The 57,671-nt window shown below is 44.5% G+C and carries 52 protein-coding genes and 2 pseudogenes (2 of these 54 running past the window's edge); 10 read left to right on the top strand and 44 right to left on the bottom strand.

Features of this window, described 5'->3' with window-relative positions:
• The 3 genes from MHI52_RS05445 to MHI52_RS05435 form a co-directional block, all read left to right on the top strand.
• Positions 1-272: the final stretch of a MerR family transcriptional regulator gene (locus tag MHI52_RS05445; RefSeq protein ID WP_405158626.1), read on the top strand. 514 nt of this gene lie to the left of the window's left edge; 272 of the gene's 786 nt are visible here — the last part of the coding sequence; its start codon lies off the left edge, out of view; the stop codon is at positions 270-272.
• A gap of 443 nt (positions 273-715) precedes the next feature.
• Entirely contained in the window at positions 716-1,363 is a 648-nt protein-coding gene (locus tag MHI52_RS05440; RefSeq protein ID WP_405158625.1) for a hypothetical protein, read from the top strand.
• Between the two features lie 40 nt (positions 1,364-1,403).
• The gene (locus MHI52_RS05435) at positions 1,404-1,847 is read left to right on the top strand and encodes a hypothetical protein (RefSeq protein ID WP_076253410.1); all 444 of its coding nucleotides are present in this window, start codon (positions 1,404-1,406) and stop codon (positions 1,845-1,847) included.
• Between the two features lie 47 nt (positions 1,848-1,894).
• On the opposite strand, the gene MHI52_RS05430 is transcribed toward MHI52_RS05435, so the two are convergent.
• Entirely contained in the window at positions 1,895-2,293 is a 399-nt protein-coding gene (locus MHI52_RS05430; RefSeq protein ID WP_405158624.1) for a hypothetical protein, read from the bottom strand.
• 287 nt (positions 2,294-2,580) lie between these two features.
• Here MHI52_RS05430 and MHI52_RS05425 point away from each other — a divergent pair, with 287 nt between their 5' ends.
• Entirely contained in the window at positions 2,581-2,805 is a 225-nt protein-coding gene (locus MHI52_RS05425) for a hypothetical protein (protein ID WP_076253412.1), read from the top strand.
• A gap of 24 nt (positions 2,806-2,829) precedes the next feature.
• On the opposite strand, the gene MHI52_RS05420 is transcribed toward MHI52_RS05425, so the two are convergent.
• From MHI52_RS05420 to MHI52_RS05375, 10 genes and pseudogenes are all read right to left on the bottom strand, one after another.
• The gene (locus tag MHI52_RS05420) at positions 2,830-3,189 is read right to left on the bottom strand and encodes a hypothetical protein (RefSeq protein WP_017690437.1); all 360 of its coding nucleotides are present in this window, start codon (positions 3,187-3,189) and stop codon (positions 2,830-2,832) included.
• A 432-nt stretch (positions 3,190-3,621) separates the two neighbouring features.
• Positions 3,622-3,933 carry a hypothetical protein gene (locus MHI52_RS05415; protein WP_076253414.1) on the bottom strand — a complete coding sequence of 104 codons (312 nt, stop codon included), beginning with the start codon at positions 3,931-3,933 and terminating at the stop codon, positions 3,622-3,624.
• A gap of 12 nt (positions 3,934-3,945) precedes the next feature.
• A complete protein-coding gene (locus MHI52_RS05410) occupies positions 3,946-4,242 on the bottom strand; it encodes an EndoU domain-containing protein (protein WP_405158623.1) in 297 nt (98 codons plus the stop codon).
• Positions 4,243-4,263: 21 nt separating this feature from the next.
• Positions 4,264-6,700 (bottom strand): annotated as a pseudogene (locus MHI52_RS05405) (DEAD/DEAH box helicase family protein).
• Complete coding sequence (locus MHI52_RS05400) at positions 6,684-7,010, bottom strand: nucleoside triphosphate pyrophosphohydrolase (protein ID WP_076253417.1); 327 nt, start codon at positions 7,008-7,010, stop codon at positions 6,684-6,686. Before MHI52_RS05400 ends, MHI52_RS05405 begins: the two are co-directional and overlap by 17 nt.
• 228 nt (positions 7,011-7,238) lie before the next feature.
• Positions 7,239-7,736, bottom strand: a complete 498-nt coding sequence (locus MHI52_RS05395; protein WP_405158622.1) for a hypothetical protein — start codon at positions 7,734-7,736, stop codon at positions 7,239-7,241.
• Positions 7,737-7,776: 40 nt separating this feature from the next.
• Positions 7,777-8,247 (bottom strand): hypothetical protein, encoded by a 471-nt coding sequence (locus MHI52_RS05390; protein ID WP_405158621.1) that lies wholly within the window; start codon positions 8,245-8,247, stop codon positions 7,777-7,779.
• A 59-nt stretch (positions 8,248-8,306) separates the two neighbouring features.
• A complete protein-coding gene (locus MHI52_RS05385) occupies positions 8,307-8,792 on the bottom strand; it encodes a hypothetical protein (RefSeq protein ID WP_315370777.1) in 486 nt (161 codons plus the stop codon).
• Complete coding sequence (locus tag MHI52_RS05380; RefSeq protein WP_179087933.1) at positions 8,792-10,033, bottom strand: WXG100 family type VII secretion target; 1,242 nt, start codon at positions 10,031-10,033, stop codon at positions 8,792-8,794. The genes MHI52_RS05385 and MHI52_RS05380 overlap by 1 nt, the downstream gene beginning before the upstream one ends.
• 174 nt (positions 10,034-10,207) lie before the next feature.
• The gene (locus MHI52_RS05375; RefSeq protein WP_083684856.1) at positions 10,208-10,729 is read right to left on the bottom strand and encodes a hypothetical protein; all 522 of its coding nucleotides are present in this window, start codon (positions 10,727-10,729) and stop codon (positions 10,208-10,210) included.
• Positions 10,730-10,870: 141 nt separating this feature from the next.
• Here MHI52_RS05375 and MHI52_RS05370 point away from each other — a divergent pair, with 141 nt between their 5' ends.
• Positions 10,871-11,212 (top strand): helix-turn-helix domain-containing protein, encoded by a 342-nt coding sequence (locus MHI52_RS05370; protein ID WP_076253421.1) that lies wholly within the window; start codon positions 10,871-10,873, stop codon positions 11,210-11,212.
• 79 nt (positions 11,213-11,291) lie between these two features.
• Here the strand turns inward: MHI52_RS05370 and MHI52_RS05365 are convergent, their stop codons facing one another.
• From MHI52_RS05365 to MHI52_RS05290, 16 genes and pseudogenes are all read right to left on the bottom strand, one after another.
• Positions 11,292-12,026 (bottom strand): restriction endonuclease, encoded by a 735-nt coding sequence (locus MHI52_RS05365; RefSeq protein WP_076253422.1) that lies wholly within the window; start codon positions 12,024-12,026, stop codon positions 11,292-11,294.
• A 46-nt stretch (positions 12,027-12,072) separates the two neighbouring features.
• The gene (locus MHI52_RS05360) at positions 12,073-12,597 is read right to left on the bottom strand and encodes a PsbP-related protein (RefSeq protein ID WP_076253423.1); all 525 of its coding nucleotides are present in this window, start codon (positions 12,595-12,597) and stop codon (positions 12,073-12,075) included.
• Between the two features lie 54 nt (positions 12,598-12,651).
• Complete coding sequence (locus MHI52_RS05355; protein ID WP_076253424.1) at positions 12,652-12,972, bottom strand: hypothetical protein; 321 nt, start codon at positions 12,970-12,972, stop codon at positions 12,652-12,654.
• Between the two features lie 375 nt (positions 12,973-13,347).
• Entirely contained in the window at positions 13,348-15,675 is a 2,328-nt protein-coding gene (locus tag MHI52_RS05350; RefSeq protein WP_076253425.1) for a hypothetical protein, read from the bottom strand.
• A gap of 124 nt (positions 15,676-15,799) precedes the next feature.
• Positions 15,800-18,934 (bottom strand): annotated as a pseudogene (locus tag MHI52_RS05345) (DUF3427 domain-containing protein).
• Positions 18,935-19,193: 259 nt separating this feature from the next.
• Positions 19,194-19,673 (bottom strand): hypothetical protein, encoded by a 480-nt coding sequence (locus MHI52_RS05340; protein WP_282319284.1) that lies wholly within the window; start codon positions 19,671-19,673, stop codon positions 19,194-19,196.
• A 15-nt stretch (positions 19,674-19,688) separates the two neighbouring features.
• Positions 19,689-20,861, bottom strand: a complete 1,173-nt coding sequence (locus MHI52_RS05335) for a WXG100 family type VII secretion target (RefSeq protein WP_405158620.1) — start codon at positions 20,859-20,861, stop codon at positions 19,689-19,691.
• Positions 20,862-21,114: 253 nt separating this feature from the next.
• Positions 21,115-21,777: a hypothetical protein gene (locus MHI52_RS05330; RefSeq protein ID WP_340983367.1), complete on the bottom strand. Its 663-nt coding sequence runs from the start codon at positions 21,775-21,777 to the stop codon at positions 21,115-21,117.
• Positions 21,778-21,880: 103 nt separating this feature from the next.
• Positions 21,881-22,354, bottom strand: a complete 474-nt coding sequence (locus MHI52_RS05325; RefSeq protein WP_127547385.1) for a hypothetical protein — start codon at positions 22,352-22,354, stop codon at positions 21,881-21,883.
• Between the two features lie 61 nt (positions 22,355-22,415).
• Positions 22,416-22,883: a SitI3 family protein gene (locus MHI52_RS05320; RefSeq protein WP_282319287.1), complete on the bottom strand. Its 468-nt coding sequence runs from the start codon at positions 22,881-22,883 to the stop codon at positions 22,416-22,418.
• Positions 22,884-22,970: 87 nt separating this feature from the next.
• Positions 22,971-23,459 carry a hypothetical protein gene (locus MHI52_RS05315; protein WP_282319288.1) on the bottom strand — a complete coding sequence of 163 codons (489 nt, stop codon included), beginning with the start codon at positions 23,457-23,459 and terminating at the stop codon, positions 22,971-22,973.
• Between the two features lie 126 nt (positions 23,460-23,585).
• The gene (locus MHI52_RS05310; RefSeq protein ID WP_405158619.1) at positions 23,586-24,074 is read right to left on the bottom strand and encodes a hypothetical protein; all 489 of its coding nucleotides are present in this window, start codon (positions 24,072-24,074) and stop codon (positions 23,586-23,588) included.
• Between the two features lie 18 nt (positions 24,075-24,092).
• Positions 24,093-25,133, bottom strand: coding sequence for a hypothetical protein (locus tag MHI52_RS05305; RefSeq protein ID WP_405158618.1), 1,041 nt, complete (start codon positions 25,131-25,133; stop codon positions 24,093-24,095).
• 304 nt (positions 25,134-25,437) lie between these two features.
• Complete coding sequence (locus MHI52_RS05300; RefSeq protein WP_036606220.1) at positions 25,438-25,722, bottom strand: DUF4183 domain-containing protein; 285 nt, start codon at positions 25,720-25,722, stop codon at positions 25,438-25,440.
• An 82-nt stretch (positions 25,723-25,804) separates the two neighbouring features.
• A complete protein-coding gene (locus MHI52_RS05295) occupies positions 25,805-26,743 on the bottom strand; it encodes a DUF4183 domain-containing protein (protein ID WP_405158617.1) in 939 nt (312 codons plus the stop codon).
• A 519-nt stretch (positions 26,744-27,262) separates the two neighbouring features.
• On the bottom strand, positions 27,263-27,643 hold the full coding sequence (locus tag MHI52_RS05290) for a hypothetical protein (protein WP_405158616.1): 381 nt from the start codon (positions 27,641-27,643) through the stop codon (positions 27,263-27,265).
• Between the two features lie 89 nt (positions 27,644-27,732).
• On the opposite strand from MHI52_RS05290, the gene MHI52_RS05285 reads away from it, so the two are divergent.
• Complete coding sequence (locus tag MHI52_RS05285) at positions 27,733-28,050, top strand: hypothetical protein (protein ID WP_340983371.1); 318 nt, start codon at positions 27,733-27,735, stop codon at positions 28,048-28,050.
• Between the two features lie 25 nt (positions 28,051-28,075).
• Here MHI52_RS05285 and MHI52_RS05280 read toward each other — a convergent pair whose 3' ends face one another.
• Positions 28,076-28,549 carry a DUF4362 domain-containing protein gene (locus MHI52_RS05280; RefSeq protein WP_405158615.1) on the bottom strand — a complete coding sequence of 158 codons (474 nt, stop codon included), beginning with the start codon at positions 28,547-28,549 and terminating at the stop codon, positions 28,076-28,078.
• Positions 28,550-28,718: 169 nt separating this feature from the next.
• Between MHI52_RS05280 and MHI52_RS05275 the strand changes: the two genes are divergently transcribed.
• On the top strand, positions 28,719-29,168 hold the full coding sequence (locus MHI52_RS05275; protein WP_405158614.1) for a hypothetical protein: 450 nt from the start codon (positions 28,719-28,721) through the stop codon (positions 29,166-29,168).
• Positions 29,169-29,275: 107 nt separating this feature from the next.
• Here MHI52_RS05275 and MHI52_RS05270 read toward each other — a convergent pair whose 3' ends face one another.
• The 13 genes from MHI52_RS05270 to MHI52_RS05210 all read right to left on the bottom strand — a co-directional run bounded on the left by MHI52_RS05270 (position 29,276) and on the right by MHI52_RS05210 (position 49,302).
• A complete protein-coding gene (locus tag MHI52_RS05270; RefSeq protein ID WP_405158613.1) occupies positions 29,276-32,749 on the bottom strand; it encodes a glycoside hydrolase family 2 TIM barrel-domain containing protein in 3,474 nt (1,157 codons plus the stop codon).
• Positions 32,750-33,062: 313 nt separating this feature from the next.
• Positions 33,063-34,910, bottom strand: coding sequence for an IucA/IucC family protein (locus MHI52_RS05265; RefSeq protein ID WP_405158612.1), 1,848 nt, complete (start codon positions 34,908-34,910; stop codon positions 33,063-33,065).
• On the bottom strand, positions 34,870-36,297 hold the full coding sequence (locus tag MHI52_RS05260; protein WP_405158611.1) for a type III PLP-dependent enzyme: 1,428 nt from the start codon (positions 36,295-36,297) through the stop codon (positions 34,870-34,872). Before MHI52_RS05260 ends, MHI52_RS05265 begins: the two co-directional genes overlap by 41 nt.
• Positions 36,294-37,070: an aldolase/citrate lyase family protein gene (locus tag MHI52_RS05255; RefSeq protein WP_339285674.1), complete on the bottom strand. Its 777-nt coding sequence runs from the start codon at positions 37,068-37,070 to the stop codon at positions 36,294-36,296. The genes MHI52_RS05260 and MHI52_RS05255 overlap by 4 nt, the downstream gene beginning before the upstream one ends.
• The gene (locus tag MHI52_RS05250) at positions 37,067-39,046 is read right to left on the bottom strand and encodes an IucA/IucC family protein (RefSeq protein ID WP_339285673.1); all 1,980 of its coding nucleotides are present in this window, start codon (positions 39,044-39,046) and stop codon (positions 37,067-37,069) included. The genes MHI52_RS05255 and MHI52_RS05250 overlap by 4 nt, the downstream gene beginning before the upstream one ends.
• A complete protein-coding gene (locus MHI52_RS05245; protein ID WP_339287086.1) occupies positions 39,021-40,808 on the bottom strand; it encodes an IucA/IucC family protein in 1,788 nt (595 codons plus the stop codon). The genes MHI52_RS05250 and MHI52_RS05245 overlap by 26 nt, the downstream gene beginning before the upstream one ends.
• The gene (locus MHI52_RS05240) at positions 40,786-42,219 is read right to left on the bottom strand and encodes an MFS transporter (protein ID WP_405158610.1); all 1,434 of its coding nucleotides are present in this window, start codon (positions 42,217-42,219) and stop codon (positions 40,786-40,788) included. The genes MHI52_RS05245 and MHI52_RS05240 overlap by 23 nt, the downstream gene beginning before the upstream one ends.
• Positions 42,213-43,568: a diaminobutyrate--2-oxoglutarate transaminase gene (locus tag MHI52_RS05235; protein ID WP_036672588.1), complete on the bottom strand. Its 1,356-nt coding sequence runs from the start codon at positions 43,566-43,568 to the stop codon at positions 42,213-42,215. The genes MHI52_RS05240 and MHI52_RS05235 overlap by 7 nt, the downstream gene beginning before the upstream one ends.
• Before the next feature lie 186 nt (positions 43,569-43,754).
• The gene (locus MHI52_RS05230; protein WP_339285669.1) at positions 43,755-44,765 is read right to left on the bottom strand and encodes a hypothetical protein; all 1,011 of its coding nucleotides are present in this window, start codon (positions 44,763-44,765) and stop codon (positions 43,755-43,757) included.
• A gap of 537 nt (positions 44,766-45,302) precedes the next feature.
• Positions 45,303-46,124: an ABC transporter ATP-binding protein gene (locus MHI52_RS05225; RefSeq protein ID WP_100526515.1), complete on the bottom strand. Its 822-nt coding sequence runs from the start codon at positions 46,122-46,124 to the stop codon at positions 45,303-45,305.
• Between the two features lie 13 nt (positions 46,125-46,137).
• Positions 46,138-47,181 (bottom strand): iron ABC transporter permease, encoded by a 1,044-nt coding sequence (locus MHI52_RS05220; protein ID WP_339285667.1) that lies wholly within the window; start codon positions 47,179-47,181, stop codon positions 46,138-46,140.
• Positions 47,178-48,191, bottom strand: a complete 1,014-nt coding sequence (locus tag MHI52_RS05215; RefSeq protein ID WP_339285665.1) for an iron ABC transporter permease — start codon at positions 48,189-48,191, stop codon at positions 47,178-47,180. Before MHI52_RS05215 ends, MHI52_RS05220 begins: the two co-directional genes overlap by 4 nt.
• 97 nt (positions 48,192-48,288) lie before the next feature.
• Positions 48,289-49,302 (bottom strand): iron-siderophore ABC transporter substrate-binding protein, encoded by a 1,014-nt coding sequence (locus MHI52_RS05210; RefSeq protein ID WP_338707855.1) that lies wholly within the window; start codon positions 49,300-49,302, stop codon positions 48,289-48,291.
• Between the two features lie 425 nt (positions 49,303-49,727).
• Between MHI52_RS05210 and MHI52_RS05205 the strand changes: the two genes are divergently transcribed.
• The gene (locus tag MHI52_RS05205) at positions 49,728-50,309 is read left to right on the top strand and encodes a hypothetical protein (RefSeq protein WP_047841757.1); all 582 of its coding nucleotides are present in this window, start codon (positions 49,728-49,730) and stop codon (positions 50,307-50,309) included.
• 222 nt (positions 50,310-50,531) lie between these two features.
• A complete protein-coding gene (locus tag MHI52_RS05200) occupies positions 50,532-52,304 on the top strand; it encodes an alpha-glycosidase (protein ID WP_339285663.1) in 1,773 nt (590 codons plus the stop codon).
• Positions 52,305-52,697: 393 nt separating this feature from the next.
• Here MHI52_RS05200 and MHI52_RS05195 read toward each other — a convergent pair whose 3' ends face one another.
• The 3 genes from MHI52_RS05195 to MHI52_RS05185 are packed head-to-tail and all read right to left on the bottom strand — an operon-like array spanning position 52,698 to position 56,865.
• Complete coding sequence (locus tag MHI52_RS05195) at positions 52,698-54,077, bottom strand: ANL family adenylate-forming protein (protein ID WP_405158609.1); 1,380 nt, start codon at positions 54,075-54,077, stop codon at positions 52,698-52,700.
• Positions 54,071-55,489 (bottom strand): hypothetical protein, encoded by a 1,419-nt coding sequence (locus MHI52_RS05190; RefSeq protein ID WP_339189625.1) that lies wholly within the window; start codon positions 55,487-55,489, stop codon positions 54,071-54,073. The genes MHI52_RS05195 and MHI52_RS05190 overlap by 7 nt, the downstream gene beginning before the upstream one ends.
• Entirely contained in the window at positions 55,486-56,865 is a 1,380-nt protein-coding gene (locus tag MHI52_RS05185; RefSeq protein ID WP_405158608.1) for an alpha/beta hydrolase-fold protein, read from the bottom strand. The genes MHI52_RS05190 and MHI52_RS05185 overlap by 4 nt, the downstream gene beginning before the upstream one ends.
• A gap of 447 nt (positions 56,866-57,312) precedes the next feature.
• Between MHI52_RS05185 and MHI52_RS05180 the strand changes: the two genes are divergently transcribed.
• Positions 57,313-57,671, top strand: partial view of an alpha-amylase family glycosyl hydrolase gene (locus MHI52_RS05180; protein WP_405158607.1) — the start only. 1,798 nt of this gene lie beyond the right edge of the window; 359 of the gene's 2,157 nt are visible here — the first part of the coding sequence; the start codon lies at positions 57,313-57,315; its stop codon lies off the right edge, out of view.

The raw sequence follows: 57,671 nt of genomic DNA, 5'->3' as shown, positions 1-57,671 counted from the left end.
AGCAAGTATTTCGGGAGTTGGCGAAACATCAGGATCTGTCTCCTGCTTCTGGTGAGGTGCAAGCGTTAGTGCGTGAATGGAAGAGTTGTCTGGAGCAGTTTATAGTCTGTGATATTGAGATTCTGAGGTGTATTGCTGAAGCCTATACGACGGATCGTCGCTATGCGGGTTATTTTGATCAGTTTGGCGATGAGGTTTTTTTGAGTTTTTTGTATGAAGCGATTATGGTTTATGTGAAGGGTGGGGGAAGACCTTTAAATCCCGTTTCCTAGTATTAGGATGGTTTCAAAAGCAGATTTCGGGCAGTAAATGTCTCCCCTACCGTATTGCGCAACGTCCTTTCGTACCGGTTCACTTGAATGTAGCGTCCCTCTGGTATAATCCTTCACTTCGCTCTAATTCTAGTTATCTATACTTGCTATAGCTTGATTATCCACTAAAAAACACAATCTTCCGATTTAAAATTCACAGTTACGAAAGTATACTAAAAAATTCAATCCTTTTTTCCTGGTCCTTTTGTATTAATGTATATAAATTCCACTTAATAGGTATCATATGGAAATTTTATATGTTAAGGTTATTAATGTTGGCCAACACGAATAAACCAACTCAAGGTATATTAGGGAGAGATGATTAATTGAAGAAATTTTTAAGTTTAGTGATAACATTGACCTAAGTATTGTCGTGTACTACTATTAATTCAGCTTCTGCAAATGTGACTGAGGAAAGCAATGAGAACTCTGAAATCAGTAGTCTATTTACCAATTTTATAGATACTGCATTTGAGAATACCGAAGATTTTACAGTTAAGGATCTTGAAGGTTCAGTTGTTACAGATCGTTTTATCGAAGTTACTAGTGAACCTTATGAAGCAGCAGATTATCGGACAATACAAAATATAATTATAGAAAACAACTGGTTTTTATCATATAGAGAACATACTCCATTAGACAACTTAAAAGAATCAGGCTTAGAAGTTAATGCTCTAAGTAACATCAGGGGAGAGAATGTCTCGGAGAGATTCTATCACATTGCAAAAGATTCAAGAGACAAATTCACAAAAGAGTGGGTCGTTACTCTTTCAGGTAATTTCTCTTATAATACAAGTACATTTAAAGTAACATCTGTTAGTGGACCTAAAATCAGCCTAACCACAGCAAACTTCGGAGCTATGTTTTCTCCGGCTCTAGAAGACATCTATACCTATAATTCCTCTTCTGGATCTACAGCTACCTTCAATGCAAGGTATAAAATGAGAGCTGTACTCGGATTATCTATAGGAGATCTTCCATTAGGAGTCAATCTCGATTTTGGAACTCATACGGATACTATGAACGCATATCCTTCCGTACTACAGCCTTAAATAGGGATGTCAGTTTTATTAAGTAAAGAGGTGACCATACATGAAAACAAAAAGTGAAAAGCTACCAACACTCTTTTTACTTATATACGCTGTCCTAATGCTTATAAGTTACAGTGCCTATCTATTTTTAGAGAATACCCGATTAAGTCAATCCCAAAAATGGCTATCTGAAGGCATCTTAACCAAGGATGATGTTAATTCCATAAGCCAAACCGGAAGATGGACAACGATCTCAGAATCTGCGTTCCTCATTATATTCGTGATTGTATTCATTTTTGTAATGTATCAATTTCAGAAAAAACCTTTAAAACATTTTTTCATCTTCAATGCAGCATTATTTATTGGAGTTACACTAATTAGTTACGTCGTTTCACTTGCTAGCTCCATGCCGATAGGTAATTCAGTTCAACCGGTTATTATCCCTGCGTTTTTACTCGTTGCCCTGTGTATCTATACGTTATGGAAAACAAGAAATGGAAAATAGAAACCAGACTACATGCCACAAAACGGTATGTAGTCTGGTTTTTTTGTTCAACTTGAGTTCCCTCGTTCAAAATACGCATGCAAACGATACTGACAAATCTCCTTCGTCCAACGATACAGTAGCGCCTTTTCCTGCGCATCCTTCACCTGCACATTCAGCGAGAACACGCCATCCTCGAATCGTGTCATGCTACCCTTCGCCCCGCTCCACATTGACATCGGCATGTCGATAATCAGTTTCTCAATCCGTGTTGCCGTCTTCTCATTCCATTCCCAGATCGCAAGCTTTTCCTTGTCTGAAAAGTCTTTCCGTTTCCGATATTCCTTCTCCGTCAGGTACGTATGGAAGAACCTTGCCATCTCCCCCGGCGTGATCGAGTCCATCCAGTGGGCTTCGCCTCGCTCCAGCATGTATAGCAGCACGATCATTTTGTAGCTTTTGTTCATGAGTCTTCTCCACATCACGCAGCCACGCCTCATGCCGGACGTACACCTCTCCCTCAGCATGGGACAGCAGCTCCGCCCAATAGAGAAACCCAACATACGAACCAAATTCGCTCCGGTACCCGATACTCTTCGAACGCCCCATCAAAAAGGCAAAAGTAACAGCCCAAAACGGTACAGTTGTAACGGGTGAGAATTTTTATGATTATAAGCAAAAGTCCGAAATAAACATCCAAAAAGTTCTAAAGGGTGATTCTGCTTTACTCAACCAAAAAGTCACACTCTATCAAATGGGTGGTGAAGATAAAAATGTTGTAGTCAAATATCATGGAACAACTCCTCTTGTTGAAAATGATAGTGTAATTCTCTATTTAAAGAAAATTGGCGACAATGAGTATATTCCAATCAATGAGGATGTGAGTATTTTTAAAGTGGGAACTAATGAGCAGCTTATAAATTTACAAAGTCTTAAGATCATCTCTGAATTGACACTTATAGAGGAATCTACACATTAAAATGATGGAATGAATACAGCGGCCTTAATTGGCCGCTGTATTCATTCCATCCATCTTTACTGCTCTATAGTAAGTCTCATTATCTTTTACTGCAATATAATCGTCTGTCTCTACATTTTTTACTTTAAATAATTTTGTCCCTTTTTTATACTTGTTGGAGAACAGATTCGGTAATTTATTACTTTCATTTGTAGAGTATTTTTTAATTGTTCCAATTTCGATTTCCACATCAGTTGTAGTAACAGTTTCAGTTGTCACCTTGTAAATCCCATTCTCCCAAGTTACGACATCAAATGCCCAACTTTGAAGTTCATTATGACCTGAGTTTGAGCATGCCACAAGTAACAACATTGAAGTCAGAATGAATACAAAAGTCCTTCTCATAAAAAAACCTCCCACTACAAAATGTTGTTATCTCATAATCCGGAAAATTCGAACAGCAAGAATTTAAAGCGCAAATATGTACATAATATTACCAATAATGTTTTTTATTGTACACACTAAGCTGTGTAATTCATCATGAAATTCTGTAAATTATCATCTATGTCAGAAGTATGGTCGTAGGAAAGTTAAAAAAAACTTGGAAGAAGCGCCTGCGAAGCGGCGGTAGCCCGTAACCAGATGTCATATGATTATGCTGAAATGCGATAGAATAAATAAAGATCTGCAACTTCAGGAACAAAATTATAGATTTCACGGCTTGGATACTTTCAACTGAAGGGATCGGTTGATTTTGTAAAGTAGTCGATTGGATTGAGGATATAAAAATAGCCCATGACTACTCCGTATAGGAGTTGAAATAGGCTTATTTTTTTATTATTCCTCAATGGATTGAATCGCATATTCTATATCCTGCTCCATATCCAGATCAGGATACTTCTTTTGCAATTGAAGAAGACAATCTATAAATGCTCGACTTTGGAATTCAGAAGATAGATCTTCAAATATCTCACTGAGCCAATATAAATCTTTTTCTACACATTGATTTAGAAATGATATGGCACTCTGCTCATTCTCTTTTAGAATGTCTACCATCTCATTCCATATCGTTTGAATAGCTGGATCGTCGGGATGTAAATCTTTTCTCTTCTTTTCTAATGAGATAACTTTTTCACTGTAGTCTACCATGGTTCGCTCTCCTCACGGTTGTCTTGAGTTATCTGGAGTAATCGTTCCGATCTGTCCATCGTTCTTGATCACTCCCACTCTAACATCGTTATAGTTTCCAAACATCCATTCGCCATCACCTTTAACTCTATTCTCAGGCAGATTTGCTATATGCTCACCTGACTTTTTGATATCTTCCGATGTCCACTCCTTAGGGAACCATGCTTGGCCCTCTCCACTTCTCTTTACTTTATTTTTGTGGTTCGGTATATTACCAACTCGTACACCGTTTGCATATTCTTTAATAATGTTAAATGTGATTTTATTCAAAGTACCTTTTCTTGCATTATTCTATTGTCCCCGCTCAAAATACGCATGCAAACGATACTGACAAATCTCCTTCGTCCAGCGATATAACACCGCCTGTTCCTCGGCATCCTTCACCTGCACATTCAGTGAGAACACGCCATCTTCGAATCGCGTCATGCTGCCCTTCGCCCCACTCCACTTGGACATGGGCATTTCAATTATCAACTTCTCAATCTCCGTTGTCGTCTTCTCATTCCATTCCCATAGCGCAAGTTTACCTTTGTCCGAAAAGTCCTTCCGTTTCCGGTACTCCTTCTCCGTCAGGTACGTATGGAAGAACCTTGCTATCTCCCCCGGCGTGATTGGGTCCATCCAGTGGACTTCATCTCGCTCCAGCATGTACAGCAGCACGATCATTTTGTAGCTTTTGTTCATGAGTGTCTTCTCCACATCACGTAGCCACGCCTCATGGCGGACGTACACCTCTCCCTCAGTCGGGGACAGCAGCTCCGCCCAATAGAGAAATCCAACATAGGAACCGAATTCGCTCCGATACCCGATACTCTTCGAACGCCCCATCAGGTGTAGCTCCAGATACGTCGGAATACGCCCCAGTTCTCGCTTCACATCCAGAAAATCCTGATGCAGCTTCTCGCGGCGTGGCAGCCGTTTGCGGCTTAGCTCTTGGAGTAGATTAACCACCCGGGTCTCCAGATGAATTCCACAATTGGCTGGAACTTCAGGCACACCCGAATCCATCGCTTTCCCGCTTCGTTCCTCGTCTCCACGCACATCCAACAGACTCAGCTTCACATCCGCATTGCGGTAATTCCCGATCAGGTCGATAATGACACAATGCGATTTGCCCTCTGCCAGCCTTAGACCACGCCCCACCTGCTGGGTGAATACCGTAAGCGACTCGGTTGGACGCACGAACAACAGCGTATCCACACGCGGAATATCTGTCCCCTCATTGAACAGATCCACCGTCAGTATAACCTCCAGCTCACCCTCATCAAGCTGCCGGATCGCTTCCTCCCGCGACATCTCCGATGTGCGCGAATGTAGACTGAGCACCTTCACCCCCTGACTGCGAAAATACGCAGCCAAATAGTCCGCCTGCCGGATCGAGGAGCAAAAGCCAATCGTTCTCGTCTGCTTGTGCCGCAGCCAGGCCGCATAGATCGTTTCCACATGCTCCTCTTGCAACTGAACAGCCATGAGCTGTTCTTCATCATACTTCGTCCCGATCCAACGGATCTGCGAATAGTCCGTATCGTCGAATACTCCGTAATATTGAAATGGCGCCAGCCAACCTCGCCGGATCGCTTCAATAAAATGCATCTGGTACGCCACATTCCCGTCACAGAGCGCATACACATCCTTGCCATCCAGCCGATCCGGGGTAGCCGTGATGCCCAGAAGGAACTTAGGCTGAAAATGCTCAATCACCAACATGTACGTCTTCGCCGCCGCATGATGGAACTCATCCACCACGATCAGATCAAAGGCATCCACCGCAAACCCATCCCGGTGCTTCTGCATACTCAGCGTAAAGATCGAAGCATACACACAATCCGCGGTTCCATCCTTATACTGTCCGTTATATATCCCATGACTGCGCTCGGGCATGATCCGTTGAAAAGACTTCTTCGCCTGGAACAAAATCTCTTCCCGATGCGCCACAAACAACACTCGCTTGAACCGCTCCGCGAAGAAACCCGCCAGATATGTTTTACCAAGCCCGGTCGCCATGACGACCATCGCTTTGTCGTACTGTTCCTCCATCGTGCCATGGAGTGCTTCGAGCGCATCCAACTGCGCAAAGCGCGGCTGAATCGGGGCAAGCGACAGCTCGGCGGCTTCTTCCTCTTTGTCCTCAGGTAGCCCCGTCCCGAACTCTGCTTCTTCCATCTCCATGATCCGCTGGATCATCTCCGGGTTCTTCTGGTGATATTTGCGGTACTCTTCCTCATACAGCGCAATCGAATCCGGGTTCACCGGCAAGGTTGTCTCGTGGTAGAAGCTCTGCATGAATTTGTCCAAAGCCATCTGGAACGTATACGGCTCCGCTTCCGCATTCATCGCCAGATTCCATTCATACCCCGTCTTGAGCGCCGTGAACGAAAAGTTAGACGAGCCGACAATCAGCAGTCCTTCCCCGTTGTCATGATCGAACAGATACGCTTTCGGGTGAAAAGAAGTGCCCATACTTCGCCACAGCCGTGTCTCGATTCGTGGATCAACCTTACACAGCGCCCGCAATCCTTCTGGCTGTGTTATGTACAGATAATCTCCTGCGAGCATTCGCACCTCGGCTCCACGTTCTGGCCCGTTTCAAATGCGGAGCAAGCAACTTTACACCAGACTGCATAATAAAGGACGTCATAATATAAATCCCGGATGCATGCTGCATCCGGGCAATCAGTTCGTCTGCCAGGTTATCTGTAATGAGTTTTACATTAAGCTTCGTCGACATCGATCAGATACACCCGTTCCTGGAATCCACCGCGCTCCTCGGCTTTGTCTGCCCGAAGCTTATCCAGCTGAGCTGCATTCACACCGTGCACCTCCGCCAGTGCCCGGATGACCTCCAGCATGTCGGCTAGTTCTTCCAAAGCTTCCTGATCACTCGCTGCATTTACGTACTCATCCGATTCTTCTTGCAGCTTCGTTCTTAACTCTTGCTTATACTCCTCCGGGTCCAGAATACGTGTGCGGCATACCTTGCCACTGGATGTGATAATATGCGGAATCTTGTCCCGCACCAATTTGTTGTATGTAGGCATGTGGTATAACATCCTTTCTACTGTGAGAGCCTTCGAGCCTCGCGCCAGAATCTCCCTTTTTGCCATTATACCATTTGCCATGAAGAGCGATGGGTTGATTTTGTAAAGTGGTTGGATTGGAATGAGGAGTTAAAAATAACCCATGACTACTCGTATTCGAGTTGAAATGGGCGTTCGGTAATTTGTAATGTCTAATTTTTCTGCATCAAACTCTGGTTCATAAGGATTCTAAGCCAACAGTTTTGAGACAATCACATTCGTATCCATCATTTCTTTATCAATCTCGACCAAGCAAGTGTCATCATCCATAGCTGGTTCATAACCGATTCTAACTTTTTCAATTGCATACTTCTTCTTAATATCAAGAATATACTCTATTAACTTCTGAGCATTTAACGTTGTCTCTGAATTTTCTCCGCTGAACAACTCCTCTTCAGGAAAATTCATAACGATATCTCCAGATTCCTCATCGAATGAAAATACAATCATCACGTCGTTATAGGTATGACCTAGGTTAAGCTGAGATAATAATATATTCCCCGTTCCCTTAGGAGAAAGAATCTCTTCAAGGCTCTCTATTTGCTGAAATTCAATATCGTTTTTACTACGGTTATCATAAAAGTGAGAACTTTTGATCCGATCCACCTGAATGTTCAAATCATTCTTAATGAATCGATCCAGATTATTTTTGTTAAAATCAATTAAAATGATTTCTAAACTTTGCACAATACAGACCCTCTTACATCAGGTAATTCTTCATATCACATTAATTCGGTATTGTAGGCGGATGTAGTTGTTGCTTATGTTCCAAACCAAACCATTGCTCAATATGATTACATAACAATGGAATGTCTTGAATGGCTTGCTCACAGATTTCTTTATATGAATCTTGAAGCACTTCCTCAAGTTCCAAATTCACTTGATATGCCTCAGTTTGTTTAGCATGGTGCACATCCGCTGGCTCAATGACATAATTTTGATTTTTGGTTAAAGGACTTACATAGATCATCCACTCAAGGTTTCCCTTAAAGTGCTGAATACAATGCTTTAATTCCTCGTAAAGCTGATCAGCGTTATGGAATCTAAAATAAAAACCCGCAGGTTTCTCATATATCCGATTCGGATTATACATCTCTGTTCTATTCCATTCATACGAACCTAATTTGGCCAAGGTATACGCCATAAGTTCCGGCATAAGCACCTCTTTCTTGCTTTTTAGATAAATACTTTTTGACACGATACCCACCTCACTTGAGAGTACGAATCATGGGCTGTTGATTTTATGTCTCATAATACTCAAATTGAATCGGGATTAACATAACACCATTCGGAATGAATTGTAGTTTTCAGAATTTTCTCCAGATCAGATAAGGTATATATCCAGTCTTCTTCAATCCATATAACCATCTGTGGCTGTCTCATAAGAAAATGATATAGAAAGATTAGAGTAACCTCTTCATTTTGATAAACTTCATCTAAAATCAGCGTGTTAAAATATACTCTCCCATCATCTCTCCATTCCAATTCTCTATATTGATATTGAACAGGTTCATCATATACATCGACTCTGATGTTATTCTTTTGCTCACTATGGCCCAACTCTTCTTGGTCTGAAAAGGTTATTCCCAAGGAGCAATGTTTCATGTTCTGTTCTGAATCTGTATCTTCAATTCCAAAAACTAAAGTTAACTTTGCATCCAGACAAGCTTCTTGTATATCCTGGATCAAACGCTCAATGGGAATATTACTATTTTCTTCTACTAAAACAAAAGCAGATGCCATTACTTCAGTACCTCCCTTAATTCTTCTAACGAGTTAACCACTTTGACACCCTTGCTCTCAATATAATCGATTTTCTCAGATGCAATTCGACCCGTATTTTCTAGTGGCGCGTCTATATATAAAATAACTTCCTTCTTCTTGTAATTGAAAAATTCTTTATTATTCATATCCACTAATCTATCTATTTGGTCTGTTTTCACTGCTCCCGCTGACTTTTTCACTTCAATAATTTGTGAGTTCGTTACAACATCCAAATCCGTAACTCTTAATTTATTTTCTGCATTTTTAATTTCCACCCCAAATCCAGTTACCCCGACATGCCGATCTACAAATTCACCAACTTTTCCTTCAACAGCTTTCCCTGTGTCTCGGCTATGTTTTGCAGCTTCTATAGCATTGGTAATATTTTTGGGATTGTGCTCTACCCAAACGATTTTGTTTCCAGCTTGGTTAGTATACTCCACTTCTAATCCTTTGTTCGTTTTGCTGACCATTGGGTTATCGTGCAATATTTTGGTTTGAAGGTGACTAGGCGTTACTTTTCTGTCTTTCGGTAATCTTAATCCCTCTTTCGGAACCTTATAACCCTTATTATACGTTCCTGTAAAAGCCAACACGAGCTTAGCAGTCTGTAAACCTCCAATAGAAACTGCTGCTTGCCATGCAGGTATGGATTCTCCAGTTACGGGATGATGACCTTCCTTAAATGCGCTGATCTGTTCATCATATATATCCCCACCACTAGACTCCTGTTGCTTCGGTCCAGCTCTCATTTCTTCATAACTGCCACCATTTTCCCAATACTTAACAAACTCTTTTTGCCCTGGCATCCCATCCTCCGCTTCACTGGCAGGCATGTTAACTGCAAACAAAGGATTATATACCATTCGTCGTTGCTCTTCTGGGTTACCTGTATTATGGTTCATCATTGTATGGGCAGCAATCTGTCCAGCAACGGCTCCCAAGCTCACCTGTTCCTGATCTGCTTGGTCGAATCTCTCGGCAATCGCGAACAGATCTTGGGATGACTTAACCATACTCTCCAGCGCTCGATCCAGAACAGAACGTGACTGCTGAAAATCATAGAAAAATCGTTCCTGCGTTGCTCCCGCCCACTGAGACTGGATGAAGCCGATCCGTGCAGTCAGGTCATTACGTATACCTTCCAACTGCTGCCTGCCCTGCTCAATCTGCCTGGATACATGGAGTAGTTGCTCTGGTGTTACTTTAATTGTACTCATATCATTCTCCGCCATTAAAATTAGGATTTTACAATGTTAGCAGAAGTTTGTTGCAAATACATCCACCCATTATCCTGATTTTCCCTTTCACCAAATAAATAGGTTTCAGTACTTATAATCCTCCAGTCCCATTCCTGTGAAAGGAACCTCCAGATGATCATGACACGCCTTATATCAGAAAAACTTTGTTGAATTATCATTCAATCGAGTGGCTAACTCCTCCAAAATGTCTTCCGTTCGTTGAAGGAGCTTTTCGATGTTATCAAGGTCTAAATATTGATCCTCTTGGCGTTCCTCTAAAGATGACATATGTTGCATCGTGCCGATGAACAAAGCGATATCCAATCCAGGTTCAGTGTCCGTATGCACTAGAGGCAAGATTTCGTTCATAGTGAGTTCCTTGGGTGGATGAACTGAATGATACTTATGGATATAAAGTGCCTTAATCATGGAGGCTAGAGCCCAATCACATAGAATTAGGCAGGCTTTAAACTGATTGTGTTTACACATGATGGCCGCAAGTTTGAGATGATACTTAGCATGTTGGTGATATTCCATGATTGTAGTATGTATCATGTGGTAAGCAGGAATATGTTTGGACCTAGGTTGTGTGGAGATATCATGGTCTTGCGAACGTGGGGTAAAATCTACTAGGTGATTACAATGTGCTTCGGTTATGGACCAATTTCTTGCCATTGTCATCCCTCCAAAGAGTTAATACCAATATTATACATTAAAATGATACATATAGTAATCAAATAAATTATTTGTATTCTTCGTTTGGTGTTTACCTTGAGGAAACTTGTCTACACTTTTGAACATAGAGAGGTGAATACCATGAACGAGGACAGAGAAGTTTTGAAGCTGGTCGGAGCCAGAATTCGTGCACTACGCAAAGAAAGAGGGTATTCACAGGAATCCCTCGGAGAAAAAGGTGGATTTCATTTTTCATACATAGGACAGATCGAACGTGGAGAAAAGAATGTTTCTTTGGTGAACTTGGCAAAGATCGCTGAGTCACTTGAAGTAAACTTAATACAGCTTTTCGCTTATGTAGACGAGGATTTTCATTTCACAGAGTCAGAAGTAGTTATACAGGAGATTTTAGAAATGTTAAGAGATGCCTCCCCTGACAGTATTCAACTAACCAAAAATGTGATACGTGAAATATTAAAGTAATCTTGAACATAAAAATAACAAAGGCAAGGCAGCTTAAAACTGCTTTGCCTTTGTTTCTACGTCATTTTATTGAGGTCACTCAGATAGCTTTCGTTTTTCTACAAGTAGGGTAGCTGCTACATCCCCAAAATTCCGCCCCAGCTTTATTCTTACGTTTAACCATTACAGCACCACAACTACATTTGATTTTAGATAATACTTTAGAGGAAGCTTGCTCCTTCTTGATCGGTTCAACTTTTACCTTTTTACTGGAAGGCACCCATTTTCCCCAACTGCGCAGCTTGCTGTCTACTAAACCACCGTGCCAGTAATCCACTTTGAATTGATCGGCTTCTTTTCTTGCTGGACCCGTAAGATCAGATGTGGTCACGATTAGAGACAAAATACAGTCATGATTCCTTTTCGCACCTACCAGCTCACGAACAGTCATTACTTGCACCTTATTATGATCGGCATAACATTTGGCTTGGACTGCTGTTTTTTCACCGCGCTTATCCGTAATAACCAAATCTACTCCTCCATCTTTACCCCCAACGCCAACTTCTTTTACGGTATAACCATTGTCTCTAAAATAGAGTGTAAGTAAACGTTCGAACTCTGCTCCGGTCATTTTATCTAATGGTAAAGTTAGAATCACTTCGTCTGATCTACACGTAGAGGAGGCACGATTAAATCCGCTACTCACAGTTTTTTTAGTAGTCTGTTTCTTCCGTGGGTTGGACTTTTTTCTTTTTTTCTTTTTAGAAGGCTGTAATAGTCCAGCAACAACTGATAATGTAACAACACCAATAACGAGCCATATTATTTCATTCATTCACTTATTCTCCTTAGAACTTATAAAAATATAACCGATTCACCTTTTAAATGGCTTTCATACTTTTAGCAATACGAAGTATAGTTTTTTCGTTTTCATCAAAAAAATCTTTTGATACTTTAACGTAGTAGTTGTATTCAATTTCATCATCAGACATCCAGGATAACTCCAGTAAAACCATCCCCTGCTCATAACCAACCCACATATCTGCCTTTACCCCGCTATCGAGTTTTAAACTTTGATATTTCATCGATTCTGATACTGAATCATCTATACCTTCGAAAACATGACTACCATATACTCGAATATCAATATCCGGGTTGCCCACATATAGCTGCTTCCCATCCCCATTATCTGATTCCTCTCCTGCTATCCAATCACCAGGATAACTAATACTGAAGCCGAATCTGCTGTTATGATATGTGGTCCACTCCACATTGCTTTTCTCATTTTCAACACTCTCATATGTACTTGACTCAGTAGTTATAGTATTTTCTTTGTTAGTCAGATCGGTACTAGAATCACAGCCTGTAATTACAATGATCAACATTATGACTATTAAATACTTCATCGAATTATTCTCCTATCCAAATAGCTGTATAGCAATATTTTCTTATTTCTAGAATTAAGGAAGTCTAATAAAGAAGCGTCTTCCGAAACCCAATGTAGAAGTTTTTTCTGTTCCAAGCTCCATTTGGAAAATAGAAACGAATACTAGATTTTGTTGCTTAGTAACGCCATTAATAACTGAACTCCCAAACAGATTGATTCCTGCGCTGACCCATTCATTATCTGACTCTTCTATTGAAGAGTTTACGACCCACTCAACGAAATCTTCTTTGCTTGGGTTTGTCACGGCAAGCAAAATCAATATAAATCCAATTACAATCCAAAATTTATAATTTCCACTTTTACTAATTGAGGTATGTACATCATCACTTTCCATGTCTTTATCACCTCCCATATTTATCTCTATTCACACGTAGTTCTAATAGATCAGACTATCGAATGAGAACTAGGCTTATAGAATCATTATCCAACATAAATCCATTTATTTCCACCATTAATTACTATAAAACCTGCTTTTCAAAGCAGGTTCCTCGCGTTGCTCTGTCAAACAATACACTTATTCGCCACAGCCACCATTCGCAGGCATCTCATTTCGCGATCGCTACACAAAGCTCATCAGTATGCTTCAATTGTGACTCTCTGATTGTCATAAACAGAGATGTATTATCACAATACCTGTGAAAATACATCCATTTATTACTCTTAAAACTTCTAACACTTCTATCCAAAAGACTCTTTGTTCATAAAGAAATTACTTCTCAATTAGATAACGTATTTTCCCTACAATGTTTTCCTTATCTAAAACAGATATAGTTATAGTAGAGCATTCATTTGTTTTCTTAACTAAATCTTCAACATACTCCTGAATTGATTTATTCTCCTTTTGGATAATATCTCTTACTCTAGTTGCGTAATAGGAAGATAGAATTCCAGACATTAGATACTCATATGTGATATCGGGTAACTTTAAAATCAAATATTCTACAATTCCTTTCCCCGGGCGCTCATTATAAAATAAGGCATAAAAGTCCTTCTCTGATAAATTAAAATGAATGTTACAAAAGAAAACTCTATAATCATCTTCATAAATATAATCTTCAGTTGTATAGGATATATTTCTACAAAGTTGAATCAAATGACTAACAAAAAAGTCTACTTTTAATAACTGGGGTGAACTAACTATATCGCTTAGAAAAACCATTTCCCACCTTCTGTAATTCGTATTCTTAACTTGCATAAAATCAAAATCGTAAAAACCAATAGGATAAGAGTTTCTTTCTGAGAATATATATATAAATTTAAGAAACTTTGTGGGTGAAAGATAGCTTTCCATCAAACATCTTTCTATAATCTTTTCGTTAAATCTAGATATATTAATATGTTGACTAATCCATACTATTAGGTCTTCCTCTATTCTGTGACCAATGTTACTCTTACTAATCCTATGACAAACGTAGCCCAATATAGCTTTACTATAGATTGTCTCACTATTCCACTCAAGTTGAACAATTCTCCTGAAAAGGACAACCTCATTTTTCCATTCCCACGACGAACCAGTGTATAACATATGATAAAAAACTAAAGAGACTTTAAATTTTAATTTCAATTTTCTCGTCAAAAAAAGAACATATTTTTTATTTTGTTCAGTACACTCCAAATTAATCATATAATCATAGATTATTTCACTGGTTTGATTATCCATAAATTCACTGTTATAACTAGATCCGATAAACCCCCAAAAGTGAGAATATTCATTGTTCTTTATTCCATCTACGAATTTATTATATAGTCTGAGTAACTCTATCAAATACTTTTCATAACTTTTTGAAAAAAACGTCTCATACTCATTTGATTTTTTTGTTTTATTAGTAAATGAATCGATAGCATATCCGTGACATTCTCTTTGTGTAACACACTCGTGCACTAGTTCAACATCATTGTAAGACAGAACTTTTTTCTTTATCTCCAGGGGCAATGTAAAATAATTATCAGGATATGATCTATCATTACTATATGTAGAGAATACATTATAAATCTGTTCGTATTTACCCTTATCTTTCTCGATTACGCTAGAATTATTAATAGCAATAGCTTGAAGGTTCCAAATGTTCAATAGATCACTAAGATTCAAATCTATTTTCGTTTCCTCAATTTTTTTATAGAGCATTTTAAAAAAATTATATATAAAGTACGGTTTATAATTAAATTCATCATGTTTACAAATTGAAAAAAATCCACTGATTTTTTTATTTGGTTTAGATGGATCTATTGAAAAGAAAATTTCATTGATTACATACATTAACATATCTCTCTGTTCCTCTTTAGGAATGGTCTTCAACTCTGCAAAAATGCTATTTAGCAAAAAATTGCTGTTTTTTCTACATGAATATTCAAAAGATTCTCTATACTCTTCTGAAATCTCATCCTTGATTAACACATCTAAATACATTCTTCGGCTTTCTTGCATATTAAATAAAGCCCTCATATTTCCAAGGGTTCTCAAGAAAATATTTAAGTATAGAGTAAAAATTAATAATAAACAGATTTCCCATGAAGCCTGTATAACTGCATTATACCTACTTGTACCAGTTAAAATTTCAATAGCTTTCTTTTCTAAAATTGGATAAACAGATGCATAAAGTATAAGAACTTTAAAAATACTCGATGTAAATATATTAAAACCCAGACGCTTCAAGAACAGTGTTTTTGTCATACTTCTACCCCAAAATTTATCATATTTATTTTGAAGTGCATAACCTATCGTAAATTGAAAGAAGGCATACAATACCCCATATAACGTCAAAATACCAATAACTAAAGTTAAGTAGCTCTCTTCATTACCAGCACTAACGATCTTATACTTTTGTTGAAAGGCTATTAACATAACGATAACTATTAAAAGAATTATATTACGTATAAATTTAAATATTTTGAAATATAACTTTGCATTGTTAGTTAGTCTCAATCTAACTTTTATTCTCGAATATACTGGAATCACTAATACGTTAATAATTAACAAACAAATCAATATATAAAACAGTAACTCTTTGCTCTCTGAAAAAAACTCAAAAATATTCATATAGTCTTTTCCTTTCTACTTACTAATTTTATTTTTGATTATCAATTATATTCAAACTTGTTCTATTGGGATGACAATAGCTTTATAGGTTATAATGTAACTCATATCTTAGATATTACACTTATCAAACAATACACTTATTCGCCACCTCCACCATCTTCGCAGGCATCTCGTCCCGTAATCGCCACACAAAGCTCATCGGTTTGTTCCCTTCATGACTCACATAATCGGCTTCGCCCAGGAAGACAAATGGAGACGTATAGCCATGCTCTTCCTTAGATTCCCGCACGAATAGCGCGATCCGATTGCCTGTCTCGCGATGATGAATATATCGCTGCGCGGTAGCCGTATGCTCCGACACCCGGCTCTGTGTCTGCCAGTGGAATAACCGCTCGTTGATCGCATAATCCTCATACAGCGTAGATGGTGAGAAATCTTTGTCCGATTTGTTCAATGTAATGAAGAAGATATCCGTCTGTTCGTCTGCAAAATATTTCACGCCTTCACGGAAGGCGGGTGATTGCTCAGCGTTCCAGTAGCCAAAGGCGGCAAGCACTTGGTCGATCGGGTACATACAGTGGATATCCAGTGGACAAGTGTACGGGAACGAATTACTTTTATCCACAAATCGCAGATGAGCCAGATTATATTTAAAAATATCCACAAGTTCTACTCGGAATGCTTCACAAGACAGCACACGCTGCACACCCTCTCCGATGCTGCTCAGTCCTAGCTTCTCGGGCGCAGCTCGATGGAAGGTGTAATAGAACATAATCAACATGCGCCGTTCATCGGCGGTCGCGGTTTCTTTACCTTTTTCAATATAGTCAATCAGGAACGTCAGCCAGCTTCGGGAGTTGATCGTCAACACAGATGGCAATCTGCGAATATACTCCTCGTGTTCATCTTCAATAGGTGCTGTTAATCCGGCTTCGGCCAACATGCCACGGAAATACCTTTTGCCCGTACGTCCACCATACAATTCAACCAGTGTCATCCCGTAATGCTCTACAAAATGAGCCAAGGTCAGCGGCAGTCCGGTGTCTTGCTGAAACGTTTGCAGCTTCTGGATCAGCGCTCTGCGATTGCGACTCATTTGCTTGAGATTGCGCATAATGTATTCTTTCGCTTGCTTTTCCAATTGAATGAACGTGCCGCGAGGCAGGTTCGAGAAGCCGTTCTCGACGTAGTACGAGATGGAATGTTTGGTGGCGCCGATCAGAGCACGGAACTTATCCTGGAACCTGTACTCCTGATGCGCTTGCCCGATGAAGTCGAGCACGGTCAGGCACTCTTTGCCCTCCGCCATCCGTAGTCCACGTCCCAACTGTTGCAGGACAGTCAGACTCTCGGTAGGACGCAGGAACAGGATGGTGTTCACCTCAGGGATATCCACGCCCTCATTGTACAGATCAACGACAAAGATCATGCGCAGTTCCCCATTCACCAGCTGCCCTTTCGCAGAATGGCGTTCCTGTTCGTTCGACCCGCCATGTAGGGCCATGGATGGAATGCCGGCTTCGTTAAATATTTTTGCCATATACATCGCATGATCCACCCCTACACAGAAACCAAGCCCCTTCACATCGTCCAGATCGGTTACGTATTTGTTCAGACTTTGGATGATCTGGTTGGCACGGATTTTGTTATGAGTGTAGAGCTTCTCCAGTTCGTTCAGGTCGTAGCCTTTACGCGACCACTTCACCTGAGATAGATCGACCGAATCGGTGACGCCAAAATATTGAAAAGGACTCAGCAGCTTCCGGTCAATTGCATCGGTTAGACGGATCTCGGCGGCAATCGTATGATCGAAGTAGGCGGTAATGTCTCTGCCATCCATCCGTTCCGGCGTTGCAGTGAGTCCCAGCAAAATCTTCGGTTCGTAATGGGACAACAGCTTCTGGTATGAAGGAGCAACCGCATGATGGAATTCATCCACAATGATGTAATCGTAATAGTCTGGGCTAGTGATCTCCGTCAGCTTCATGGAGTTAAGACTCTGAATGCTAACAAACAAGTGGTCCAGCGCCTCCGCTCGGTGATTCCCGACATGCAGCTCGCCAAAGTTCATATCCTTCAGGATATACCGGAACGTGTCCCGGCTTTGCTTTAAGATTTCTTCCCGATGGGCGACAAAAAGAAGCTTGGCTCCCTCATGGCTTGCCCGGAATCGTTTGTAGTCAAAGGCAGAAATAACCGTTTTGCCAACGCCTGTGGCGGCAACAATCAGATTGCGGGTTCGTCCATACAGCGTACGCTCAGCGTCTAGCTGTTCCAGCACTTCTTTCTGATAATCGTATGGCTGGATGTCGAGGTGAAAGTGGTTGGACTGATCTTTTTTACGATTCAGAGCCGCCTTCAACTGTGCCTCATGCCCTTCATCCTCAGCTACATATCGCGTAAATTCACGGTCATTCCAGTAACTCTCGAAGGTCGCTTCAATCTTGCGTAGCACGTCGAGTGAATCCTTCTCCGTCACCTTGAGGTTCCACTCCATGCCACTGGTTAACGCCGGGTTGGACAGGTTGGAGGAGCCGACATAGGCTGTAGTGAATCCAGTATCACGGTGAAAAATGTACGTTTTGGCGTGTAGCCGAGTCACTTTGGTATCATAGGAAATCTGGATCTCTGTGTTAGGTAACTTGCTGAGTTCAGTGATGGCCTTCAGGTCGGTTGCTTCCATATAGGTGGTCGTGAAAATTCGCAACTTCCCGCCACCCGCCGTGAATTGTTGAAGCTGTTCCAGCAGCAGACGAAGCCCGCTGAATTTGATAAATGACACCAACCAGTCGATCCGGTCGGCGGTCACGATCTCCTTTTGCAACTCTAATAACATACTCGGTTCGGACTTTGCACCTGTGAACAAAGAGCTTTGGGCGATCGGTGTATCTGGACGAACGATTTTGGTATCCCGGACCGCACGAATGCTGTTCAGCTTGGAATACACATGGGTCAGCACTTCTCCCTGCTCGTCCAGTTGCAATTCGTTGTACTCTTCTTCCCCAAGCGTACCTTTCAGGGTAGCAATAATCTCATTACACGTTCGGATCTGCGCCAACACTGCTGTCTTATCTTCTGTCTGTTCCCATACAATCTTGAGCGCTCACCGGGTCACCGCCGCCAAATACGTGAACAGCAGTTTACGTGCTTCCTCTGCATCCAGCTTCTCAGTCCCAATGTTATACACATCCGGGTCCAGCGCCGAAATCTCATGCCTGGTGATTGTGTTGATAAGCTGTTCATATATGCCTTGTTTCATGAATGTACCTCGCGAGAGTTAGGAAGGTTGTGGATAGTTCTCTATGTATATGTTAGCTGAAAGTTGCTTCTTCTATATTATCGACCAATCTGTGGAAGATTTCATTAGTTGTTTTAATTTCATAGGAAAAAGCACCTCTACTTTTGGTTTGGTAGAAGTGCCTAATGATATGACTTTAAATCATGCATAGATACGCGCAGCTCATATCATCTTTTCACTGTATCGATTGGATTATAAGTTAGTATGACAGTCTACTCTCTTAAATTGAAAATAAGGTTATCATTTTATCTTTAATAGAGATTGATAAGTAATTGCTTGTTTTTTGAGTTTGAATATCAACAAACAGGCTAGTTATCTCCTTTTGTAGTACCAAAAGCTCGGCTGGAATAACAAAAACATTCATTTTCTTTATATTCAGACCCTCATCATCAATTTCGATCTCAATTTTCTGTATATCATCGTCAGGACGCAAAATATCAGCTAGACAATAGACAATCTTATCTTCTCTAGCCTCCTTAACCACTTTTTCTCCTAATAACCCTAAGAGAACTTGATAATTCGGATCTCCGTCTTTAAATATATTAATTAACTCAATGATAAGGTCATTCAGAGGAATATTTTTTAATTTCTCTTCCATCCTCTCTCTTGAATCATCTAGAAACCACGATTCGAGGTCCACTGGTGTATCGTCTATTATCCCGGGAACATAGGGCTTAGTGTAAAGAAAATCTTTATTCATTGTTTAACCTACCTTTTAATGTTTTGTATATTCCCCACCTATTTTTTTGGCAACTCTGTCAAATAGCATATCCCACACTGCATCTTTATTACCAGTTTTGAAATATTCTTGTGCTTTTAGATCACTTCTTAGCTCTTTTTGAATATTAGCGAATATAATTCCTATGTCTTCTGCATTTTCTTTCCAACCTTCTGCCCCTCGTTTCATACTCAAATTAGTACCATTTGGAGAAACAGCTCTTATCTCAGCCATATTAAAATCTATTGCAGTGGCTATATCTTCAAGACTGAACGGCCCGTTAGTTGGATGGTTATGAGTAAATACCGTATCTTTAGCTACATCTTTATGGTTACTTATATTTATAGACTTTTCAGTACCAACAACCGTTTCTCCTATTAAATTACCATTCTTATCAAAAAATTGCCCGTGTTCCAAGGGTTTATTTCGAATTTGATCCTCAAACTTATTAACTGATTCTAAATAATGAGTTCTACCTGTCCTTTCATTTCCTTTCCCCGACTCAGGCTTGCCTCCACCTGATGATCCAATGTCGTCCCTCGAACGAAATGCTTTGCCAAACAAAACATACGCCAGGGCCTGTCCCGTCATCGCTCCACCGTAATACCCTGCTCCACTCTCATCGATCTGCTTCTTCTGCTCCTCCACAAATTGCTCTATATCCGACCTCGCTGTTCCCGTACCCCAAGCGGTATCCCATGCAAACTGAATACCACGCCCAACGTCTACAACTTTGCCCACTGTCATGGCATATGCCACACTGCTTAATGTACTGAATGGGTTCTCGAAGAAAGCTTCTGCCGTCTGACCCATTCCCGTTATTGTTTCTCCTACTGATTTATCAAGCAGCCCTACAGCGAAATTTCGCTTTAGTTCCTCTGGAATGTACAGCGCAACCTCGCCTGAGCCGTCCGTTGTTTTGAAGTTCTTCGCGATAAACGTAAACTCTTTCTGGATTTCGTCCAACAGCCCGATTGTAGTCGGGAATACTTCTTTCACCTGCATAAAATCCCAGAAGAAACGCTCTCCTGTCACACCCGACCACTCGGATTGCAACATATAAATTGATTTCTCCAGTTCCCAGACCATTCTCTCCAGTTCCTGTTTCTTCTGCTGGACCAACCGGGCCTTTTCCTCCAATAGATCGGGATGTACCTCAATTCGCTGCATTTCCTTATCACCCGCCAACCTGACCGTAGTTTATGTACCTAAATTTTAACAAGTGAGAGTGAGGATTGGAATCAAACGGAAGGATCATTTCCTCGTTAAAGATGCAGTAGGCAGGAAACATTCATTAGCCAGATATTTTGCGTGTTAGCATTTTGTATTTAAGCGGAGATGACTGTTTTGCCGGCGTATAAAGCCGATGAAACAATTAACTGACTTCCACCCATTTGATCCGGTCAGCTATGCGGATATTTCATCATTCGTACCTTGGATTTAAAGCCTCTCTCCAAACGTCATCACCAACAAAATCCACATTAATCTCTTGAAAATAATTTCGGGTCTCTAGCTCCAAATCATTCAAGATTTGGGGCCAATCCTTCTCGTTAGTTTCCTTGGATTCAAAATCCCCAACAATGTTGAGCCATCGATGATTTAACTGCCGATACTCCTCGATCCTGGCTTTAAGTTCAGCTGTTACAGGATAACTGGTTAAGTCCAGTCTCTCGAACGTCTTTCGCATGCGGTAAAGTGTAGGTGGCATTACATCATCTTGACCTAGATTGTTTGTGAAAAAAGATGCGGGTTTTACCAGCCAGTTAGCTTCTTCACTGAAATTTAGATTCATCAAGTTATACTTATCTATAATCTGCGTCATATTTGTAAAGTTGTAATAGAGCTGGCTGGCTTGTTCTCCATCCTCCACCATCTCGTTTGTTATTTTCTCATTCTTAAGTATTTGGTCGAATAAAATATCATTATCTATAATCGCACTTTTCGTATCAACCATATCTTGTCGTACATTCATCGTTAGATACTGTTCATACATTCTTTTTTCTTTATAAAAGCTATAGGTTAGAACAAGCAATAATGCTAGGCCAATGCAGCATCCAATCATTACAAATCGTTTCATTGATATCATAGCAATTTGTTCTCCTAAGTTTTTAATAGTAAGAAGCACCTCTACGTTTGCCTGGTAGAAGTGCCTTTGAGTAGTATCATTATTTCATTACCTGCTGCTTTTTTTAACTTGATAACTCCTTTTCAATATAAGGACGGTCAAGTAAAAGAAGAAGGCTTGGAGTTAGGTATTTAGTTTGATATTCATCCAACCGATTATTAACCGCCAACAGACCATTCTCCATTCTAAGTAGTTGAGTAGAACCATCTTCTAGGAATAAAAGATTACCACTAGTATTTCCTATAAGGTTTCCTATGATTTTAAATAAATGCTCAAGTCCTTCATAAAATGTATTATCAAATAACTGAACCCTAATGCACACATTAACATCTAAGTTGTAATGATTTCTAACAAAAGCTATGTCAGAAATATCTTCAATTTCAAGAGTCAAAGAGAAAAAATTAGATCCAATTACTATTTCTTCATCGTTACTATTAAATGAAACTGATCCGTTAACAAATTCAATGGTATATCTTTCTAACAGCTTCCCTAAAGAATTAAGATCTAAATTAGATCGTAGAAATAATTCGTAATCCATGTACTGATCCTCCTCTATTCGATGAGTAGAATCCTGTTGAATTGATCTCACTAAAAATCTTCTACATATCTTTATATTCTCTGGTTTCAATAAACCTTCTGTACTCTACTCGATCCCAAAAACCGTCTTCGTTATTAATTCTTAGAATCCCATCAATTCTATAAACACATTCATTATCATTAAGAAGAAACAAAAGGTTACTTTCCGTCGAATCGATTATTTCAAAGACAAGTACAAGAATGCGGATAATTGCCTCTATACTATCCCAGTCATTATCTATTCGGAAATTTAAACTCTGATTATATTTAAAATCATTGGCAAGAAACTCTGAATCGTAACCAAATGGACTAGCTGAAGTATCAATTAAAGCAATTGAAAATCCAACTTTATTTACTGTTTCCTCAATTTTTAATCCTTTGTCTAATTGTATTACTTCATCACAAATAATATTGATCTTAGTTAATTTCTCAATCAGAGTTTCTTTTGTCAACACAACTTCTTCACATTTCAAGGAGCAGTCAGTTGCCATTTAATCTCCTCCTACTATTACATACAAACCTCTACTATAATTTGGTAGGAGTGCTGTTTGTATGAATACAATTACATTAAATATGATCTACAGATTATTAATATCAATCGGATCTTTCTCCACAAATTTTTCATACCAATTGTTTAGTGGGAAATGTGAGACTTGTATAATTTCTAGAGAGAGTGGTTTGATGGTAAAAGAGCCGCCCCTTTCAAAAAGTTTAATTAACGGTTCATAAATGTCTAGATATTGACTAATGCCCGTGTTATTCTCTGCGTACTTCGCCAACTGTAAATAGTATTCAAATATTCTTTTCACATATGAGTTTTGATTCAAATAAGCAACAGCCTCTGAACTACAATAAGCTGAAATATCTAATTCCTCTTCTTGATCTCCTAGCAGTTTCGCCACATTTGTAAATGCAGGTGGCATAGGCTTCAGCTGCTCCGCTTTATAAAACTGAGCCATTCTTCTGAGAAATTCATAGCCGAGGTTAGTATCCTTCTCAGAGACACCAGTACCTACTGAACCCCAATTTATACTATTTAATTTGGATACTGCATTTTCCAATAACATTCTGTTTCACCCCAACATTCAGCAATTAATCTCATATTCGTAGTACTTGCTAGTATCCTCATTCCATAAAAATGAACCTCTACGTTTGTCTGGTAGAATTGCTTTTATGCATTATTTATCTGTAATTCAGTTGAGAGATTTCATAAAAACTGAATACTCAATATTTTCGAGAAGTTCTCCATAATGCGTTTGGAGGAATTCAAGATATGTTACGTTGAACGTATACTTTCCGTTTTTAAAGAAAAATATCTCTTCTCCAGATGTGTGATAGAATACTCCATCTACTTTGAGTGATCCGATAACAGAAAAAGAAATTTCGTACATTGTTTTATACCATAATTCATATTGTTGATTATTCTCCAATTCAAAAGATATTGTTTGTTGATAAATAAAATCCGCTTCTTGAAACATAGTTTCATAAGAAGCTGCTGGATGATCAGCCGGGAAATTATTATCATAAACAGTTATTTTAAAACCACCGCTTAGATCAAACTCATGAATGAACAATGCATTGTGTTGTCGGTTCATATAATTCACTTCAAAATTCTTACTTTCAATTAATCTTTTCAACCATAACGGATCTTGTTTTCCATTCAATTTAAGTGAATATTCCATAAACTTCTCTCCTCTACTTTAAGGGAATACCGATATGATCTTACCGTCCTTTTTGATTGCGATAACTTCTTCTAAACCTTGGATTTCCCATTCTTTAAATTGCTTAAGCAACGCAGAATCATCTCCAGACCACTTTGTTAAATTAATTACCACATTCTTGGTTTGTTGTTTAATCACAACCTTTTCTTGAACCTCACTCCAAATACCTCTAATACCTTTATTTTCAGTTGGTGCATAACAGTCAAATATACGCCCTTCAATTCTAAAATCGGGATCTCTTTTGGAATCAATTCCATCACTATCTAAAACTTTAGGGTTCTGTTCAATCCGATATCCACTTCTCGCCAATTGATCAGCAGCATCATTTTCTAGTTCTAAAGACTGTTTAGTCGCCTTATCCGCATTATTCGGAATTTTTGTTCTCGCTCCACTTGGTAAGGCTTCTGGATTAGGTGATCCACTTGGCTTTATTAGATCTCTGGGACTGTCAATTCCCTTTTGAGGCTCCTTCTTATTTCCACCCGACCCAATGTCGTCCTTCGAACGAAAAGCTTTGCCAAACAAAACATACGCCAAAGCCTGTCCTGTCATCGCCCCACCGTAATACCCTGCACCATTCTCATCAATCTGTTTCTTCTGCTCTTCTACAAATTGCTCTATATCAGATCTCGCCGTTCCCGTACCCCAAGCGGTATCCCATGCAAACTGAATACCTCGCCCAACGTCTACAACTTTGCCCACTGTCATGGCATATGCCACACTGCTTAATGTACTGAATGGGTTATCGAAGAAAGCTTCTGCCGTCTGGCCCATTCCTGTTATTGTTTCTCCTATGGATTTATCAAGCAGCCCTACAGCGAAATTTCGCTTTAGTTCTTCTGGAATGTACAGCGCAACCTCGCCTGAGCCGTCCGTTGTTTTGAAGTTCCTCGCGATAAAAGTAAACTCATTCTGGATCTTGTCCAACAGCCCAAGTGTAGTCGGGAACACTTCTTTTACCTGCATAAAATCCCAGAAGAAACGTTCTCCGGTCACACCCGACCATTCGGATTGCAACATATAGATGGATTTCTCCAATAGATCGGGATGTACCTCGATTCGTTGCATTTCCTTATCACCCGCCAACCTGACCGTAGTTTATGTACCTAAATTTTAACAAGTGAGAAGGAGGATTGGAATCAAACGGAAGAATCATTTCCTCAGAGGTTATCCGGTAGTTGGGCAACATCCTTGGGTAACTATTTTTGCACATTAATGCATGGATGAATGCCGTTGAGTCGACTGGGTATCTTGTACAAAAAGAACGACTTCTATCACAGATAGAAGTCGCACAAGATAACGATACAGTAGGATTAGATCTTCTTTAAGACACTACAAATTGTACGACAATTGGAGTCCCATCATTTAATGCATCTCCACCGGGAATTGTAATTGTAGTAGTCGTAGCCGAGGATGTATCTGCTGTTTGCATAAGGCCATTAATATAAAGATTGTAGTAGTTGTAGGTGCCTGGAAATGCGGTTGCAGCTACACCAGCGTCGTTTGTAAAAGCAGTCGCAGCAATGGCAAACGTTGCCCCAGTGCCGGTCCCATCACCAATGGTTGCAACAAATCTTAAACTGTTCTGAAATGGTGTCACAAGTGGCATGTTTCTCACCTCCTACCTAACATAGTATATGTGGTAGGTTTGGGAGTAGTGAAGGCAAAGGAACCAGCAACTACAACCAATTTTAACCATTTATAATATTGGCTGTTATTATAATTATCTCGATAGTGATAGGTGTCCCTGCAAAGATCACACCGTTTTGTGACGAAAAAAACAACCTCTCCGCACTTACACTGTATGAGTTTCCTGGTTGGACGATCCCGTTTATATAAAGATTGTTGAAACTAGTAAGTCCAACCCCGGCAAATTCGGTTATGCTGTCGCCATCGTCATTTGTGAATTCTGTGGCAGGAATTACAACCGATGCCGACAAATCCAGATCGGTATCCGGAAAATAGAAGTAACGGTTTGCCGTAGGAATGATTTCAATTCCGGGTACGGTGCCCGGCGGACCTTGCTCACCTGGGGGACCCGTTGGTCCTTGGACTCCGGGAGTTCCCGGTTGACCTGGCTCACCCTGAGGACCTGCGGGACCCTGCGCTCCGGGAACTCCTGCTTGACCCGGTTCACCTTGAGGACCAGCCGGACCTTGCGCCCCGGGAACTCCGGGTTGACCTGGCTCACCCTGAGGGCCAGCGGGACCCTGCGCTCCGGGAACTCCGGGTTGACCCGGCTCACCTTGAGGACCTGCGGGACCTTGCGCCCCGGGAACTCCGGGTTGACCCGATTCACCTTGAGGCCCTGCCGGGCCTTGCGCTCCGGGAACTCCCGGTTGACCCGGCACACCCTGAGGGCCAGCGGGACCCTGCGCTCCGGGAACTCCCGGTTGACCCGGTTCACCCTGAGGACCTGCCGGGCCTTGCGCTCCGGGAACTCCCGGTTGACCCGGCGCGCCGTGAGGGCCTGCGGGGCCTTGGGCACCTGCCACACCTTGCGTTCCAGGGGGATTCACAGTCTCCAATTCATGTTGTCTCAACGGAGCAAGCAGGGGGCCGGGCTCACAACATACCGGGTTGCTGCCTCCCCCTCTCGGTAATGCAATGACTTTTTTGTCACGGGCCATTTTCTGGGATCTTAATGGACGCTTCAGTGAGCAGCGCTTTCTCCGATAAGATCTACGGATAATATGGCATTTCTTTCGCTTTCCCAAGTGTTTGTTTCTGCATTTCGACGTAGAACGACTGGGCCTTAATTTGTTGAGGGTGGCTGTCCTCTTGTTCAGATACTTCAAAATGGTCATCTCCTTAGGCCAAGGCACACAGTATATATGCCCTATACTATGTCCTTAACACATTCGGAGAGTGTGCGAATAACTATGAGGGAAGCCCAATAAAAAAGACAAGAGTCTTGCTATAGTTGTCCTTTGTCTTGCCAGCATGGCTTCATTGTCTCCCCAGTAGGACCTCACAGATCATATTTTATGTTTAACTCAGACGATCATGGGAGCAAACTTCATCTATAGAGTTCAGCGGGTTTCGATAGAGTTCCAATTTCTTTTGCTGGACCAATCGAGCTTTCTCGATCCAGGCAACATTCATTAGCCAGATATTTTACGTGTTCGTGCACGTTTTTTAGTAGACTCTTACCTCTTCTTAAAATGCTGAACGATCTCTTCCGGTTCCTGCGTCTCCAATGTAATCTGGCCTTTCTCGAACAGGATCATGTACGGATATGATTTCAGACCAAAAATCTTCTCATAATTAAACTTGTTTTCATCACGGACATTATAAAAGGTTACGTTAGTTATTGGGCCTTCTGCCCTCAAATTCTCGTTATTCACTTCATTTAATTGCGTCTGTAACTCAACAGTAAATGGTCGCTCCGAAGGTCGGTCGGTAAATACAATGAGTGATGCATCATTTCTTTGATTTTGCGTTAGATAATCAATGGCTTTCTCTCTATTGTTCTGACCACACCCTGTCACTAAAAGTATCAAAATACATAACACCCAAAGCCTCTTCATTTATATAACCACCCAAAATATGATATAATTGGTTATTAACTATTAAATTCACTTCATTAAAAATCTATTCGCTGAAAGGAAGATGCACATTGAACAAAAGGAATATCATCATCGCTATCATTATTGCTCTTATAATATTGATACTTCAACTTGTGCTTTATTTTTCTGTAACTAATAAAGAAGAATCCGCACTTCCCGATTCAAACATTCCATTTCAAACCAAAACAGTAGATGAGCTTACCATCACAATGCATAATGCAACCTATACAGATCATGAAGTGCAGTTGGGTTATGAGATTCAGGGTGGTGGACAGTCAATGCTTTGTACAGATAAAATTTCGATTTTTCACCTTTCAAATAGCAACAAAAACCTGCATAGCCAGCCTCGGCTTCACAGTTTTTATTAAGAATTTGCATGTGGATACATCTCATTTACAACTTAGGCATCCAAAAGGGGTTCTCTTCCTTCTCACACCCGGTTAACACGTAAAAAATATGTCCCTGCTCACTCTTCATCGTACCGATCCCTTTGCAGGTGTCTGTCTTCATTCCCTGTTTGGAGCCATAGGCATCCCTTGAGTTATCGTAAGTCGATTGAATAGCTGTACCATCATAGATCAATTCCTGGATAATGGGCCCACCTTCAATGGTATACATCGTTACACGAACCTGATCCTGCTGTTTTTTCTTCACATTTTTCATAAATGTGTCCCACTTATCTTCGTTCCGTATGCCTCCATGAAGCACAACCACATCGCCGCTTTGCTCCGCTTGCTCTGGATTATGAGGCTCAATAATTTCTGGGAATGATTTCGTGATTACTGGAGAATCCGTTGTTGGATCATTTGCCTGACAGGCAGTTAACAGCATTAAAGCTAACGATAGGATAAGCATACTTTTTCTCATTCCATCACCTCATGTATGAAACGTTTCAATCTTATCCTTTGTTGCATGATTATGCTTAATTTGTCATTTATCTGTAACTCCCTCGTTGTCCCAAACGTTTAGAATCATAGAAATGTATAAACAGGAACGAAAATTTTAGTGATTTATCATTTAGCAGGGGGTTAATTTAATGACGTTAAAAACAATGCTCGGTGTAGCACTGGCTCTATCTGTACTACTATCCACCCATTCAGCAAGTACAGCGGCTCTAACTTCAACAAATGAGTGGCAATCAACCGGACTAGCCCATGAAATGGAGCGCTCCGTCCCAACATCTACTTCTGTTCTGCTCATTGCCCCAACTCAACATGAAGGTCGTTCCGCATACAACGGCAGCTTCACAATGGTTGCTTCGAATGGAACACATGCCAACATATCGATTGAAAACAACAGCAACCACACGATATATGTGAAGATGTATGTAGATGAAGGAAGTGAACCTATGGAAACATCTATCAGCAGAAATAGTGATAAAACGATCAACCTGCTTGCATTACAAGACACGGATATTAAGTTGTACATTTATAGCAGAATAGGTCATCACTTAGATCTCTCAGTTGAAGCAGAGCAGTTTCATTGATGTTTTCTCTCACACCTACATACAAGAAAAACCCTTCACGCAAGCGATTCAGATCCACGTTCCCATGGACCCATGCCTGCTTGAAGGGTTTTATATTTCGATCACATTTATTTCTCGAATCTGAACCAGCCGAAGTCAAACTGACTGCCGGGTAGGAAGATAAAGCTTACTTTTTGCACACCTGTCACTTGCTCAAGCTCAAACACCCGCTCCTCATATCCACCTGACTGGGTGAACTCAACCAGCTGGTTGCTCTGTCCGTCCGCACCTGCGAAGCGAATATGAATCGTATTTTTATCGATCGGTGAATGACCGTAGATCACGAGCTTGGATGTGCCTTCTGCCTTAAAGTCCATGTTTTCAAACTCCAGCGATACATTGTTCCCGATACCTTCTACTCGATCAGCTTCAATTTTGAACGTATCTCCGTAGAGATGATCACAGGATGCAGCCGCATTCTGTTCAAAGGCCCGACTCTGACGTTCGAAGGAGAAGCCTTTAATATGAATCTTCTGCTTCAGTACAAAACAGATCGACGTGATCCCGCTAAGGCGTTTGGATAAGTGGTATGTCTCTTCCTGGTATACATTCCAGATGGACTCTTTGTCATACACCACATCCGCGATCATCGTGCTTCCTTCTTCATCCGGCATACCTTCCCAGATCTGAATGAAGTAGTCCTCCGTGGACAACGTAAAGATAGGAATCGTTATGGTATCGGAGCCGTACGGTCCAAAGTCAATATTACGGAAGCCTACATGCGTCTCTCCATCCCGACTTGTCGCTACCCCGCGCTCATTGCCGTTACCAACCTCACCTTTGGTGTAATCGTACAGTCCACCCGTGATGAAGCCGTATGGATCTTTGTAGGCTGTACCGAGACCGTCCGCCTTGAACTCCAGCTGGGAGATGAGTTTCGTTTTATCCGTACCGTTGGTACTGGTTGCGCGAAGCCGGAACTCCCCGTCACCTATAGCCGATACCTTCACCGCATGTTGATGCCCACCGTTATCGCCGGTTTCTGCTTGAACAGCTTCCACTTTGGCAATGTTGGATTCAATTCCTGCATCGTTCACAACAGCCCACTCTATGTCGCGGTAGGAGGTGTTCTCTGGATACAGCTTGGCGGTTACGACCAGCTCCGGGTTGGACGGATCGAGCAACTGTCCTGCAGTACTGATGATCTCGATTTTCCGCAAAGGAATTTCCTGAGCATTCCCCGTAAGCACTGGACGTTCTTCATTGTTCATGAAGACAGATTGTACTTGTTTCTCATCATTAAGTTCAGCCGCCACAAGTAGAGATTCAAATTCAGCCGTAGCTCCTTCCAACCCTTCGGAAGAAACTTCAATCCGTACCGTTCCAGCTTCATTTGTCGCTCCGATGATCGCCATCAGCTTGCCGCTGAATAGTCTTCTGCTCAACCCTTTGTAGGGATCATAGTCGGTGCTGTCCCCATTATCCAGACCCAGCAGTCGTCCTGCACCAGTCACCTGAACTTGCACGCGGTTGTTCGCATTGTGAACCGGATTACCCGCTTCATCTTCCACATCAATTTCTACAAAAATAAGGTCTGTGCCATTCGCTTGTAGCTGCGCCCGATCCGCTTGCAGACGAATCTTCTTCGCATCCGTATAGGATCTTTGCACATCGGTTGCAATGATCTGGCCGTTCTCATCGTAAGCGATCGCTTTCAGCTCGCCCTCTTCGTACGGCACTTTCCACCAGCCAGACAGCTGTGTTCCGTTGGCATGATCGATATCGTACGTACCAATGGTTTTACCGTTGAGTTGCAGCTCAATCTTCGGTGCGTTGCTGCACACGCGTACATCAATAATCTGACCCGGGCTGAAATCCCAATACGGAAACAGGTGAACCATCGGACTTTTCTTATAATCCGTCCAAGCCGCTTGGTAGATGTAGTAGGAGTCTTTCGGGAACGTTGCTGTATCCAGCTGTCCAAAATACGAATTCTTCGTATGATACGGTGTCGGCTCTCCGATATAATCGAATCCGGTCCACAGGAACTGACCCAGTGAATACGGCGTATCCCGCTCTGCCAAAATGCAGTATTCTGCCGACTTCGCGCCCCAGCTGGTCGTACTGTTACCCAAAGCCGAACACTGCTCGTCATCATCTGCCAGAATCGGCTGTTCGAACGGGAAGTGATAAATGCCACGACTTTGCACCACCGAAGACGTTTCACTACCATAGATGATCCAGTCCGGATGTTCTTCATGATGTTTGTCGTAGTATTTTTCCGCGTAGTTGTAGCCTGCCAGCTTCACGATATCCGCGCATTTTTGTGCATTTTCCCAAGGCATGTAGTTCGAACCAATCGTCACGCCAGCATTACCTTTTGGATCAAATTCCAGCACATAATCCATCAGCATCCGAGTTACTTCCTGTCCACGCTCATCCGCATGGGTATCATAAATTTCGTTCCCGATACTCCACATGATCAGACTGGCATGGTTACGGTCGCGCTTCACCCAACTCTTCACATCCGTATGCACCCACTCCGGGAAAAATCTCGCATAATCGTATGGCGTTTTGGCACGTTCCCACATATCAAAGGCTTCAGACACAACCAGCATACCCATCTCATCCGCGAGTTCCATGAACTCTTTGGCAGGCATATTATGCGCGGTACGGATGGCGTTAACGCCCATTTCTTTGAGCAAAACAAATCTTCTACGCAATGCCGTCAGGTTAAACGCAGCTCCCAGCGCCCCAAGATCGTGATGTTCACACACGCCGTTCAGCTTCATCTTGACCCCGTTCAGGTGGAACCCTTCATTGGCATCAAGTTTGATATCCCGGAATCCAATGCGCTGTGATACCGATTCAACTGTCCGATCTTCCGAGATCAATCGCAACTCAGTCACCAGTTCATACAGATGCGGTGCATCCGGGCTCCACAGGTTTGGACTCTCCACAATGATCTGTTGGCTATCTGCCGATGCGGCCGCATTCTCATCCTCCGAAGCCGTAACATTCGCTTGGCTGGATGCCACCACTTGACCTTCATACAAGATCGTATGCACCAGTTCTGCCTGCTGATTCTGTTCCAGGTTCAGCTCCGTATCCACTTCCACCTGCCAGCCATCCGTCTGTTGCTTGATGGATACATAGATTCCATCCGTAACAATATGGTTGCGGTCTCTCGTCTTCAGCCACACATGGCGATAGATTCCGGCCCCGGAATACCATCTGCTGTTCGGGCTCTGATGTACTACTTTGACCACAATCTCATTGTCGCCTTCCACCAGTGCATTCGTGATCTCATGTTCAAAAGCGGAATAGCCATACTTCCACTCCCCAACCAGCTGCCCGTTCACATACACCGAAGAGTCCATGTATACGCCATCAAAACAAAGCAGAAGCTGCTGCTCATCCTTCGTGTAATGGAACGTCTTTCGGTACCATCCGATGCTGTCTTCATATAGTTCAAGCGTATTATATATCAGCCAATCATGGGGAAGCTCAACAGGTTCATACACCAGACCCGCAGGTTCCGTAACATCCAGCTTACTTTTCGCAAATTGCCATCCATCATTAAAAAGTCTCTTCTGATTCATGTTAGTTTCTCACTTTCTTGAAGTAAATTATGATTGCGGTTACAACAGTAAATGTCGCTTTCTCCGAAAACCTTTTCGGTAATACACAAGTATGACTATAACACATAACCCGATTATACCATCAGTCTCTTTCCTGTAACTCCATTTCATAAGATTTTTTAGCCATAATGATGAACGTTTTATTCCCTCCAAGCATAGTAACTTTCGATGACAACAAGCCAAAAAGGCAACCCGTCAAACGAGTCACCTTCTAGTTCTATCCTATAGCACGTACTTCTTCTCTATACACTCCTACACCAACACTACTCAACCTCTATCCCTTGTAAAAAGGGTTCCACCCTATGCCTTTGCCCGATGGCATCGCACCAGGCACCCCATCCGCTTCAAGCAGCGGACGGACAACTAACTTCACGGGCCACTCCCTGCTCTCGAATATCGCATGAGCGAGCGCGGCCCGGTCGGATTCGGGAAGCTGCACATGTTGCAGCGCTTCCTTCCAAGCCTGCTCCGTGATCTCCCATAACTTCGTTTCCGGGATGTGATACACTTCGCTAAGTGCCTCCATGATCGCAGCCAGATTCACCTGCGTCCCCAAAGACTGCACATAGAAAATCAACTTCTGGATCGTCTCGTTATACAGGCTGTTCGAGTAGCCTGGACGAATATGATAGGCAGGGTCTGCAATGCCATGTTTATCCAGATAAGGCTGATGCAAACGCACCGAATCATGATCGCGGAACAAGAGACCTTTTACCTCATTATCCTTCAACACCAGACAGCAGTTCTGACCATGAATCTCAGGTACAACACCCACCTTGAACAGGCGCATCACGATATCATAAAACGTCGTAGCTATGCTGGTATAAAACTCGAGAACATCCGTGCTGCTCAGGTTATCCCCCAGAATTTCCGTTAATAGATGATGCCCTTCCAGATTCACACCCAGTGCGGCCATTGGAATGACTTTGTAGGCTTCATTAAGCAACTCAGTGGGATACACACGAATCTGTGCAGCCAGATGGCGTGGATGATCATCGAACAGTCCCTTGGATTCTGGCATGAAGCCCCACCAGTTCTGCTCTTCACACATATACACCTTGTGCTTCAACGTCTCATCACAGGCAACGGCCTGTCGTAACATCCGTTCTCCGGCAAGACCATTCAACAGCTTCACTACCGGAAGATAACGAGCAGCCCCCAGTGACAATACGCTAACCGGTAGCTTGAGCATTAGGGTAGACTCGGTTGATGGGGCCATCGAGCGCAAAGAGGATGTTGCCTGTACGTCGCCCACTTCTATGTCCAATACGACAATGCTACCCTCTTCGATCTCCCCCGTGAAGCGAGGCAGAATCACATGTTCCAATTGCCACGGATGAACAGGCATGGGCAGATATTCGTCCAACGTGATCCCTTTTTTGGCAAACTCGGCTTCCACCACTCCGCGCTGAACATCGTCTAACACATCCAAAATGGACAATCCATCTTCACACCCTTGCTGCACGGCATCCAGCCGTATAGCCACCCAGCGCAGCGAAATCGCCTTCCCGAATTCTGCTGCATACCGTGTTACATCTTCTGCATTGAATCCCACCTTGGCTTTGGACGATGGGTGAAATGGACGATCCCGCAATGCCGCAACGCGCTCCCCCTTGATAAACCATTCATAAGCAGAAGCCGGGACGTTAGCGGACAGATACTGGACTTGTTCCCAGCCCAAAGCATACTGCTCCACAGCAATGTCCAGACTAACCAGGAATTCCGCCACCCCAGGCTGCGCATAGGCCTTATCCGACAAAGCCCTCTGTAACACCGCACGTCCAACTTCTGTCGGAGTATCAAGGAGAACCCAGCTTCCATCAGTTTTCTCCTCGTAGATCGGTGAACCCTGAATCCACTGAGTCCCCTGTCTTACTCCAGTTTCAACCAGACACAGTACACCTTGCGTATGCAATCTGACATGAGAAGCCCCATTCTGATTATGCTCTTCGCTGTCATATCCCTTGTACAATCGACGGAACGGTGCAGGTGCTTCGGCAAAATCAATGAATGGGTGATCCTCCAGTGGGATTAATTGCTCCCACAAAAATGAATTCATCAGATCCGCCATAATCCGGCGTTCAGCGGCTTGCAGACTGGAACGTTTCATCAGTGTTGACATGATTATTGTCCTCCGTTAGATAATGGAATGCCGGGTGCGGATGCCCCAGAAAATCATGATGCGAGATGGTCCAGCAATAAGCCCCAGACTTTTCAAACAAAACAATATCTCCCACGCGCAACAGTGCTACCTCCGCATCAGAATGCATGCGATCCTTGGGTGTGCATAGCTCACCTACGATATGGACTCGACGATCTCTTACCTGTGGACGGGCAAACGAGTGTTTCCAGCGATCCGTCGCCATAATCTGAAACGGATGGTTATGTCCCCATGAAGCAGGCAGACGATTGTGGTGCGTACCTCCTCTTAACACGGCAAAATACTGATCATGAGAGGTTTTGATATCCGTAACTTCTGCTGCGTAGTACCCATGGTCTGCCACCAGTAGTCGACCAGATTCAAAATACAGCTGACCTCCGCTTGAAGCAAGGCGCTCTCTGGCTTCACTTTGCTCCAGCAGGGAAGTGAACAAGGGCCAGTCGAATCCGGGACTGCCATCATACGTGACACCGAATCCACCTCCTGCATTCACTACTTCCACAGGAAGATCATACTGCTGCTGCCACTGTTCCACCTTTTGCAAATACAACTCGATCATCTCGGCGTGTAGCCTTGCATCCATATTGTTGGACAAGGAGTGAAAATGGAACCCGCTTAACCGAACCACACCCGCGCCTTCCACACGAATGAGTTCAATGGCTTCTTCCACCGCCTCTTCATCGATTCCAAAAGGACTCGGCCCACCGCCCATGACAATCTTCGTCCGAGGTAACGTACTGCTCCGCAGGTTGATTCGGAGCAGTATTCGCACTTCCTGCGCTTGCTTCTGTTGTTGCTTGTGTTTCGGCTCGTGTTCTTGATCCTGTTTTTGCTTTTGCTCTTGCATCAGTTCCTCGCCGTATGCTTGCGTATATCTCTGCTCCGGTTTCTGCTCCCATTCTTGCTTCTGCCTGCTCCCCTGCACGTGCTCTTGCTCATGTTCTTGATCCTTCGCTCGCTCTTTCGCAATCGCAATGATGCGCCGAAGTTCCAACAGACTCTCCACATGGATGTAGCTCACGCCCTGCTCGATCGCCAGACGTAGTTCGCTCTCCTTTTTCCCCGGACCTCCAAACAGAATTGGAACCTCGCGACTTACCGCTCTAACCTTGAGTAGCTCTCCAATCGAAGCCACTTCAAAGCCCTTCACCAATGGAAGCAGCGCCTCAATGATCCGCGGATCAGGATTCGCCTTAATGGCGTAGAACAACTGTGTGTTCCCAGGCATGCTGTCCAACATCTGATGTACCTGTTCCTGAATGCCAGCCAGATCGTATACATACGCACATACCGGATCTTCCATTCCGCGTTGCAGTTCATCTATCGCATGCCATACACCAGGTTTCATATCTGCCCACCCGCATTCCTGTAGTCATTCCGTTTTTGGGCATACGCCCGAAACGCCGTATTCCGATCATCACCAAGCACGTATATATGTACTCCCCGCTCAGCCCAGAGCGACATATCATCCACACCTCTAGTGACCGTTGCATAAGGTACTTCGCACTGCCGAGCGGTAGCATGCAATTCATCCAGCGCACGTCTCACATCTGGGTGCTCGGTCTGCCATGGCACACCGAGGGATTGCGACAGATCCGCTGCCCCTTCCAATACAAAGCTCACCTGAGGGTGAGACAGAATCTGTGCACTTTGCCGCACGCCCTCTGCACTTTCAATCATGGGGACAACCATCACCTGTTCGTTCGCTTCTTCAATGTATCCTGTGAGCGGATATTTCCCAAATACACCGGGACGACCACTATTCAAGCTCCGCATGCCAACCGGATGATAGTAGGCGTGACGAACCGCTTCCTCCACCTGCTCCAGTTGCTCGACATGTGGAATGACGATACCTTGTGCGCCACAGTCCAGCACTTTCAGAATCTCCACTCGCTCCACCTTCGAAATTCGAACCAACGGGGTTAGGCCCACCAGTTCCGCCGCACGAACCAAATCTTCTACCGATTCCATCGATGTTGCGGCATGTTCCAGATCAATAATGACAAAATCATATTCCGCATGTCCGATCATCTCAATGATGACCGGATGTGGTATGGATACAAAAAGGCCATATACTGGCTGTTTGCGTGCAATTTTTTCCTTCAGCGTGTTAATCCTCATTCGACGATTCCCTTTAATTCGGGTGTCCTCTTTGATTCAAGTGCATCCTTTGATATCTTGAGCGGATTACTCGCCTTGCGGAAATATAACTCTGCATCCCCATACAGACGGCGCTTGGTCATCTCTTCGATCAGTGCATCTTCGGCAAAAAGGTCAAATGCAACGAACCGTTCTGCGTATTCCGGGTGCTGCTTCTGATAATCCACAATTACACCTGCGCACAGCTGCCAGAACGCTTCCTCCGACAACCCAAACTTCTCCAAAGCCAGCGCAATATCTGTCATGCAGATAAAAAAGAATGCATCATACGTATAGTCACGGACTTCCGACACATCTCCGGCATAGATGAAGGAATACCGATTGAACTTGCGGTGGGTCTCTGGTTCTGGGTTCAGCTTCGGTGCCCGTTCCGGGTGCAACAGTTGATCCGGTACATAACGAACACCATCATGCAGATCCTTGATAATGATTCGTTTCGGCAGATCGTCTTCCAGGACCAAAATGATATTCTGGGCATGAGATTCCAGCGCAATCCCGTGTGCATAGAGCAGATGTATAATTGGCAGTGTAACTGTGCGAACAAGGGCCTCGCTCCACTTTTCCACCCCATGTCGTTCTACAGCATCCTGGATAAATGGAACACCCTCCGGCTGCACCAACATCAATGCATTCAGCGGCCACGCCGTCTCACCTTGCTTCAGGTGAACCGATACATTCTCCCGCCAGATGGCACCGAGTGTACCGTAGGCCCGTCCATACTGGGTTGCAGGCAACTGCTCATAACGGAACGACAATCCCATGATTTCTTTTAAAATGCCAAACTGCGCCTGTTGCAACAGCTCATCTTCACGAACAAGTTCATCCAGCCAATCGCTGATCAGCGGTGCGTTCTGGGTCGTATGCTGTGCCAGAATACGTGTGCTCGACGTGTTGGTGATGCTAAGGGCCAGCTTGATGTAAGGGGCTTCCGGATTCACCCGATTCGACAGCGAACGGATCGACTGCTGCGCACGATATGGCGAAGACGATGGACCAAGATACACGATGTCTCCATCCATCAACTGACGGGCATATACCGATTCCAACTGGTGCTCCCACTGCCATGGATGAACCGGAATGAATACATATCGATCACCCGCCTTAGAACCTATTTCCCCATCTACCTTGCTGTCTTTGCTGCCAACGCTAGAGCCTATTAAGCTATCTTGAACAGCTGTTATTTCACCAACCTCGGCACTGCTCTCAAGCTGATCTGCACTCGCCGCATATGCGTTGACGTTCTCACCCGTGTCCGTAAAACCTTGTTGTTGCAGGATCTGTTGAAATCGCTGTACGTCCACTGCAGTCAGATGTTGTCCCACCAGTTCTTCCGAGCTATAACCCGCGGATACAGCGGTCTGAGCAAATTCTTTTTTCACAGCAACCCAGACTAATGCAACCTCCGTGTTAAATTCAGGGCCATAAGCCAGATTGTCTTTCAAAGAAAATCCCAGCCTCGACTTATAACTCGGGTGGTACAGATGACCGTCGGTCATGTGACTTTCGAGCGCATCATAATGCCGATCTTCATTCGGAATGTTCAAGGGCAATATAGCTTGGCACTGACTGTCCTTTGCCATCGTTTCGAGTAGTTCCTGGATAAAAGCCGTGACATTTGCACCCTTCAAAGCGTTCAGCACAATTTCCTCCAAAAACAGATCCAGATCGGTGCAGAGTACGCCTTCTCTTTGAATCGAACCCTTCTTCACCTTCACCCGACCGAACGAAAACTTCCGCTCCGCTTCACACGTGTACGCTACAGAATCGCCGGAAGATGTAAGCCCGCTGGTTCTCCATTCGCTCCCAATTACATGACTGTCTAGAATGCCTTCGAACCACATCGCCTCCAACGTCTGCCGCATGATCCGTTCCTGTACACCCACGTATACTGCTTCTGTCCTGCCGCCTGCTTCAGCCCTGTATCCCACGACTCCCACGCACTTCACTCCCCATTCGTTTCATTACATTGCTCACCGGCACGTAGGCCGGGGTCTGGCTGATCCCCCTTAGACAACTCACCAAATTTTGTTTGGCCAGAAATGCATCCGTTGTCAGCAGATATTGCACATATGCATTGCCCGTTCGTTCCAGTTCCTCCACAAGGACCTCACGTACCTGTTTCCAGAAATGCTCCTCCGGGACGTTCACATCTCGCGCCATCGCATGAATCAAAGACCCCAGATGATTGACGATAAAATAGTACGATGTCCGCGCCCAGGCTTTCTCTCGCGAATAAAATAATAAATCGGACGCAGCACGATCCTGCTCACGGATAAGTTCCTCATCCACACTGACCCCTTCCAGGTCGCGGACGATAAAAGCCACAGGCAACCCATCCTCCAATGTGACAAGTGTATTCTGCAAATGGGCTTCAAAATGAATACCTTTCTCTCCCGCCGCCCGTACAATCGGCAGCAGCGAACATGCCAGATATCGTTCCAGCCAACGCTCGGCAATGTCACGTCCACCACCCAGCATCGTCATCAACCTAGAACGCATCCCGGGAAGTGGTGCTTCAACCAGACTGGATAAGACATACGTATTCTCAACATCAAACTCAATGGGCCGATAAGCTATCGTAAACAGACTGGTTAACTCTTCATCTTCAAAAGCACAAGTCGCTACACCCGTCTCATACGCAATATGTGTGTTCGGTTCAGCACCGAAGCAGTCATGCTGCCTGACGTACTTGGAGGCATCCAGTGTTCTGTGCATCTGCTCAGCACTGTTGGTGCGAATCATGTTCGTGATCTGCATATTCAGTGACAGCTTGATATTGCAGTTCCATTCGGGAACATAAACCGTACGGACTGAAGAAGTTGGGTAGACGGTTGGCCCCGCACTACCGAGTAGGATTAATTTTTCATCTCGAATGTAGTGCTGCACCTCGGACAATCGTGATATGTATGCATATTGCCATGGATGGACAGGCAGCAGCCCATACATTTCACTCTTTTCTTTTAAAATAGGCTCCACATGGCTCCACAGGAGGTCTTGCAAATCCATTGCCGCCTCGTCATCGACCCATTCCTGCACGTAGACATCCTGCCTCACGGCGATATAACAGAGTTGAAATGATGTCCGTAACTCCGGACTGTACTTCTGCACATCATCCTCGCTGAAGCCTTTGGAGTTCTTCGGAAACGGATGGAACGGATGACCATACAACAGTGACTGTTCAGATGTGCGATAGTCATGGATGTCGAGACCGGCTGCTTGTTCGATATACAACGTAAGGTTACCGACACTGTTATCTACCTTTTGTGCAAAATCTTTGGCATACGTCGCATCTACACGATTCGTATTCTCGCCCTTTGGATGTGCAATATCCACCTCAAGTGAACGCTTCATTTCCATCACACTTTTCTTCATTCCATGTTGATCCGAACTCGCTCCCTGTTCCCCATTTCCGCTTAGCTCAGATGTGATCCAACGAACCAGGTCGCCATAATGCACCGCTTCCCCGCCAGATTCCATGCTGAGGTATTCATGCTCCCCTATGACAGAGTAATAAGACAAGCGTCCTGTCACCTTCACCCTACTGGCTTGAAAAGCAACAGTGTACGACAGCGTATTTGGATTGATCCGAATATCGCTTTCCTTCTCTAGCGCAAGCTCACGGATGTAACAGTTCAACAGCAGCTTGCACGAATGTTCGTGGGCCTGCTGCTCAGCCTCAGACCGGAGCTTGTTTTCCATCTCGAACAATGATGCCAACCTTCTTTCGGGTTATAAGTAAGACCAAGGGAAGTGTAAGCAGTATGGCGCAGCCAAGTCCGATACAGATCTCTTTGAGCGCTCCCCATTTTGCCATCTCCATGGACGTTCCTGCCCCGGCAAGCCATTGCCAACGCATATCGTAATACAAGGTCAAGCCCATCACCGCAAACGAAGAAGCAAGACGCTCAATCGTGGTTGATAACACCGACCCTTCGTGCATATCTTCGTCCGGTAATGCTTGCAGACCAATTGCAGAGATACTCATGCCTGACAAACCAACGCCAATTCCCCGACACGCCATGAGCATCCCGATGATCCATATTGACGCTCCCATGGGCAGAACCGCAAACGATAAGATCGATATCGAAACCAGCAACGTCCCCCATGCGATAAAATGCATGGACCGACCGCGATCCAGCAAGCTACCGCCAATCCACATGAACAGACTTGTACAGATCGACAAGGGAATGAATAACGCACCAGATAAGGCAGGCGACAGGTGGAAGACATCCTGGAACAATAGTGGCAATGCAAAGATTACGCCAAACATGACACAATCTTGAATCGTCGAGATCAATACGGTCAGCGGAAAGACGGCATTACGTCGCAGTAACTGGTACCGGATAAGTGGTTCCTTCCGACCGTTCTCGGTCTGGACAAAACGAATGAGCAACACCACACCGAGCGCAATCAGTAGCCAAGGTACCCATACTGCCACGACAGGACTTGCGTACAACTGTACTCCCAGACTAAGAGCACCTACCGCACAGATCAGCAGCATGACACTGGATGGATGCCATTTTTTCCTACGGGCAGGGATATAGGTCTGAATGACTCGACCGCACCCGATCAACGAGAATATAGCCAGTGGCACATTGAGCCAGAACAACATTTCAAGCCGTCCATACTGAATGATGAAGCCCCCCAATGTTGGACCGGCAGCCGGAGCGAGCATAAGAAGCAAGCCCCACGCTCCTGTAATTCGTCCCCTTACCTCCGGTCCGTAGACATCAAAAAGCAGCACAAGTGATAACGGAATCATCAGCCCCGCGGCAACGCCATGCATGAAACGAACCAGCAACAGTACCTCAATAGAGTGATAAAACAACGCACCTGCCACCGAGAACAGTCCATAGATGCTGATGCCCAACATATACGTCTGCTTACGCCCCAGTCGGTCCACAATCAGGGAAGCCAGCGGCATTGTTAACGTCATAGCCAGCATGTACAAGGCAATGATCCGTCCGCCTGCTGTCGTAGAGATCTGATAATATTGCACAAAATAAGGCAGCAGCAGGTTAAATGCACTGTTGGTCAGTACCAGCGAAAAAGCACCGATCAGAATCGCGAGTAATACTGCATGCCTCTTCATCAGGGAAAGCTTCAGCATGCGGCTGTTGCTAAGGCTATCGCTTCAGCTACCGATTTCTCAAAGATCGCAAGGATTGCACCCGATTCTTGCTCCGTAATATTCAGCGGCGGCAGAAAACGAACAACAGCTGAATGACGCCCGCCCAGTTCTACAATTAATCCATTCTTGAAACATTCGCGCTGAATAGACTCAGCCAGCGCACCATTAGGCAGATAATGTCCCAGACGATCCTTCCGTCCTGTTGGATCCACCACTTCAACGCCGATCATCAGTCCTCTGCCTCGCACGTCACCAATCTCTGCATACCGCTCTTTCATTGCATTCAGTTGATTCATGAACTGCTCACTGCGCAGATGTACGTTGTGTAAAACATCCTGTTCCCGAATATAACGAAGTGTCGCAAGTCCCGCTGCCATGGCGAGCTGATTGCCACGGAACGTGCCTGTATGTGCACCAGGTTGCCATTTGTCCAGCTCTTCTTTGTAGATGACAACAGACATCGGCAAACTTCCGCCAACTGCTTTGGAGCAGACAATTGCATCGGGTATGATTCCGGCATGTTCAAATGAAAACATCCGGCCTGTCCGTCCAATGCCTGTCTGCACTTCGTCGATGATGAGCGGAATATTTCGCTCTGCTGTGATTCGCCGCAGCTCCCTCAGCCATTCGATATCTGCCGGAATGGCTCCACCTTCACCCTGCACCGTCTCCACAATGACCCCACACGGTGCCGCAATACCGCTCTCGCAATCATCGAGCAAGTTCTCGATATACTGTGCACTTAACCGGGCCGTCATGCCTTCACCAACACCAAATGGGCAGCGGTATTCATAAGGAAACGGCAGGAAATGTACATCGGGCAACAGGCTTTGCAGATGTTGTTTCTTGCTCAGGTTGCCACTCATCGACATCGTCGCTTGGGTCGAACCGTGATAACCTCCCTGAAAGGCAAGAATAGACTTGCCGCCTGTAGCATGTTTGACCAGCTTAATGGCTGCTTCTACGGCATCCGCTCCGGTTGGACCACAGAACTGGATTTTGGCTTTGTCTCGCATCTCTGCCGGAAGAATGGAGAATAGTTCTTGCATATATGAAAGCTTCAGCGGTGTTGCCAGATCCAGTGTATGAAGAGGAATCTGCTGATCCAGAACATCGCGAATGGCGTTGACCACCGTGTCATGGTTATGCCCCAGCGCCAATGTTCCTGCCCCAGCCAGGCAGTCGTAGAATACGCGGCCTTCCGTATCGGTAATCTTCACCCCATGGGCCTTGTTAATGACAAGCGGGAAATGTCTCGGGTACGATCTTGCATTGGATTCCTTCTCATTTTGCATCTTCAGATATTCCGTCTGCACCTCTACTGACATAGCCCTCTAACGCTCCTTATAATCGATTCAGGCTGAACCTGCTGCCTGTGATTCTTGTTCTACATTTTGCATATGACATGGTATTGGTTCAAAATCATGGTGAGGTCCGAATTAAATGATGGTATCCGTTATCTGTTATCCGTTATCCGTCATATATTGTCATCTATACGTTGTTATAAGCTATATTTATTTATATTCAAGTTGCTCCTGACACAGGTATTCCAGGTATAACCGAACCACATCACGAGTTGTTCCACCATGGGGAAAGACGTGGTGTGTCAGATCTGGCAAGGCGTTCACTTCCAGGATGCCTCCCAGATCTCTGGAGATCGGGGTGCGGATATCATGACAACGAACATCGACTCCTGCTACATCGATCTGAAGAGTCTTTGCCGCCTGAATAATCATCCGGGCATTTTCGGGATGAATGATTTCGGTACAATCCTTGTAGAATTCACTGATTTTTCCGGCGGCAGAATTGCGGAGATTGTATAACTCGATTTCTTTTCCCGCGGCAGGAACTTCATCCAGTGTTGTCCCTTGTGCATGTAATACCTCCAGCAGTCGTTCCGTTTCTGCATTAACCTCGGGAAATGCTTCATACTCCCCAATGTGCGTCATCTCGATTCGTTCCTGATTCAACTGCTCGATCAATGCCCCAACAGTTGAAGTTCCGTCTCCCTCGACATAGACAGGTCGATACTGGTTCACAGCCGCCACTTCACCGTTAATGATCAGCACTCTGTAATCAATCCCGGTCACATATTGCTGTAACATAATGCTGCTGCCGTGGACACTCGCAAGCTGAATGGCTGTCTCCAGTTCTTCTTCAGTACGCACATCCAGCGTCACGCCCATGCTACTGCTCGCATCCAGTGGTTTCACTACAATAGAGCCGTATCTATTCAGAAAAGCTACTGCTTCGCTTCCCATCTCCGGGATCACGATAAATGACGGTACAGGCATTCCCTGTTCATGCAATAACATATTACATGCCTGCTTGTTCTTGGCGAGCAGTCCAGCGATTAACGGCAGACGATGAGATCTGGTTTTGTTAATGATGATCTCTTGGTCCCCTACAGACAGCTTCAGGAAATCTTCGCATCCCTCAAGAAGTGGCTCACAGGTGATGCCCATTTCTCTCGCTTTGCTTATAATGAGTCGGTTTTGCAGATTATGAATCCCTTTCGGAAACACTGAAAATCCTCCTCGATCGAATGAAGGTACTCGCTCCTATATAAGTTGAATAGAGTTTTCACACGAAATCACTGCGCGGTCAGAACCATCTTCCGATCGCTGTTATCCCCAGATTTTTTTGAACCCCTTTACAAAGGGGAAATCCGGTGATAAAGGCGCACGCTACGCTTCTTCAGATCTGTTCTGCCCCCTCCGTTAACGTGTGAAATTTGAATTAAACTTATATAGCTCATACTTCATCAATTTTTTTGTAATCACATATTGATAATGATTATCAATATCATATAAAATCTATTTTATGGCAATTCGAGTTATATTGTCAATAATAAACTTTTAAGGGAAAATAAGATTGAATTCAGTGTAGGTTTAAGTCGATGCAGGTATGCTTTTATCGAATAATAGGCACAACAAACCGGGCAAGCCTGGGACATGGTTTTACCAATGGCTTGCCTAATTTGTCATCTGATTGATCATACAATGGAGTTGATGTGGAGTTTTGAATAACTATTAATCGAATCAAAACGGACTTTTTGATCCTCAAGCCAGTTGTGTATAACGCTGTTCTCCATTCAGCTTCCTTCCTCTTCCATGTGGGATGCAGGTTGGTGTGCCAAACAGTGGATCAACCGCAATCTCACACTCCATCTGGAAAACCTTACGGACCATGTCCTGTGTAACAATATCTTCCGGTTTGCCTTCTGCGTAAATGGACTTATTGTGAACAGCCACAATGTGATGCGCATAACGACATGCCAGATTCAGATCATGAAGTACCATAACAATCGTGCGTCCTTCCCGTTCGTTCAACTCAAACAACAGATCGAGGATATCAATCTGATGTGTCATATCCAGATAGGTTGTAGGTTCATCCAATAGCAGCGTTTCGGTACCCTGCGCAAGTGTCATCGCAATCCAGGCACGCTGACGCTGTCCACCGGACAATGCATCCACAGGTCGATCCGCGAGTTCTGTCAGATGTGTGGATTCCAGTGCCAGCTTAACCATACGCTCATCCTCACGAGACCATTGCTTCAGCCATGTTTGATGTGGATAACGTCCTTGCTTAACCAGTTGGTTCACCGTCAATCCTTCTGGAGCGGTCGGACCCTGCGGCAAGATGGACATGCGCCTTGAAATCTCCTTGGTCGGCAGCTTTGCAATCTCTTCGCCATCCAGCAACACCGAACCGGAGCTGGATTTCAGCAACCGGGCCATCGTACGCAGCAGCGTAGATTTGCCACAGCCGTTGCTGCCAATGAGGACGGTAATCTGTCCCTTGGGAATGGTCAGGTTCAAATTTTCAATAATGGGATCTGCTCCATAGGAGATCGTAAGCTCCTTGGCTTCCAGAATACTCACAGCTCTCTCCTCCTCAAAACTGATTTCGATTCTTGAACAACAAATACAGGAAAAATGGTGCGCCTACGCCTGCGGTGAATACCCCTGCGGGAACATCCAGCGGTAGAAAGGCAGTGCGGGCAATCAGATCTGCCGCAAATACAAGCAGAGCACCAACCAGTCCAGACACAATCAGCATACTGCCAAACATCCGTCCAACCAGCTTTCGGGCAATATGTGGAGCGATCAGGCCTACAAAACCAATGGTTCCGGCAACCGCAACGGCGATTCCCGCCAGCAGTACACTGCATAACAACAACGCTGAACGATGCCGCTGTACAGTTACACCCAGCCCTGTGGCCAGATCATCCCCGAACTCCTGTGCATTCAGGCTGCGAGCGAACCAAATCGCCAGCGGTATAACAATTACGATAACCGGTAAAATCGTTCGGACATCGGTCCACGATGCTCCGTATACACTTCCTGTCAGCCAGATATAGGCTTGACCTGCCGTGTAGAATGGACTCAGAATCAGCATAAAGGTCGTTCCAGCTCCGGTAATGGCTGACACTCCAATCCCGATCAGCACCAGACGGATCGGACTGACTCCCTTTTTCCAGGCAAGCACGTAGATGATCAAAGCCGTCACAACTGCGCCAGCGATGGCGAACAATGGCAACAACTTGATACTTACCGCTCCACCTAACAGCGTAACAAAACCTACAGCTGCAACGGCCGCGCCGCCGGTGATGCCGATGACATCCGGTGAGGCCAGCGGATTACGGATAATGCCTTGCAGAAGTGCGCCTGACATACCGAGGGCTGCTCCTACGAGCAGAGATAATAACACCCGTGGCAGTCTTAAGGTCAGCACGACGAAGTCATGCTCTCCTGCATTCAGACAAAATATCGTTCTGAGCACATCCAGCGGAGAAATAAAGTCACTGCCTACACTGGTACCGACCACTCCTGCCATCAGGAACAAGAGGATACATACACCGATGACAACCAGTGATTTTCGTTCCATTTGCACTGAGACAGTGTCTTTTTTGTTGCGAAAAGTCAACACCTTCCTCATATCTTCGTCACCCCCTTGCGGGCAATATACACGAAGAAGGGTCCGCCAATCAGTGCAGTCATGACACCGAGTGGAACTTCCTGCGGCATGATCACCAACCTTGCCACCACATCCGCGGACAGCAGCAGAATCGCTCCCCCTACAATAGAGTAAGGAACGAGCCAGCGGTAATCATTTCCCACCAGTGCGCGCATGATATGCGGGACAACCAGTCCGACAAGACCGATCGAACCGGCTACGGCAACCGAACCACCCGCCAGCAATACCGTAACAATTCCCATGAGCACCTTGACTAGAAGTACATTCTGTCCCATGCCTTTGGCGATATCGTCACCCGTCAACAGCAGATTGATGGCTCTGCCCATGAACAAAGAGACAATAGCTGCGGCTGTCATGTACGGCAGAACAGGATATAACATATCCAATGTCCGACCACTTACTGAACCGGCAAGCCAGAACAGTACATCCTGCAATCCGGTTCCATCCAGCACCAGAATGGCCTGTGTGAACGAGGCAAATAACGCGGAGATTGCCGTCCCCGCCAGTACAATCTTGATCGGTGTCAGGCCATCACGACCCATGGAACCTAGCCCATATACAATTGCCGCGGCTACAGCAGCCCCTGCAAAACCAAACCACATCATGGTGGTGAGCGAAGATACGGACAATACAACAATGGCAATAACAATAAAAAAGATCGCACCAGAATTAATTCCGAACACACTCGGTGATGCCAGTGGGTTACGTGTCAATGCCTGCATCAGCCCACCCGCCACGGCCAAACTTCCTCCTACAACAGCAGCAATAACTGTACGTGGCAACCGTTCCGTCAGCAGAACCACATGTTCCACAGAACTCTCGTCATAGAATTGCAGTGCTTCCCATGCCATCTGAAACGTGATATGCGTACGTCCCAGAATCATACTGGCTAGGCAAGCAAGTAGAAGTAATATGAATAAACCAACCAGTCCATAGATCTTGGCGCTTACCTTTGTAAAAAGGGGAAACATACTCTCACTCTTTCATCTGTAAAATGATAAAAGACCTGCCAGCCCATACACTTCGTTAACGAATGTTCTGGTGCATGGCAGGTCCTGCTCCTGTTAGTTAGTTCAGGTTGAACTGCTTATATAGATCGTCCAGCATCATGTTGGCCGATGTGTATCCACCTGCCATGTTCCAGGCCACTTCATCGACCTGAACCAGTTGGTTGTTCTTGACTGCATCAAGGTTTTTCCACAGTGGACTGCTGGTCCAATCATCATAATTTTTCTGAATGGCATCTGTTTCTGTGCCTGAATTGAAGTTGAAGATCATGTCTGCATTCATATCTGGAATGTTTTCTTTGGAAGTCAATTCAACTCCCCATGTGTCTGCGTCATGTCCGGCAGGTCTGGTGAACCCAAGTTCATTCAGAATCTTACCTGCATATCCCATGTAGAAAATACGAACTTGATCGGCTCTAAAGTTCGTGATGGTTGCTTCAATTGGCAGACGATCCCCCATTTTCTCTTTGAAATCAGCTACACGGCCATCCCAATCAGACAACAATTTATCCGATTGCTCAACCCTATTCATCGCTTCCCCAACAGTTTTCACCGTTTCTTTCCAGTCAAAAAGCGTCTCCGTCACTACCGTTGGTGCGATCTGCGACAGTTGCTCATAGATCTCTTCATGTCTGATCTTCGTAGCAATAATCAAGTCGGGTTTCAACTTGTTGATCTCTTCCAGATTGGGTTGCGATTCCTGTCCTACTTGTGGAACTCCGTCCAGATCTGCTCTCAGATATTCATAGACTGGCTGCTGAACCCAGGATTCCACCACGCCTGTCGGTTTCACGCCAAGTGCAACAACGACATCATTCGCACCCTGGAACAGTGTCACGATCTTTTGCGGGGTTCCCTTGATTGTGGTTTCGCCCATGGCATGTTTGATCACTCGGGTCTGATCTTCAGTCGTACTGACAGTTGTATCACTTTCATTATTGCTCTCATTGCTGCTTGCAGCTTGGCTGGACGTATTCGTTGTCTCGGCACTTCCACCCGAAGCACAACCAGCAAGTAATGAAATCATCAGAATAAGTGCTGCATAAATGTATAGCTTTTTCTTTACTTTATACATGAAATCCGTCTCCCCTTTTTTATCTAAATGATATTGAATCTCATTATCAATTGTATTGTAATGGAGATGAAATCATTATACAAGCATTTTATTTGGAAAAACTTCTCACTCCCTGTCGAACTCTGAAACTTCATAAAACAACATTAAATAAAGATAAATTAACTAAACCAATACAATATATATCGATACAATACGCCTCCACACAAACCATATATGTAATTTTTTTCTTACCTACGAAATATACAAATCTCTCTTTTTACTTTTAATTTCATCTAATACATGTCCTTTTTGCTAGTGACTCATTATTCATTCATATGCGTTTGACTGATGAATTTACTGTAAAACAATTCCTGTAATTTCTTGTTGTACTATGTTAGATTATCCATTGGAATAAAATCACATCTATAGATAGGGGATATTAACACGTGAAGAAATCATGGGTACTATCAATCATTATGAGTTTTGTCTTGCTCGGCGGGGTGTTCGCACCTGTAGGGTCCTATGCCGCTGCTGCGGATGACTCAACCACTACATATTCGGAAGACGAATACTATGAAGAAATTGACACGTCAGAACAAGAACCGATCCCTACAGTCGAAGAAGAAGATTTCCTGGGCTACCTTGATCAGTTGGATATGGCATCGGTATATGAGGAGAGAGCCTTCAATGCTTTGGGAGGTGGATTTTACATCACATCATCCAATCGCAAGTCCGTTTTCCTGAAACTGACCAATACAGCGATTCCTAACTACACCAAATATGTATCCAAGCTGAAGATGATCAAACCGCAAAATGCGGAATTGCAAAAAATCCATGCCAACTTGATCAAAGGTAGCTATACACAGCTGGAAGGATTCCAACTCGCTAAAAAATCTGTCTCCAAAACAACGGTAAACAGCGCTGTCCTGAAACAAGCCAATGCCAAAATTGCTACCGGCAAGAAAAATATCGAGAAATTTCACAAAGAATTCTCTGCATACGCCAATAAACTTGGATTTGATTTATAAAAAACAGTAATTGCAGATATGCGTCCTACATTTCGAATAAAACAATTTGAAATTTAAGGAAAAAAAGTGTTTTCTTTTGCTGCGTTAGTTCGTATAATAGCACTATAATCAAAAGGCTATGCTGCCGAAAGGTACAACCTCGTGAACAATAGAGGTTGTGCCTTTTTTGCGTTTAATGGCCACTTTTATCTGAATTTCATCATCTGACGAGGAGTGATTTACATGATTCTTGAAGCCGTTTACCATCGCCCCAAACTCAATTGGTCCTATGCTTATGACCGCTCGACCATGCACCTCCGACTTCGGTCCAAACGTGGGGACCTGGATGCGGTGATTGCGATTACCGGAGACAAATATGCTTGGGATCGGACGATCACACACACCCCTATGCATATCTTTGCCCGGGATGAAATGTTCGATTATTGGGAAGCTGAGACTTCACCTCCCTATCGCCGATTACGGTATGGTTTCCAACTGATTCAAGGAGAGGAATCGGTCTGGATGACGGAGCGCGGATTCGAGCAGGCGCTGCCTGATCATCCGCTCGAATTCTTTGATTTTCCATTTATGAATCCAGTCGACATTTTTGAACCGCCTGCCTGGGTTAAGGACGCTGTGTTTTATCAGATTTTCCCTGAACGTTATGCCAATGGTGATCCATCCCTCAGTCCCAAAAATGCTGAACCCTGGGGAGGAGAACCTACACCGGTGAACTTCTTCGGCGGCGATCTCCAAGGTGTGCTGGATCATCTAGATCATATAAGTCAGCTCGGCATCAATGCCATTTATTTCTGTCCGTTGTTTGAGGCCACTACGAATCACAAATACAATACAGGCGATTACATGAAGGTTGATCCTCACTTTGGTACCAATGAACAGTTCAAAGCGTTCGTGGACGCCTGTCATCAGCGCGGCATACGCGTTGTTCTGGATGCGGTATTCAATCATTCCGGCAGAGAGTTCCCTCCTTTTGTAGATGTCATGAAGAACGGTCCCTCTTCCCCCTACGCAGATTGGTTCTATATCAAGGACTGGCCGCCGCGTGTGGAGGATGGCATACCGACTTATGACACCTTTGCCTTTGAACCGCTCATGCCGAAACTGAACACGGAACACCCTGAAGTGAAGGCATACCTATTAGAGGTAGGACGTTTCTGGATTGAGGAGATGGACATTGACGGATGGCGGCTCGATGTGGCGAATGAGGTGGATCATCAGTTCTGGCGCGAATTCCGTCAGACGGTAAAAGCCATTAAACCTGACGCCTATCTGCTCGGTGAGATCTGGCATGATTCGCTCATGTGGCTTCAGGGAGACCAGTTCGATGCCGTGATGAATTATCCGTTTACCAATTCGGTATTGGACTATACGGTGCATGGCAAGCTCGATGGACTTGGATTCGCAAATGAGATCGGTAAACTGCTTGCAGCCTATTCACAGCCTGTAACGGAAGCCGCCTTCAATCTGCTCGGAAGTCATGATACCCCCAGACTGCTGACCTTATGTGATGGAGACGAGCGCAAGATGAAACTTGCCGTTACGTTACTGCTTACGTATCCAGGTGTGCCATGTATCTATTATGGAGACGAAGTGGGACTTGATGGAGGATATGATCCGGGTTGCCGCAAGTGTATGGAGTGGGATGAGACCAAGCAGAATCGCGAGCTTCTGGAATTCTTCACCCGTACGATTTCCCTTCGCAAACAGCACCCTGCCCTGCGCAGCACGGAACTGAAGATTGTATATGCAAAAGCCGGAGACCCTTGTCTTGCCATCGAACGATTGGATTCGCATACGGGAGAGCGTATGCTTCTTGTTCTTAATGCGGGTGATGAACCATGCACCCTTGAACTCCCCTTGGGAGATCGTAACATCTGGCGAAATCTGTTCACATCAAACACCGTGGAAGCTCGGCAAAATAAACTGACCCTCGATCTGGAAGCATACGGATTCTCCCTGATGCAACTTGAGGTTAAACAACCAGCTGAGGCCTGAGATAAATACAGCTAACAAGGGAAAATAACTTCAAAGGGCTGTCCTCCAGGTGATATGCTCCCCATAAAGTAGACAGGTAAAATAATAAAATCCTGTTACTGTATGGGTAGCATATCAGACCAAGGACAGCCTCTTCTGTATCTTATACGTCATATCCTAACGAACCCAGCACACCTTATTCGCTTCATTATACGCGGGTTAAATGCCTAACGAATCAGAGAGACCTTATTTCGTCCAATACGTCGATTTTCGAGACCAGAGTCCGTATTTTTGAAGCAATAACGTTACTGAGATTCGTTAGGTTTTACTTTTCTTGTTTATCCCCTCAATACGATGTTTGAGGTTCGTTAGCGATACCGATTCAAGCAAGGTGAAACTCTTCGAGGCAGCGACCTATTTCCCAGCCGAGGCGAAGGGTGTCGAAGTCATTGGTTTTCGTATTTTCTTCATTCTTGAACTTACGAGCGCTCCCTGTGTAATTACGATTTTCTGCGGAATCTTGTATGAAGGCAGCTTGTCCTGACAATATTCCCAGATGGATCGCCGCAGATCGGTGAGAGTACATTCTGTAGCCAGCCGGATAGTCACCTTCACCCTCTGACCCGTGATACCACTCTGTTCTCCCGAAACTACGGCCGCTTCAATACATTCCATCTCTTCCAGAACACCCTCGACCTCGGCAGGATACACTTTCCGTCCCCCTACGTTAATGATCTCGGAACGACGTCCCAGAATACGAATGTAACCCTGCTCCAGCACAACTTCATCCCCAGTACGTAGCCACCCGTCCTCTGTAAAAGGTGAAGGTGCATTCAAATATCCGATCATCGCAGTTTCGGTATGGATCTGTAATTCTCCTTCCACCACCCGGTACTTGACCCCTTCATCTTGAATGGAAAACAGCAGCGAGCCTGGCTCTTTGGAGCGGGTTGGCAGAATGCCAAGTTCAGACATGCCATAGGCTTGTATCGTCCTTAGTTGTGGAAATCTCCGGTTCCAGGCTGCCAGTACGGATTCAGGCATCACTTCCGATCCGTATGACACAACTTCGAGACTCGACAGATCATACCCCTCATCATTTCTACCCAGCAGCAACAGATTCATAAATGTTGGAGAGACCGGAAGAGCCTGCACACGAAACTTCTCAATCGTTCGGCACACTTCTTCGGGAGATCGATCTGCAATGATACAGAGACAGCCCCCACTGGACAGGGATTGCAGCATTGTATTCACACCGCCGATATGATCAAACATCATAAAAGGAATCGTTCGCAAAGGCCGAACCTGCCGCCGAAAACCATGTAACAGCCGATCTGCACGATGCACAGTCGCTTTACTCACTCCGGTTGATCCGGATGAAAAGAGTACAAGTCCGCCTACGCCTTCTTGTGCCAGCGAGGATAACAACACAGGAACCTCTCCAGATAATTCACACGTTTGCCGAATGCACAACTTGCCTTCTTCAACGCCCAAACGCCACTTCACCTGTGCCAGCTGGATATATTCCTCTCGTTTGGCTTCAACCAGGTTCCGATCCATGGGGAGCACGATACACCCTTGTCCGAGCAAAGCAACCAATGCTGCCGCTGCATAGGGAGAATAATCTTCCTCCAGCGTTACAAGTTGCCCAGTCAGCTTTTCTGCTGTAATCCACTTACTCATGATGCCAACCTGTTCCAGCAGCCACCGATAGCTGTACTCCTGATCTTTCCAGATCAGCGCAGGTTGCTGTCCCTGTTCCGCGAATCGTTCAAGCAAGAATTGGTTCAACATCTTGCATCCTCCTTACCGTCAGGCGCCCATTGCTGTGCGAGATAATCAACAAGTGAATCCACGGTCTGATATGGGCTTTCAGGCATGGAAGCAGCAGCCATCTCCGCCAGTGCGGCTCCCATCCCCGTTCCCCATCGATCTTCGATTCCCTGCTCTACCACTGCAAGCAATGACACGAGTTCCAGCGAATCCAGTTGCCCACTTCGTCCGTACAGTGGAGCGTTACCACCCTCACCAAGTGGAATCGTTGTATTATGGTACGCGTTTAACTCCCGGCAACTATCCAATACGATACGGAGCAAATCCTCCCTGTGTTCTTGTCCAATCATTAACACGGCCTGACGTGGGAAGCAATCTGCCTGAGGTATGGACTGTCGAAGTGACTCATACCATTGCCATTCATCGGTGACCAACATTTTAATTACACTTGTTAGCTGTACTTTCCACTGCTCACGCTGCTTTATCCGACTGACCTGAAGCATATTATAGGCCTTCTCCCAACGTACAATGATCTCGCTGAATTCTCTCGCATATTGATCAAATGGAGAACCGAGCCATAAGACAGACTCCTGAAGAAGATCTCGAAGAAAATATCGACTCCATCGCATATCAAACAGCAGACCCGATATTAACATTTCATTGGCCTGATCCCCTTCATTCGCCCCACGCAGTGCATCTAAGAGTCGCAGAGACACCACATGTCCAAAATGAAAATTCCGCTCTCCTTGCGTAATCGTCCGGCCTGTCAGAAATTCTTCAATCTGCGTTGTTAACGCCTGGATCAACATGTCTCGGTAACCGTCAGAGTCCAGCTTCACAGTCGCCCGAATGTCCATGGTTCCATACGTTCGGAGTTCTTCTTTGCGTTTGGCCTGCGCAAGCTCAGGTATGCTTTGGTTACCTTTCCAGAAGTCATGAAAGGCCCTTTGAGTAACCTTTCCCTTATACTTGGAGGGCACGGGATCGTAGACGTGAACATGCTCATCTTCCAAACCATATACAGCAATCCAATGGTCTACCAGATGTAGTCGGGAGCCCTGCTTCACATGTTTGCGAATGTACTCGGGATTCTGATAATCCTCACAGTAAGGCAGGTGATAACTGGTTCCTGTAGCCAAAAAAAGCCCACCTTCGCCAATATACTGCCGGATCTGCGTCTTGCCTTCCTCGAAGCTTTCCAGCTGTCGCTGACCATACATCTCCCAGATTGGCTCTACATAATCCAGTTTGTGAAAATAAGGCTTCACCAGTCCGTTATCCCCGCACGAAGGAAGGCTGTACAACCGACTTGCCGCCAGCAGTGCAAGACTTGTGATGGATCCTTGTCGATGGAGCACTTCATGAATCAGAGGAAAATTGCAGGGATAATAATAAGGAATGTCCAGCACTGGAGCGAATGAAGGAATGATCATTTTGGGCCTCCTGTTCCCGTTTTGGCTGACGTACTGCCCCAGGATTGGATTAGGTAATGCACAGACATATCATCTGTCGCTCGAAATACCCGATTGGCAATAGGTTTGCCATCCACATCGGTCTCGAAACGGCGGAAACCACGTGTAAACCGGAAGGAGAACCCACTATCACGCGGGACTCGGTAACTACCTTCATATCGACCTTTACCAGAACGGACAAACTTCATACCCATCCCACCATATATCGTTTCCTCCGAGTCTTCGTCGGGAGCTACCTCTGCACGAATGCAGACCTCTACGTGAGTTGACAATTCAGGAACGACGGTATAGATGCGTGTAGCAGACAGTTCCCCCACAGTCAGCGTGATGGATGCACTTCCAATACCGACAGGAACCAACTCTCCACTCGCATGAACCTGAAGCACATTCGGGTCACTCGAAGTATAATTCCCATGCAGCAGACTCTGAACCAACCCACTCTCGTAGTGCATTTGTGCATTGATACACACGGTCATTCCACCCTGTAGTCCGATGACATCCCTTCCAAGCAGTTCGAGCGAGGAGGGCTTACCCACGTGGCCGAACATGTACAGTAACGGGAGGTGAACGCGTGCTCCCCAGTCACCTTCCTGATGGCAGGCACCCTGCTGTTCCAGAAATGCCAATTCCTCACACGATCCTACTCCGCGTTCAAGTAATTGATGAGCTACCCTTCTGACCTGAGAAGGCAGAAACAATCCTTCCATATCTCCAATATCCATCCACATTCGAACGTCGGGTACCTCTTCTGGCAAGCGATACATGTTTTCTTCCAACAGTCCGCTCTCCGATGTTTCGTCCAGCTGCACATCTACATAGAATGGCGACATCATGATCAGTTTTCCAAAAACATCCGGATTTCGCATCCCCATGTGCAATGTACAAAGCGCCGCGGCAGATGAACCCAACAGCCCGGTATTCTGCTTGTCCGGCAGCGTCCGATAACGATGATCAATGATTGGCTTGAGCTCATGAATGATGAAATGCTCATAGGCGATGCCTGAACACCCCACACTCACGGCCTCTCTCTCCGGAGCGACGAAGTGATAGAATTCGTTGTGCGTGACTGGACGGACATGCGTAATGCCCACAATAATCAGTGATTCAATCTGCCCGGAGGAAATAAGACCGTCTGCTGTCTGGTCCATATTCCATGTTTCATTGCCTGGCCCGGATGGACCAAAAGCCCGCTGCCCCGCATGAACGTACAGAACCGGATAATGCCGAGCTGCCTGCTCATGGTAACCGGGCGGGAGGTACACATAAATGTTGCGGATATTGCCCAGCCGCGATGCCTGAATGCCTTCCAAACATTCGATGACAGAATGGGTACTCAACGATCATCAACCGCCTCTCTTCTCCCAATTCGACTGCATAATACAAATAACCCCGCCTCAGAAGAGACGGGGTTGTCCTAGAAAACACGTAAGTGTCCCGGGATACATAGCCCTTATATTGTGAATCTGCGAATAGTTTAAATCCCCGGACGTGCTTTTGTAAACATAAAAATAGAAAATAAATGCTCCCAAAAAAGTTATTGACATAAGATCCAATATTTCTTACGATAACGTTGTGATCATAACTCGAGGGCCATGCTTTTAAACCTGAGCGGTTTAGGACAACCCCGGTAACTCCCGAAGGAGATGCCGGGGTTGTTGGCGTGTCAAAAGGAGGGAAGTCTTCAATCCACTGCGTAACACTTCGCTGTATTGAAAGCGCTATTATTCAAGAGCCAGGTTGATTGTTTATCTAAACTACTACATTCACGAGAAGGGTGGATTACTATGTTTCAAATGGCCAAACGTGTACTCCTCAGCACAACACTGACACTCAGTTTACTTGCAGGGGGCGCACTTCCCTATCTGCCTGCTTCAGCGATCTATGCCGATGCGGATACCGCGGTTACCAACAAGCAGAACTTTAGTACAGACGTCATCTATCAGATCTTTACGGACCGCTTCCTGGACGGAAATCCTTCCAACAATCCTATCGGAGCTGCCTACGATGCCACTTGTAGTAACCTGAAGTTGTATTGCGGAGGCGACTGGCAGGGTTTGATCAACAAAATCAACGATAACTATTTTAGCGATCTGGGCGTTACGGCATTGTGGATCTCCCAACCGGTCGAAAATATCTTCGCCAC

Source organism: Paenibacillus sp. FSL H8-0283, from assembly GCF_045040675.1.
Taxonomy (GTDB): domain Bacteria; phylum Bacillota; class Bacilli; order Paenibacillales; family Paenibacillaceae; genus Paenibacillus; species Paenibacillus amylolyticus.
This window is presented reverse-complemented; position numbering and strand designations above follow the sequence as displayed.

Bases quoted from the DNA above. Each gene is read 5' to 3' on its own strand.
- MHI52_RS05435 (WP_076253410.1), top strand. From the start codon at position 1,404: ATGAAAACAAAAAGTGAAAAGCTACCAACACTCTTTTTACTTATATAC.
- MHI52_RS05430 (WP_405158624.1), bottom strand. From the start codon at position 2,293: ATGAACAAAAGCTACAAAATGATCGTGCTGCTATACATGCTGGAGCGA.
- MHI52_RS05425 (WP_076253412.1), top strand. From the start codon at position 2,581: ATGGGTGGTGAAGATAAAAATGTTGTAGTCAAATATCATGGAACAACT.
- MHI52_RS05420 (WP_017690437.1), bottom strand. From the start codon at position 3,189: ATGAGAAGGACTTTTGTATTCATTCTGACTTCAATGTTGTTACTTGTG.
- MHI52_RS05415 (WP_076253414.1), bottom strand. From the start codon at position 3,933: ATGGTAGACTACAGTGAAAAAGTTATCTCATTAGAAAAGAAGAGAAAA.
- MHI52_RS05400 (WP_076253417.1), bottom strand. From the start codon at position 7,010: ATGCCTACATACAACAAATTGGTGCGGGACAAGATTCCGCATATTATC.
- MHI52_RS05385 (WP_315370777.1), bottom strand. From the start codon at position 8,792: ATGGCATCTGCTTTTGTTTTAGTAGAAGAAAATAGTAATATTCCCATT.
- MHI52_RS05380 (WP_179087933.1), bottom strand. From the start codon at position 10,033: ATGAGTACAATTAAAGTAACACCAGAGCAACTACTCCATGTATCCAGG.
- MHI52_RS05375 (WP_083684856.1), bottom strand. From the start codon at position 10,729: ATGGCAAGAAATTGGTCCATAACCGAAGCACATTGTAATCACCTAGTA.
- MHI52_RS05370 (WP_076253421.1), top strand. From the start codon at position 10,871: ATGAACGAGGACAGAGAAGTTTTGAAGCTGGTCGGAGCCAGAATTCGT.
- MHI52_RS05365 (WP_076253422.1), bottom strand. From the start codon at position 12,026: ATGAATGAAATAATATGGCTCGTTATTGGTGTTGTTACATTATCAGTT.
- MHI52_RS05360 (WP_076253423.1), bottom strand. From the start codon at position 12,597: ATGAAGTATTTAATAGTCATAATGTTGATCATTGTAATTACAGGCTGT.
- MHI52_RS05355 (WP_076253424.1), bottom strand. From the start codon at position 12,972: ATGGAAAGTGATGATGTACATACCTCAATTAGTAAAAGTGGAAATTAT.
- MHI52_RS05350 (WP_076253425.1), bottom strand. From the start codon at position 15,675: ATGAATATTTTTGAGTTTTTTTCAGAGAGCAAAGAGTTACTGTTTTAT.
- MHI52_RS05340 (WP_282319284.1), bottom strand. From the start codon at position 19,673: ATGAATAAAGATTTTCTTTACACTAAGCCCTATGTTCCCGGGATAATA.
- MHI52_RS05335 (WP_405158620.1), bottom strand. From the start codon at position 20,861: ATGCAGCGAATTGAGGTACATCCCGATCTATTGGAGGAAAAGGCCCGG.
- MHI52_RS05330 (WP_340983367.1), bottom strand. From the start codon at position 21,777: ATGATATCAATGAAACGATTTGTAATGATTGGATGCTGCATTGGCCTA.
- MHI52_RS05325 (WP_127547385.1), bottom strand. From the start codon at position 22,354: ATGGATTACGAATTATTTCTACGATCTAATTTAGATCTTAATTCTTTA.
- MHI52_RS05320 (WP_282319287.1), bottom strand. From the start codon at position 22,883: ATGGCAACTGACTGCTCCTTGAAATGTGAAGAAGTTGTGTTGACAAAA.
- MHI52_RS05315 (WP_282319288.1), bottom strand. From the start codon at position 23,459: ATGTTATTGGAAAATGCAGTATCCAAATTAAATAGTATAAATTGGGGT.
- MHI52_RS05310 (WP_405158619.1), bottom strand. From the start codon at position 24,074: ATGGAATATTCACTTAAATTGAATGGAAAACAAGATCCGTTATGGTTG.
- MHI52_RS05305 (WP_405158618.1), bottom strand. From the start codon at position 25,133: ATGTTGCAATCCGAATGGTCGGGTGTGACCGGAGAACGTTTCTTCTGG.
- MHI52_RS05300 (WP_036606220.1), bottom strand. From the start codon at position 25,722: ATGCCACTTGTGACACCATTTCAGAACAGTTTAAGATTTGTTGCAACC.
- MHI52_RS05295 (WP_405158617.1), bottom strand. From the start codon at position 26,743: ATGGCCCGTGACAAAAAAGTCATTGCATTACCGAGAGGGGGAGGCAGC.
- MHI52_RS05290 (WP_405158616.1), bottom strand. From the start codon at position 27,643: ATGAAGAGGCTTTGGGTGTTATGTATTTTGATACTTTTAGTGACAGGG.
- MHI52_RS05280 (WP_405158615.1), bottom strand. From the start codon at position 28,549: ATGAGAAAAAGTATGCTTATCCTATCGTTAGCTTTAATGCTGTTAACT.
- MHI52_RS05275 (WP_405158614.1), top strand. From the start codon at position 28,719: ATGACGTTAAAAACAATGCTCGGTGTAGCACTGGCTCTATCTGTACTA.
- MHI52_RS05270 (WP_405158613.1), bottom strand. From the start codon at position 32,749: ATGAATCAGAAGAGACTTTTTAATGATGGATGGCAATTTGCGAAAAGT.
- MHI52_RS05265 (WP_405158612.1), bottom strand. From the start codon at position 34,910: ATGTCAACACTGATGAAACGTTCCAGTCTGCAAGCCGCTGAACGCCGG.
- MHI52_RS05260 (WP_405158611.1), bottom strand. From the start codon at position 36,297: ATGAAACCTGGTGTATGGCATGCGATAGATGAACTGCAACGCGGAATG.
- MHI52_RS05255 (WP_339285674.1), bottom strand. From the start codon at position 37,070: ATGAGGATTAACACGCTGAAGGAAAAAATTGCACGCAAACAGCCAGTA.
- MHI52_RS05245 (WP_339287086.1), bottom strand. From the start codon at position 40,808: ATGGAAAACAAGCTCCGGTCTGAGGCTGAGCAGCAGGCCCACGAACAT.
- MHI52_RS05240 (WP_405158610.1), bottom strand. From the start codon at position 42,219: ATGCTGAAGCTTTCCCTGATGAAGAGGCATGCAGTATTACTCGCGATT.
- MHI52_RS05235 (WP_036672588.1), bottom strand. From the start codon at position 43,568: ATGTCAGTAGAGGTGCAGACGGAATATCTGAAGATGCAAAATGAGAAG.
- MHI52_RS05220 (WP_339285667.1), bottom strand. From the start codon at position 47,181: ATGAGGAAGGTGTTGACTTTTCGCAACAAAAAAGACACTGTCTCAGTG.
- MHI52_RS05215 (WP_339285665.1), bottom strand. From the start codon at position 48,191: ATGTTTCCCCTTTTTACAAAGGTAAGCGCCAAGATCTATGGACTGGTT.
- MHI52_RS05210 (WP_338707855.1), bottom strand. From the start codon at position 49,302: ATGTATAAAGTAAAGAAAAAGCTATACATTTATGCAGCACTTATTCTG.
- MHI52_RS05200 (WP_339285663.1), top strand. From the start codon at position 50,532: ATGATTCTTGAAGCCGTTTACCATCGCCCCAAACTCAATTGGTCCTAT.
- MHI52_RS05195 (WP_405158609.1), bottom strand. From the start codon at position 54,077: ATGTTGAACCAATTCTTGCTTGAACGATTCGCGGAACAGGGACAGCAA.
- MHI52_RS05190 (WP_339189625.1), bottom strand. From the start codon at position 55,489: ATGATCATTCCTTCATTCGCTCCAGTGCTGGACATTCCTTATTATTAT.